49 protein-coding genes are annotated in these 55,619 nt (G+C 50.5%); 27 read left to right on the top strand and 22 right to left on the bottom strand.

Features of this window, described 5'->3' with window-relative positions:
- Window positions 1-128: 128 nt before the first annotated feature.
- The 15 genes from F4Y39_01025 to F4Y39_00955 all read left to right on the top strand — a co-directional run bounded on the left by F4Y39_01025 (window position 129) and on the right by F4Y39_00955 (window position 16,772).
- Complete coding sequence (locus F4Y39_01025) at window positions 129-1,502, top strand: hypothetical protein (GenBank protein MYC12286.1); 1,374 nt, start codon at window positions 129-131, stop codon at window positions 1,500-1,502.
- A gap of 7 nt (window positions 1,503-1,509) precedes the next feature.
- Entirely contained in the window at window positions 1,510-3,549 is a 2,040-nt protein-coding gene (locus tag F4Y39_01020; GenBank protein MYC12285.1) for a thioredoxin domain-containing protein, read from the top strand.
- Between the two features lie 54 nt (window positions 3,550-3,603).
- Complete coding sequence (locus tag F4Y39_01015; protein MYC12284.1) at window positions 3,604-4,149, top strand: NAD(P)/FAD-dependent oxidoreductase; 546 nt, start codon at window positions 3,604-3,606, stop codon at window positions 4,147-4,149.
- A 17-nt stretch (window positions 4,150-4,166) separates the two neighbouring features.
- Window positions 4,167-4,409: a hypothetical protein gene (locus F4Y39_01010; protein ID MYC12283.1), complete on the top strand. Its 243-nt coding sequence runs from the start codon at window positions 4,167-4,169 to the stop codon at window positions 4,407-4,409.
- The gene (locus tag F4Y39_01005; protein ID MYC12282.1) at window positions 4,406-4,840 is read left to right on the top strand and encodes a putative toxin-antitoxin system toxin component, PIN family; all 435 of its coding nucleotides are present in this window, start codon (window positions 4,406-4,408) and stop codon (window positions 4,838-4,840) included. Before F4Y39_01010 ends, F4Y39_01005 begins: the two co-directional genes overlap by 4 nt.
- A 616-nt stretch (window positions 4,841-5,456) precedes the next feature.
- Window positions 5,457-7,061, top strand: coding sequence for an FHA domain-containing protein (locus F4Y39_01000; GenBank protein ID MYC12281.1), 1,605 nt, complete (start codon window positions 5,457-5,459; stop codon window positions 7,059-7,061).
- A 3-nt stretch (window positions 7,062-7,064) separates the two neighbouring features.
- The gene (locus F4Y39_00995) at window positions 7,065-8,366 is read left to right on the top strand and encodes an FHA domain-containing protein (GenBank protein MYC12280.1); all 1,302 of its coding nucleotides are present in this window, start codon (window positions 7,065-7,067) and stop codon (window positions 8,364-8,366) included.
- 13 nt (window positions 8,367-8,379) lie between these two features.
- The gene (locus F4Y39_00990; GenBank protein MYC12279.1) at window positions 8,380-9,396 is read left to right on the top strand and encodes a hypothetical protein; all 1,017 of its coding nucleotides are present in this window, start codon (window positions 8,380-8,382) and stop codon (window positions 9,394-9,396) included.
- A gap of 12 nt (window positions 9,397-9,408) precedes the next feature.
- Window positions 9,409-9,774, top strand: coding sequence for an FHA domain-containing protein (locus F4Y39_00985; GenBank protein ID MYC12278.1), 366 nt, complete (start codon window positions 9,409-9,411; stop codon window positions 9,772-9,774).
- Window position 9,775: 1 nt separating this feature from the next.
- On the top strand, window positions 9,776-10,561 hold the full coding sequence (locus F4Y39_00980) for a MotA/TolQ/ExbB proton channel family protein (protein MYC12277.1): 786 nt from the start codon (window positions 9,776-9,778) through the stop codon (window positions 10,559-10,561).
- Window positions 10,562-10,669: 108 nt separating this feature from the next.
- Window positions 10,670-11,224, top strand: a complete 555-nt coding sequence (locus F4Y39_00975) for an FHA domain-containing protein (GenBank protein ID MYC12276.1) — start codon at window positions 10,670-10,672, stop codon at window positions 11,222-11,224.
- Between the two features lie 181 nt (window positions 11,225-11,405).
- Complete coding sequence (locus F4Y39_00970) at window positions 11,406-13,379, top strand: protein kinase (GenBank protein MYC12275.1); 1,974 nt, start codon at window positions 11,406-11,408, stop codon at window positions 13,377-13,379.
- A 51-nt stretch (window positions 13,380-13,430) separates the two neighbouring features.
- Window positions 13,431-13,619, top strand: a complete 189-nt coding sequence (locus F4Y39_00965) for a hypothetical protein (GenBank protein ID MYC12274.1) — start codon at window positions 13,431-13,433, stop codon at window positions 13,617-13,619.
- A 70-nt stretch (window positions 13,620-13,689) separates the two neighbouring features.
- Window positions 13,690-14,898, top strand: coding sequence for a serine/threonine-protein phosphatase (locus tag F4Y39_00960; GenBank protein MYC12273.1), 1,209 nt, complete (start codon window positions 13,690-13,692; stop codon window positions 14,896-14,898).
- Window positions 14,895-16,772, top strand: a complete 1,878-nt coding sequence (locus tag F4Y39_00955) for an SUMF1/EgtB/PvdO family nonheme iron enzyme (GenBank protein ID MYC12272.1) — start codon at window positions 14,895-14,897, stop codon at window positions 16,770-16,772. Before F4Y39_00960 ends, F4Y39_00955 begins: the two co-directional genes overlap by 4 nt.
- 200 nt (window positions 16,773-16,972) lie before the next feature.
- Here F4Y39_00955 and F4Y39_00950 read toward each other — a convergent pair whose 3' ends face one another.
- Window positions 16,973-17,380: a hypothetical protein gene (locus tag F4Y39_00950; protein ID MYC12271.1), complete on the bottom strand. Its 408-nt coding sequence runs from the start codon at window positions 17,378-17,380 to the stop codon at window positions 16,973-16,975.
- The gene (locus F4Y39_00945) at window positions 17,377-17,772 is read right to left on the bottom strand and encodes a HigA family addiction module antidote protein (GenBank protein MYC12270.1); all 396 of its coding nucleotides are present in this window, start codon (window positions 17,770-17,772) and stop codon (window positions 17,377-17,379) included. The genes F4Y39_00950 and F4Y39_00945 overlap by 4 nt, the downstream gene beginning before the upstream one ends.
- Window positions 17,773-17,971: 199 nt before the next feature.
- Between F4Y39_00945 and menC the strand changes: the two genes are divergently transcribed.
- Complete coding sequence (gene menC / locus F4Y39_00940) at window positions 17,972-19,084, top strand: o-succinylbenzoate synthase (protein ID MYC12269.1); 1,113 nt, start codon at window positions 17,972-17,974, stop codon at window positions 19,082-19,084.
- Between the two features lie 71 nt (window positions 19,085-19,155).
- Here menC and F4Y39_00935 read toward each other — a convergent pair whose 3' ends face one another.
- Genes F4Y39_00935 through F4Y39_00920 form a run of 4 tightly spaced genes read right to left on the bottom strand, consistent with a single transcriptional unit; the run spans window position 19,156 to window position 24,010 of the window.
- Window positions 19,156-20,043, bottom strand: a complete 888-nt coding sequence (locus F4Y39_00935; GenBank protein ID MYC12268.1) for a transglutaminase family protein — start codon at window positions 20,041-20,043, stop codon at window positions 19,156-19,158.
- Window positions 20,040-21,515 (bottom strand): circularly permuted type 2 ATP-grasp protein, encoded by a 1,476-nt coding sequence (locus F4Y39_00930; GenBank protein MYC12267.1) that lies wholly within the window; start codon window positions 21,513-21,515, stop codon window positions 20,040-20,042. Before F4Y39_00930 ends, F4Y39_00935 begins: the two co-directional genes overlap by 4 nt.
- Window positions 21,516-21,551: 36 nt before the next feature.
- Window positions 21,552-22,511: an alpha-E domain-containing protein gene (locus F4Y39_00925; GenBank protein ID MYC12266.1), complete on the bottom strand. Its 960-nt coding sequence runs from the start codon at window positions 22,509-22,511 to the stop codon at window positions 21,552-21,554.
- Between the two features lie 17 nt (window positions 22,512-22,528).
- Window positions 22,529-24,010, bottom strand: a complete 1,482-nt coding sequence (locus F4Y39_00920) for a circularly permuted type 2 ATP-grasp protein (protein ID MYC12265.1) — start codon at window positions 24,008-24,010, stop codon at window positions 22,529-22,531.
- Between the two features lie 294 nt (window positions 24,011-24,304).
- Between F4Y39_00920 and F4Y39_00915 the strand changes: the two genes are divergently transcribed.
- Window positions 24,305-26,158 carry a Rieske (2Fe-2S) protein gene (locus tag F4Y39_00915; GenBank protein ID MYC12264.1) on the top strand — a complete coding sequence of 618 codons (1,854 nt, stop codon included), beginning with the start codon at window positions 24,305-24,307 and terminating at the stop codon, window positions 26,156-26,158.
- Window positions 26,159-26,239: 81 nt separating this feature from the next.
- Here the strand turns inward: F4Y39_00915 and F4Y39_00910 are convergent, their stop codons facing one another.
- The 16 genes from F4Y39_00910 to F4Y39_00835 all read right to left on the bottom strand — a co-directional run bounded on the left by F4Y39_00910 (window position 26,240) and on the right by F4Y39_00835 (window position 40,782).
- Window positions 26,240-27,235 (bottom strand): Gfo/Idh/MocA family oxidoreductase, encoded by a 996-nt coding sequence (locus F4Y39_00910; GenBank protein MYC12263.1) that lies wholly within the window; start codon window positions 27,233-27,235, stop codon window positions 26,240-26,242.
- 13 nt (window positions 27,236-27,248) lie between these two features.
- A complete protein-coding gene (locus F4Y39_00905) occupies window positions 27,249-28,022 on the bottom strand; it encodes an ABC transporter permease subunit (protein MYC12262.1) in 774 nt (257 codons plus the stop codon).
- The gene (locus F4Y39_00900) at window positions 28,022-28,948 is read right to left on the bottom strand and encodes an ATP-binding cassette domain-containing protein (GenBank protein ID MYC12261.1); all 927 of its coding nucleotides are present in this window, start codon (window positions 28,946-28,948) and stop codon (window positions 28,022-28,024) included. The genes F4Y39_00905 and F4Y39_00900 overlap by 1 nt, the downstream gene beginning before the upstream one ends.
- A gap of 11 nt (window positions 28,949-28,959) precedes the next feature.
- Window positions 28,960-29,841 (bottom strand): DUF58 domain-containing protein, encoded by an 882-nt coding sequence (locus F4Y39_00895; GenBank protein MYC12260.1) that lies wholly within the window; start codon window positions 29,839-29,841, stop codon window positions 28,960-28,962.
- An 11-nt stretch (window positions 29,842-29,852) separates the two neighbouring features.
- Entirely contained in the window at window positions 29,853-30,848 is a 996-nt protein-coding gene (locus F4Y39_00890) for a MoxR family ATPase (protein MYC12259.1), read from the bottom strand.
- A 4-nt stretch (window positions 30,849-30,852) separates the two neighbouring features.
- Window positions 30,853-31,335 carry a tetratricopeptide repeat protein gene (locus F4Y39_00885; GenBank protein ID MYC12258.1) on the bottom strand — a complete coding sequence of 161 codons (483 nt, stop codon included), beginning with the start codon at window positions 31,333-31,335 and terminating at the stop codon, window positions 30,853-30,855.
- A gap of 88 nt (window positions 31,336-31,423) precedes the next feature.
- Window positions 31,424-32,719: a hypothetical protein gene (locus tag F4Y39_00880; protein MYC12257.1), complete on the bottom strand. Its 1,296-nt coding sequence runs from the start codon at window positions 32,717-32,719 to the stop codon at window positions 31,424-31,426.
- 26 nt (window positions 32,720-32,745) lie between these two features.
- Window positions 32,746-33,654, bottom strand: coding sequence for a hypothetical protein (locus F4Y39_00875; GenBank protein ID MYC12256.1), 909 nt, complete (start codon window positions 33,652-33,654; stop codon window positions 32,746-32,748).
- A 61-nt stretch (window positions 33,655-33,715) separates the two neighbouring features.
- Complete coding sequence (locus F4Y39_00870; GenBank protein ID MYC12255.1) at window positions 33,716-34,336, bottom strand: RNA 2'-phosphotransferase; 621 nt, start codon at window positions 34,334-34,336, stop codon at window positions 33,716-33,718.
- A 24-nt stretch (window positions 34,337-34,360) separates the two neighbouring features.
- On the bottom strand, window positions 34,361-35,728 hold the full coding sequence (gene radA / locus F4Y39_00865; protein MYC12254.1) for a DNA repair protein RadA: 1,368 nt from the start codon (window positions 35,726-35,728) through the stop codon (window positions 34,361-34,363).
- A 12-nt stretch (window positions 35,729-35,740) separates the two neighbouring features.
- The gene (dnaB, locus tag F4Y39_00860) at window positions 35,741-37,114 is read right to left on the bottom strand and encodes a replicative DNA helicase (GenBank protein ID MYC12253.1); all 1,374 of its coding nucleotides are present in this window, start codon (window positions 37,112-37,114) and stop codon (window positions 35,741-35,743) included.
- On the bottom strand, window positions 37,114-37,785 hold the full coding sequence (locus F4Y39_00855) for a uracil-DNA glycosylase (protein MYC12252.1): 672 nt from the start codon (window positions 37,783-37,785) through the stop codon (window positions 37,114-37,116). The genes dnaB and F4Y39_00855 overlap by 1 nt, the downstream gene beginning before the upstream one ends.
- Complete coding sequence (coaBC, locus tag F4Y39_00850; GenBank protein ID MYC12251.1) at window positions 37,778-38,983, bottom strand: bifunctional phosphopantothenoylcysteine decarboxylase/phosphopantothenate--cysteine ligase CoaBC; 1,206 nt, start codon at window positions 38,981-38,983, stop codon at window positions 37,778-37,780. Before coaBC ends, F4Y39_00855 begins: the two co-directional genes overlap by 8 nt.
- On the bottom strand, window positions 38,949-39,176 hold the full coding sequence (locus tag F4Y39_00845; GenBank protein MYC12250.1) for a hypothetical protein: 228 nt from the start codon (window positions 39,174-39,176) through the stop codon (window positions 38,949-38,951). The genes coaBC and F4Y39_00845 overlap by 35 nt, the downstream gene beginning before the upstream one ends.
- A gap of 70 nt (window positions 39,177-39,246) precedes the next feature.
- Window positions 39,247-39,900 (bottom strand): guanylate kinase, encoded by a 654-nt coding sequence (locus tag F4Y39_00840; GenBank protein MYC12249.1) that lies wholly within the window; start codon window positions 39,898-39,900, stop codon window positions 39,247-39,249.
- Window positions 39,901-39,909: 9 nt separating this feature from the next.
- Entirely contained in the window at window positions 39,910-40,782 is an 873-nt protein-coding gene (locus tag F4Y39_00835; protein ID MYC12248.1) for a YicC family protein, read from the bottom strand.
- Window positions 40,783-41,084: 302 nt separating this feature from the next.
- Between F4Y39_00835 and lepA the strand changes: the two genes are divergently transcribed.
- The 10 genes from lepA to F4Y39_00785 all read left to right on the top strand — a co-directional run.
- Window positions 41,085-42,884, top strand: a complete 1,800-nt coding sequence (gene lepA, locus F4Y39_00830; protein ID MYC12247.1) for an elongation factor 4 — start codon at window positions 41,085-41,087, stop codon at window positions 42,882-42,884.
- Window positions 42,885-42,889: 5 nt separating this feature from the next.
- Entirely contained in the window at window positions 42,890-43,579 is a 690-nt protein-coding gene (gene lepB, locus F4Y39_00825) for a signal peptidase I (GenBank protein ID MYC12246.1), read from the top strand.
- A 6-nt stretch (window positions 43,580-43,585) separates the two neighbouring features.
- Window positions 43,586-44,695: a radical SAM family heme chaperone HemW gene (hemW, locus tag F4Y39_00820; protein MYC12245.1), complete on the top strand. Its 1,110-nt coding sequence runs from the start codon at window positions 43,586-43,588 to the stop codon at window positions 44,693-44,695.
- The gene (locus tag F4Y39_00815) at window positions 44,696-45,595 is read left to right on the top strand and encodes a homoserine kinase (protein ID MYC12244.1); all 900 of its coding nucleotides are present in this window, start codon (window positions 44,696-44,698) and stop codon (window positions 45,593-45,595) included.
- A complete protein-coding gene (locus F4Y39_00810) occupies window positions 45,592-47,316 on the top strand; it encodes a hypothetical protein (GenBank protein MYC12243.1) in 1,725 nt (574 codons plus the stop codon). Before F4Y39_00815 ends, F4Y39_00810 begins: the two co-directional genes overlap by 4 nt.
- Before the next feature lie 8 nt (window positions 47,317-47,324).
- A complete protein-coding gene (locus F4Y39_00805; protein ID MYC12242.1) occupies window positions 47,325-48,506 on the top strand; it encodes a hypothetical protein in 1,182 nt (393 codons plus the stop codon).
- Between the two features lie 17 nt (window positions 48,507-48,523).
- Window positions 48,524-49,546, top strand: a complete 1,023-nt coding sequence (locus F4Y39_00800) for a cobalamin-independent methionine synthase II family protein (protein MYC12241.1) — start codon at window positions 48,524-48,526, stop codon at window positions 49,544-49,546.
- 37 nt (window positions 49,547-49,583) lie between these two features.
- Entirely contained in the window at window positions 49,584-54,284 is a 4,701-nt protein-coding gene (locus tag F4Y39_00795; protein MYC12240.1) for a choice-of-anchor D domain-containing protein, read from the top strand.
- A 6-nt stretch (window positions 54,285-54,290) separates the two neighbouring features.
- Window positions 54,291-54,905 (top strand): threonylcarbamoyl-AMP synthase, encoded by a 615-nt coding sequence (locus F4Y39_00790; GenBank protein ID MYC12239.1) that lies wholly within the window; start codon window positions 54,291-54,293, stop codon window positions 54,903-54,905.
- Between the two features lie 319 nt (window positions 54,906-55,224).
- A partial coding sequence (locus F4Y39_00785) for a hypothetical protein (GenBank protein MYC12238.1) occupies window positions 55,225-55,619 on the top strand: 395 nt, incomplete at its 3' end.

The raw sequence follows: 55,619 nt of genomic DNA, 5'->3' as shown, positions 1-55,619 counted from the left end.
GCGGTGGAGAATAAAGCAGAGGTCTCTCTGCCTGTTCCGTGTTGGTGATGTCAAAACGCGGGTTTCTTTGAAGAAGCCCGCGTTTGTTTTTTTGTTTATTGTAAAAAAATGGGTTACATTATTTCTCATTGCAATGGGAGAATTCTGTGATACCTGAGTTTTTCAAACATCTCAAGCGGCCTTTTTCATTTGCTGTTGTGAGTGATACGCATTTTGTAACGCGAGATTTTATCGGGCAAGCGTTTGACGCGACAAGACCTCTCAGCACCGAGGGGTATGTGGAAAATGTGACCTATTCGCTCGCGCCAATGATGGATGCATTGCGCGGTCTCAGACCGGATTTTATAGTTTTGACCGGTGATGTGGCCGAACCTCCTCTGGATCCAGAGCGCCACCGCGAGAATCTCAAGGCTGCACTGGATTTTTTTGCCACATGCGATATTCCCCTGATTGTCGCTCGCGGAAATCACGATGGCACTTCGTCTTTTGATGAGGTTGTGGGGCCGCGTGTTGCACAGTTTTTAGGTGAGATGCCCAAAGCGCATTATTTTTCATTTGAGGTGGATGGTTGCCAGTTTATTGTACTGGATACGCCGTTTTGGAATACTGAGCAATGTCAGTGGCTCGATGCCGTGTTGGCAGAAAATGATTATGCACCGTCGTTTTTGCTGGGACATCATCCTATATGGCCGGTAGCACGTGCTTTTTTTTACAACCGCGATTTTCAGATGGATATGGTCAATCTTTTGTCTCGGCATGCGATCGATGCCTATTTTTGTGGGCATTCACACAATCAAAGCATTGTGTTGCACCGTACGCCCTATTTGCCGGTGTTGCAGTGTATGGGTGCTCTGGTCGGATTGTCTGACGCGCCGCCACTTCCGCTCCACCACGTTCAAGCCCTTTTGCCCACGCCCGATGATCTCATGGCCATTTGGCCCGGATATATTGAAAATACGGCTCCAGGATGGTTTATGGGATATGTTTCACAGGGCCAGGCGCGTGTGGAATGGCATCATATTAACCGCGGAGCCGAGGCCATGGTGCGTTGGTTTCGTCCTGGTGATATTCAGACTTTTTGGACGATGGCTCCTGCGCCCCCAGCCCAACTTATTGAAGCAAATTTACAGCGTATTCGCCAGGGGATTCTCCGTTTTTGTGCCTGGGATAGTATGGGAGATGCGCGCGTATTTCTCAATGGGAATGAAATTGGCCTTTTGCCGCGTGCAGATAATTTTACGCCCAGTCGCCTCTCTTTACCTCCCAACGCGCTCGCTTGTTTGCAGATGGAAAATAAGGTGCGTATTGAACCAGCTGAGGGAAGTGAGATGACTCTTGGCAATCTGGTTCTCGAAGTGGTATTGCCCGGTGGTCGTTATGTGCGATCGCAGGTTTTTGAAGAGATTTATACGTGGTCTAACCGGTGGGAAGGGTATGAATACGAGACGTTGCAAAAGATGAAACCGGGACGACCGTTATCTACAGTGTTGTCTTTCAGGTGAGGATGTGATGGACGATAGAAGAGATACCAACCGATTGGTCCACGAGACCAGCCCGTATTTATTGCAGCATGCACACAATCCCGTTGCGTGGTTTCCGTGGGGAGAAGAGGCATTTGAAAAGGCTACTGCCGAAGACAAGCCCATTTTTTTGAGCGTGGGATATGCGGCCTGTCACTGGTGCCATGTGATGGAGCACGAGTGTTTTGAAAATGAGGAAATCGCGCAGATTATGAACGCGCATTTTGTCAATGTGAAGGTCGATCGGGAAGAACGCCCCGATGTCGATGAAATTTATATGAATGCAGTACAGGTTATGACCGGTTCAGGTGGATGGCCTATGAGTGTGTTTTTGACTCCGCAGGGTGTTCCGTTTTACGGAGGCACGTATTTCCCGCCTGAGAGCAGGCACAACATACCGGGCTTTCCCCAGGTTCTGGAATCCGTTGCCAGGCATTATCGGGAAAAAGGTGATAATGTCGCAGATGTGGCGAATCGATTGCACGAGCACTTGCGAGCGATGGCGCGTATTGATGCGTTGGCAGATGACCTGACTGAGACGGATTTTGACGGTGCATTTCAAAAGATCAGATCGAATTTTGATTTTCAAAATGGCGGGTTTGGAACACAGCCTAAGTTCCCAAATTCGATGAATCTCGATGTGTTTTTGCGGACCTATTTGCGTACGGGGAACGAAGAGGCACTTGCGATGGTGACATTGACGCTCGAAAAAATGGCGCGCGGGGGCATTTACGATCAGCTCGGCGGGGGATTTCACCGCTATTCTGTGGATCGCTACTGGCTTGTACCCCATTTTGAGAAGATGCTATATGACAATGCGCTGCTCGCACAGCTTTATACGCAGACTTATCAGGTGACTGAGCAACCGCTTTTTGCGCGCATTGCCAGGTCAATTCTGGATTATACGCGCCGAGAGATGACCGCGCCAGAGGGCGGTTTTTATTCTACGCAAGATGCCGATAGCGAGGGGGAAGAGGGCAAGTTTTTTGTGTGGTCGCCGCAGGAGGTGGTGGATTTATTGGGCGAAGAAGAAGGGGCGGTATTTTGTCGGTATTTCGATGTGACGGCGCGAGGTAATTTCGAGGGGAAAAATATTCTGAATGTCCCGCATGTTTATGAGGTTGATGAAAACGCAATGGCACGCGGATGTGCGATTTTGTTTGAGGCGCGAGAAGAGCGTATAAAACCCGGGCGCGATGAAAAAATTCAGGTGAGTTGGAATGGGATGATGATTTCGGCTTTTGCACAGGCGTATCGGGCATTTGGCGATTCCGTTTATCTGGATAGTGCGTCAGATGCGGCTAAATTTATCCTGGGGAATATGTGTACGGATCGCGGGCTTTTGTTGCATACTTATAAAGACGGTCGCGCGCGTTTCAATGCCTATCAGGATGATTATGCCTGTTTGATCGTTGGGTTAGTCGATTTGTACGAGGCGAGTTTTGAGCCTTCTTATCTCGTTGCTGCCCGCGATTTTATGGAGGTGATGATAGATCAGTTCTGGGATCGAGAAGATGGTGGATTTTTTTATACTGGGAGAGATCACGAGGAGCTGATTGTGCGGTCAAAAAATCCCTTTGACAATGCCACGCCGTCCGGTAATTCGGTGGGGGCGATGGCGTTGCTGCGATTGGGAACGCTGCTGGAGCGCGAAGATTGGCGGGATATGGCCACCCGTATTTTGCATCTTTTTGGCAGGCATATTCGGGAGGTGCCTTCGGGTTTTGGCAATATGGTTTGTGCCCTGGATCTCTATTTGCAAGGTGCAGTTGAAGTCGCTGTTTTGGGGGATCGAGATAGAGAGGATACGGTTGCGCTGCTCAATGTGGTGAATAAAACATGGCGACCCAATGTCGTTTTATGTGGGGGAAGTGATCCAGTGTCCGACGCTATTCCACTTCTGCAAAATCGCGGTATGATCGACGGACGCGCCACGGCTTATATCTGTCGCAATTTTGTGTGCTCAGAACCCGTTACAGATGTTGAGGCACTGGAAAAATTACTGGATGAAGTTGGTTCGGGATACTAATTTGACAGAGGCGTCAACAATCGAACAGCTAAATTCCAAATGAAAGGATAGGTTATGGCAGATGTTTTGATTATAGGCGATGGACCTGCGGGACTGAGTGCCGCGTTGTTTTTGACGAAGAATGGTCAGAATGTGACGGTGTTTGGGCAAGATGGAACGCCGATGCACAAGGCGATGCTCTACAATTATCTGGGCATTCCCGAGATGACGGGGAGTGAGTTTCAGCGGGTAGGTCGAGCGCAGGTCCAGAATTTGGGGGGCAAAATTGAGGATGTAGAAGTGACCGATGCCGAAAAGACCGATGGTGGGTTTGTGGTTACAACGGGGGATGGAGATCGAAGAGAAGGGAAGTATCTCATTTTGGCGACTGGCACAAATACCAAATTGGCTGAAGGTTTGAGTTTGGCCAAGGAGAATAAGGGTATTGTTGCCGATGGAGATGGTCGCACCTCCGTCGAAGGACTTTTTGCAGTGGGTTGGAATACGCGTCTCATCCGCACGCAGGCGATTATTTCCGCCGGGCAAGGCGCCGCAACGGCTCTGGAAATTCTATCGCTCGAAGCTGGCGAAGATTTCCATGACTTTGATGTTGTGGAATAAAGTGTGTCGAGGAAAATATGAAAATTACCGAGACCAATACCACCATTGGCGCACTGATTGAACGGCTCGAGGCCACGGGGAAGCCTAAGACGACTAAGGCTCGAGCCTTCATTATCATAGAGGATGAGTCCTCACAGACACGCGAAGATATCCGAGAGGCCGTGGCGCAGTTCCGGGCAGGCTTTAAGGATATATCCTCCGAGGAGATTGAACAGATTATTGGTGAGTCCAGACGGGCAGTAAGAGCGCAAAGATCATGACGCGAATTGTGCTGGATACCAATGTATTAATCAGTGCTATTCTGAATCCGCACGGGAGTCCAGGCATTATACTCGATCTGGTCTTTGACCAGAAAGCATCTCTTTGTCTCTCTGCACCTCTTATAGATGAAATTCAGCGCGTCATTCATTATGAAAAGATGGCTGATTTGCTAAAAAGAGGGGGAAAGACCGTTGAGCAGGCAGGAGAGATCGTAGATAAGATTGTTGCGATAGCGGAATTAACCGCTGGTCATAGAGAAGTAAACTTGATAGATGCGGATCCTGATGATAATATGGTGCTGGGGTGCGCTCTTGAAGCCGAGGCAGATTACATCATCTCTGGAGATCGACACCTTACTGCCTTAAGTGATTTTCAAGATATACCCATTCTCACGCCCAGGGCTTTCTTGGATATGCAGGTTAATTCTTGAATATCCTGATCTTGTTCTGGTTTTCAACGATGAGTTGGCTCAGTCTATGTCTGATGGTTTCTTGTCTCGTGTACGGAAATTTTAATGTTGTTGAGTAAGGCGAGATAAATTTCTTCGGGAGGTTCCAGGGCCTGTGCAGACAGGTATCTGGAACCTCTTTTTTTATATTTCATTCAAGTTGTGTGGTATAATGATAATGAAGAATGTACTATAGTCTCGGGACCATTGAGACCATAGTACGTCTTTTAAGACCATATAAGGTCTTGCAAAGAGCCAATCCGACTATCTTGCGACATTATGATATAGTCAGATTGGCTCTTTTTCTTTATGTAAAACAACGCGTTACGAATATAACTTTCTGGACACCGCTCACATTGGCACGCTTTTTGCACTTAAATTAAAAATTCTTTTTCTCAACGGTCTTCAAATTTTCGGTACGTCCCCGTGTGTCCCCGCGCAAATATGACGTGCGAAGGACGCGGACCTATGCAAAACAGATAGCTCAGGATGACTGGGGTGAACCTTCGATACGATCTACCAAAACGGAGTAACTCTAAGACCACACAACTTGAGTTATTTATGTCGAATCCTTCATGTCCACCCATTTTCTTCGTTTATGAAGGAGATCATCATGCGTGTTTTTCTTTTTGTGCATTTCGTGATGTTCCTATTCCTCAGCCCTGTATTTGCGGAAATAGATGTTGCTGTCGTATCTGAGAGCATCGTGCAGGTGCGTGTGTACAAGAATCATAAGATTTTGGCTGAGGGAAGCGGTTTTGTTGTGAATGAAGAGGGGTATGTGCTGACGAATGCCCATCTCCTGGCGGATGCGGAGGGATTGACTGTCCGGGCTCGAAAGACTGGTGCCGAGATCGTGTCACAGCAGGTCTTTGCCAATCGTGAATTGAATCTCGCTTTGTTGCGCGCACAGGGTCTAGGTTTACTGCCTCTCAATTTATCCGAGCGAGGAGCCGCTGTGGGCCGGATGGTGGAAACCCTGAAGCTGACGCCTCAGGATAGTATCCAGATTGCCCGCGGGACTATTGGTACATACCAGGATGTGCCGGGAAAAAAGGTGAGTGATCCCGTGGCACATCTGCTACAGCACAATGCCATGGTGACTTCCAAAGCATTTGGTATGCCTCTGTTTAATGAGTGTGGTGATGTTGTCGCTATCAATCTGCCAGACCCGAAGAGCGGATCCTGGCCGTTTCGGAAAAATGTGGAACCCAGAGGAACAGTTTTTGCCTTGCGTAGCGTCGATATCATTGCTGTGCTCAAAGACCGGGAAATTACACATTCAGTAGTTAAAGAAGAATGTTTGAGTGCCGTTGAACGTACTGAACGAGATAGAAAAATCGCAGAAGATAGTATCAAAGCGGTAGCAAAAGCAGCAAGAGATAGTGTTAGCGCAGAAAGGGTTGCCCGATTGGCGGCTGAAAAAGCTGTCAAAGAAAAACAACAGGCGGCTGAAAAAGCAGAAGCCGCTCGGCTGGCAGCCGAAAAGGCGAAAGCACAGGCAGACTTAGCAAGTAAGGCAGCGGCAGATAGTGTTAAGGCAGCACAAGATAGTATCAATACAGCGCGGCTGGCATTAGAACAGGAGAAGGCGAGGACAGATTCATTAAAGAAGGCGACACAGGAGCGTATTGCTGCTCAAAAATCAGCGGCAGATAGTCTCGCCGCAGTACATCAAGAAGAGCGTGAAAAGACATCGCAAAGATTACAATGGGCCATCGTCTCCGGGGGTATTCTGGTCATTCTGGTGCTTTTCGGCTGGTTTATGTTCGCACGCAGGAAAAGGGCACAATTGCAAGCGACTGCTTCTCGTTTGAGCGAGGCAGAACAAGAGGCCGAAGCCGCACGACAAGCTGTGTCTGAGGCACCACAGTTTGCACCTTTCAGATGTCTATTAGAGGGTCAGGACAACACGGGCCAACCCTTTGCGTTGAGTATCCCAGCATTGGCTCTGCCTTCAGGTGTCACGCTTGGAAGAAGCCCTGCCAACGCGGAATTTATTATTGACCACGAGTCCGTATCCCGCGAACACATCAGGCTTTTGTATGCTGACGGAAATCTCTATGTAGAGGATCTGGGTAGTACGAATGGTTCCAGAATTAACGGACGCTTGCTCAATCCGCGCGAACCTGCGGTGTTGCAAAACAATGACCAACTCGAGGTGGGGCCTGTTGTTTTTCAGGTACGTTTGATGCAGGAGTGAAAATTGCAACTGATATGCAAATATTGGCGTCTTGTCGGTCTTGTTCTCGTGTTTCTGTTTTTTTTTCGCGATGCTGTTGCTGCGCCAGACTTTGAAGCGCTTGAGAAGAGTGTTGTGCGTATTGTGACGAAGACAAGTCAGGGGATTGGTACGGGTACTGGATTTGTGATCAACGATCGGGGTTATATCGCCACGAATGTACACGTTATTGCCGATGGCAGTTTGATCAAAACAATACCGACAAATTCCAATACCCTGTACGATGTTGACGTAATTGCCATGTCCTATGAATTCGATCTGGCAATCGTACGCGCGCCGGGGATCAATCTTCCACCGATTACGCTTTCGCTCGCGCCATCGAGGAAGGGGCAGAAGGTGTGGGCTATCGGTTATCCGGGGGGAGCCGATAGGAACAGACCTGCCTATGATCCAACTGTACAGGATGGTGTTATTGGTAGAATTTTTTCAGGTGCATGGAAGACTCAAAAATTCAGGATTATTCAACACAACGCGCCTACGAACCCCGGTAATAGCGGCGGCCCTTTGTTGGACGACTGCGGAAGGGTGATTGGAGTTAATACGCAGGCATCACTTGTCGTCATTGCTGGTCCATCTGATGGGGTAACGCGAGTTCATCACGCGGCGGGTATTTACTGGTCTTCTCATATTGAGGAGTTGGCCAAGCTGTTACGCGACAACGCAATCTCTTTTCAATCTGAGGACGATGCGTGTTTGACGGCTGATTCTACCGGGCGTTCTGCGGAGGCAGAACGAACAAAGACTCAAGCCGACGATGCGAGCCAGAGATTTCTTATTTGGATTATATTGTTGGGTGCTGTGGCTTTGGCTGCCCTGATACTTGCCTTGAAGAAGCCCCGGCAACAAATCATTCACGTCGCAGAGTATATCAGCCAGCACTTAAAAGCAAAAGAACCCATCGGAACTGTCCAAAAACGAGTAACCGAAAAACTTCCAGAACACGGTCTGATGCTGGCCGGGTTTGATGGTAATGGCAATCCCATCCGCATTGCTTTACCGCCAAACAGATTCGCGGGGCAGCGTTTGGGAATTTCTTTGGGCAGGCATCCCGAGTTGGTGAATGAAATTATACAGGACCAAAATGTATCGAGACGGCATGCGCGAATAGCTGTACAAGCGGGTCAGTTTTATATTGAAGATTTGAACTCGCGTAACGGGACTTTTCTGAATCACCACAAATTGTCTCCGTTTCAGCCCATGCTTTTAGACTATGGGGCTTTAGTGAGATTGGGTGGTTTGGAGTTCAGAGTTTCAAAGTTGGAATAGGAGCATCCTGGAAATGAAAAAACGCAGCCGAGAAATTAACATTTTTAGCATGTCTGCGCTCGATTTATTCGCTTCGGCAATGGGAGCTTTTATTTTGATTACCATTGTGTTGTTTCCCTTTTTTCCAAATCTGGGCGATTCATCAAAACGTATAGTTGAAGAAAAAGCCAGATTGGAACAAGAGCGGGCTAAACTAAGGCAGGAAAGGACTGGGTTGGAACAAGAGCGGGCTAAATTGAAACAGGAGAAAGCCAAAGTTCCAAAAACAAAGGTTGAAGATGCTGAACTGCAGCGAGAAAAAGCCAGATTGGAACAAGAGCAGATCAGATTAAAACAGGAGCGGGTCAAACTGGAACAAGAAATGGCCAAACTGGAACAAGAAAGAGCTAAGCTGGAACAAGAGCGGACTAAAGCCCCGAAACCCCAAAATAATCCACTTGAAGAACGAATTAAAGCTCTGGAAAAGCAACTCAATGGCACATCTGTTTTACTGGGTATTAAGACCACAGCAAGAAAATTTGTCATTGTAGTGGATATGTCAGGCAGTATTTATCAACCTCGTGGACAAGACTATCGCCAATTCATCACATTGTCAGTACGAGATATGCTTGCTTCTTTTCAATCGGAAATAGAATTGGTTCTTATTGGTTTTCACTCCCCAAATCGCAGGGCGCGATTGCATTTTTGGCCTGAAAATAGGCGTTATTTTCGAGTACAGAAGAATACGCGAAATCGCGTTGTAGCGACCATAAACAATTGGATGGGTCTCGTGGATGGTGGTACGCCAACCCGCGAAGCTCTGACGGCAGCACTGGCGCTTAATCCCGAAGAGATTATTCTATTGAGCGATGGTGCTCCCTCGGAAGATTGGCGGCAGGTCGTCAATGCTGTAACGGCTCAAAATAGAAAAAAAATACCGATACACGCTGTCGCTATTGGCATCTATGTCACAAAACGAGATTTTATCGATTTTCTGGTGCAGTTGACAAAGCGGAATGGTGGTTACTTCGTAGGTGCCAAACCCGGTTGAGAGGATTTCGAGATGTCTAAATTTTCTATTTATCGAATTGGTCGCGGTTCGGATGTGGATATTCGCATTGATGACAGCACAGTGTCTCGCGTTCAGGCGGAATTGGTTGTGACTGCGAAGGGGGCGTACTATCTAACCGATTGCGGTAGTAGCGGCGGAAGTTGTGTTGCGCGAAATGGCGAGTGGCAGCCTATTACGCAGGGTTTTATAGCTCCGATGGATGCAATTTTGCTCGGTCGGTATCAGACGACCGCACAGCAACTTATGGCGATGGTTAAGCAAGGCGACCGGGATATTGTAAGACGCAAGGATGATTTGCCCGAGGGGCCAGTGCGTCGCAATGTAGATACGGGTGAAATTATAGGAGACGAGGACTGACATGGCAACGGATCAAACAGTGGAAATAAATCAACGCCTCATTGCATCTGGCATCGGTTTGGGAATCGGTATTGTCCTTATTGCGCTGCTGAGTACTATCTTTGATAATCCCGATTCACAGGTGGGTGCTTTTTTGCTCGATCGCCACACGGAAAATTTTCCTTATCCATTTACGATCCAGAATGTCATGTGGCTGATGTTTTGCATGGGATGTGGCGAGTTGTGGGGGCGATTCAACCAGTCCAATTTGGAGTTGGCACAGATCTCCAGGCGATACCTTCCAGAAGATGAAGAGACCATGTTGCGGGCACAGGACCTGGGAACTCTCTATCAAAAGATGCGCCCCATGGATGGGGAACGGACTTTCTTTTTACAACGCTTAATCGCGCGCTGTATTTTGCAATTTCAGGGGAGCAGATCGGTCAATCAGACCAATTCTCTGTTAAATTCTTCTCTGGAATTATTTCAGCACGAACTTGAACTCAAATATACTATGCTGCGATATCTCGTCTGGCTGATTCCTACGATGGGTTTTATTGGCACGGTGGTGGGGATTGCGTTTGCACTGGATTATGCGGCGAGTGTTGAAAATCCACAAGATCCAAAGTTGCTGGCGCAGATCACCGGGCGGCTGGGTGTCGCGTTTTACACGACCTTACTCGCTCTGATTCAATCAGCACTGTTGGTTTTTGCACTGCATATCGCGCAAGGTAGAGAAGAGATGGCTTTGAATCAATCGGGCCAGTACTGTTTGGATAATTTAATCAACCGACTTTATGAAAAATAGGAGGGTAGTGTTATGCCTGTTTATCGCGGACCCGATGGTAAGATTATTGAAGAGAAAACGAATAAAGGAGAAGATGCGACCCAGCCGACTGATAGGGCACAAAGGCCGATGCCGCCAGCACCACCGGGCGGTGATCAAGCCGCTGGTTCTGGGCGTTTGGATGCACCTACTCAAAAGATGGATGCGAGCGGTTCTCAATCCCAAGCGATTCCTGAAGAAAAGACCCGGATCGTAGGTGGTCGTCGCAGGCAGGAAGATCAAGCGCGTCTGGAAGAACGCGCTGAGGAATCCAACGGTATGGATGATCCGGTTGTGGGATGGTTGGTTATTGTCAAGGGACCAGGAAAAGGAAGGGCCATGCAATTGGGTTATGGTTCTAATTCGATTGGACGCGGAGAAACTGACCGCGTCAATCTCAATTTCGGTGATGATCAAATTTCGCGTGGCGGACATGCTACTGTGACCTATGATCCGCGTGGCAGGAAGTTTTATGTGCAGCACGGTGGGGGTACTAATCTAACCTACCTCAATGATCAGCCCGTGCTTACCCCGGTTGAACTGCCCGCGTTGAGCCATATTAGCATCGGCAATACGGTTCTGCGATTTATGCCCTTATGCGGCGATGCATTTGATTGGCAGGATACAGAAGAGAGTCAGGAATAGCGATTGTCATTGCGGCAGGGCGTCGAGTCACCACGCGCCTACCGGAGGCAGGGGATATCCTCACTACAACGCCAGTAATCCAGTAGTTTTGATTGTCATTGCGGCATGATCTTAGCCGCAATCCAGAAGGTTTTGATTGTTATTTTTTTGACGGAAAAAATACATCATCAAGAGAAATGCTATGAACGATGCACAACAACCCCTTAACGCCTTACCCCAGGGGTACCGGCTTCAGGAATACGAACTGGTACGTGTCCTCGGCTTTGGCGGATTCGGCATGACCTATCTCGGCTTTGACCACAATCTGGACAAAGCCGTTGCTATCAAAGAATACCTCCCATCCGATATTGCTACCCGTACAAGCGATAACAGTGTTGCCCCACAAGCGAGTCAGTTTCGAGGTGATTTTGAGTGGGGATTAGATCGCTTCGTGGATGAAGCGCGTGCCTTAGCTCGCTTTGATCATCGCCACATTATTAAGGTGTATCGTTTCTTTGAGGCACATGGTACGGCGTATATCGTGATGGAATATGCTGAGGGTGAGACCTTATCGGCGTTTTTGGAACGCAAAGGGACATTGAAAGAATCTGAGCTCAAATCCATACTGTATCCGATCCTTGATGGTCTGGAGGTGGTGCATAGGGCAGATTTTTTGCATCGAGATATCAAGCCGGGTAACATCATCATTCGTGATGAGGATGATTCGCCCGTGTTGTTAGACTTTGGTTCAGCACGTCAGGCAATAGGTGCTCGAAGTCGTTCAGTTACGTCAATTATTACGCCGGGTTACGCGCCGATAGAGCAGTATTCGAGTCGGGGAGATCAAGGCCCCTGGACAGATATCTATGCATTGGGCGGTGTATGCTATCGAGCATTGACTGGTGAAGTGCCGTATGATGCGACGGATCGCATGCGTGATGATCCTCTGATTCCAGTGTCTGAGCGATGTGCAGGTCAAGTGAGTGCAGAATTTCTGTCTGCAATAGATTGGGCGTTGGCTGTGGATGAGGGAGATCGTCCGCAGAGTATCACTGAATGGCGTGCAAAGTTGGAAGGGACGACAGTCACTGCTTTTCCATCAGGCGACGACAGTTCGATTTCTGTTGCTCCTGTTGAGGAGGCAAGTACACCATCTGCTGTGTCTCAAGTTGTTGCATCCGAGTCAGAGCGACAACCAAGGGTCCACGGCAAGGTGCTGTGGGGAGCTTTGGGTTTGTGTCTATTGCTTGTGAGTTTAGGGGGGTATTTGTGGTGGGAAAACAAAAAATCTCAGGCCAAAATTGAACGGTATGAGGAGAAATTTAAGGAAGCTTTGAAGGATAAGGATTTCATTATAGCGGGTATCTATGTGGATTCGATACGTGTGATTGATTCAGATGCGCCTATGTTGTCAGAATTGGAAAGTCGTTTGTCATCATCACGCCAAGCGGAGAGGTGGCGTCAAGAACAGGCTGAGAAGCAGCGTCAAGAGCAAGCAAGATGGGTAGCCGAACAGGCTGAGAAGCGGCGTCAGGAACAAGCAGCATTATTGGAAAAGCAACGTCAAGAGCAAGCAAGACTGGTAGCCGAACAGGCTGAGAAGCAACGTCAAGAGCAAGCGGCATTATTGGAAAAGCAGCGTCAGGCATTTGTCGCAAAGGTAGGGCGCATGCCACAGCCGAGGGGAAGACACAAGGGTGAGACGGACCTGCACATTACAGCGAAACTGAACTTACCTATGCTGACTATATTCCTGCTCAAGTCAGGAGCCGATATAAACGCAAAAGATAATGATGGCAATACGCCGCTGCATTGGGCAGCGTATAAAGATGCTTCTGCGACAGCCGAAATATTGCTCAAGGCCAGCACCAATATATACGCCAAAAACAACGAAGGCAGGACGCCACTACACTCGGCGGCGTTGCAAGATGCTTCTGCGACAGCCGAAATATTGCTCAAGTCAGGCGCCGATGTCCACGCAAAAGACAACACTGGCAGAACGCCGCTGCACTGGGCGGCGCAGAAAAACGCTCATAGGATGGTAGAGGTATTGCTCAAACATGGAGCCGATGTCAACGCGAAGATTAATGGAGTGACGCCGCTACGCCTTGCGATTGGGCAAAATGCTCGTGAGGCCGCTGAGGTGTTGCGTCGTTATGGAGGGCGAGAAAAATAGCAGTGTTGGGGCAACGCGGTTTTATTAATGTCGATAAAAGGAGGAAATAGTATGGCGGGACAAGGTTCGGGCGGTAATGTTCTTGCAGCTTTGTGTAGTTTTTTTATTCCGAGTTTGGGGCAGTTGCTTCAGGGACGTTTGCTAATTGCCCTTTTCCAATTTGTTCTGGCGGCTATCCTGTGGTTTATCTGGATGGGCTGGTTGATCCACCTGTGGTCAGTTTTGAACGCGGCCCGATGAAGGCCATGAGTGCATACACAGTAATACTGATAATCGTGCTCAGGTAGAACACGCGATTAAGAGGAAGTATATGGATCTTTTAGACGGACGATTTGCCGCGCAGCAAATTCCCGGTGGACGGGAATATCAGGAGGACGATTACGGCCTGATTGAGCCGGGTGATCCCGATGCTGATGGGAGCGAAGTCTTGTTGATAGCTGATGGGATGGGTGGGCACGTCAGCGGCGGTACGGCGAGCAGGACGGTGGTCAAGACCTTTGTGGAGATCTATCACGACACGGATGGGCCGATTCCAGATCGTCTCCGGGTCTGTCTCAATGCGGCCAATGATGCCCTCGCCGAAGCAATCAAAGAAAACCCTGAATTGGAGGGCATGGGATCGACTGTGGTCGCAGCCGTTGTTTCACAACACGGACTCGACTGGATCAGCGTGGGCGATTCTCCTTTGTGGTTGTTCCGCGATGGCAAGTTACACCGTCTCAATGCCGATCATTCGATGGCACCAGTGCTTGCGAACCTGGTGGCGGTTGGGCGTATGACTGAGGAAGAAGCGGCGACGGATCCCAAACGCCACGCTCTACGCTCGGCGGTTATGGGCGATGAAATTCACATGATTGATGTCTCCTCGCAACCTGTTGCTATTCGGAAAAGCGACCGCCTGTTATTGGCGAGTGATGGTTTAATGACACTGGAGGATGAGGAGATTGCGGGTATTTTACAGGACATGCAGGATGATACTCTGTCAGAAGTCGTTGAGGCACTTATACATGCTGTGGAAGAAGTCGGACATCCCAATCAGGACAATACTACGGTGTTGCTCTATGCTCCGGAGACAGATTGTGGGGTGGAAGAGCTTCCCTTTGATGCTGTTCAGGAGGAGTCCAAACAGCGCGAGGGTCTTCAGCGACAAGGACGAAAGAAGAGCCTGTTTTGGATATCGTTATACGGGGTCTTGATAGCACTTGGAGTGGTTTATTGGCTTACGTCGCACATGTCTGATAAAGAGGCGGCGATTGAACCTCCAGAGGCACCGCAGGAAGAGCCTACTAAACAGGATGTTTCTCCACCAGCTACTGGCACGGAAACGATTACTTCTGATTTGCCAGAAGTGCAGACCGGGGGCAAATCTCCACAGGCAGAGCCACCTGCAAAGGATGCGCCAGCACAACTCGACACAGGCAAGGTGAATGAGGAATCATCGAAGAAAGAAACCGAAGACATTCCAGCGCAGCGATCAACAACACCCGACACTACGACCCAATCGAAAGGAACGAGGTGAACGAAGCACAACAACCTCTTAACGCCCTGCCACAAGGGCACCGACTTCAGGAATACGAACTGGTACGTGTCCTCGGCTTTGGGGGATTCGGCATGACCTATCTCGGCTTTGACCACAATTTGGACAAAGCCGTTGCTATCAAGGAATACCTGCCGTCTGATATTGCTACACGTACAGGTGATAATAGCGTTGTGCCACAAGCGAGCCAGTTTCGAGGTGATTTTGAGTGGGGATTAGATCGCTTCGTGGATGAAGCGCGTGCCTTAGCTCGCTTTGATCATCGCCACATTATTAAGGTGTATCGTTTCTTTGAGGCACATGGTACGGCGTATATCGTGATGGAATATGCTGAGGGTGAGACCTTATCGGCGTTTTTGGAACGCAAAGGGACATTGAAAGAATCTGAGCTCAAATCCATACTGTATCCGATCCTTGATGGTCTGGAGGTGGTGCACAGGGCTGATTTTTTGCATCGAGATATTAAGCCTGGCAATATCATCATCCGAGACGAGGACAATTCGCCTGTGTTGTTGGACTTTGGTTCAGCGCGTCAGGCGATAGGTGCAAGGAGCCGTTCAGTTACGTCAATTATCACGCCGGGATATGCGCCGATAGAGCAGTATTCGAGTCGGGGTGATCAGGGCCCATGGACAGACATCTATACGTTGGGGGGCGTATGCTACCGCGCATTGACGGGTGAGGTTCCGGATGATGCGACAGATCGGATGCGTGATGATCCTCTGATCCCAGTAGTTGAGCGATGTGCGGGTCAAGCGAGTGCTGGATTTTTATCGGCGATAGATTGGGCGTTGGCAGTGGATGAAGGGGATCGCCCGCAAAGTGTGGCAGCTTGGCGTGTTGCGCTGGAGGGGGAGGTACCAGGTAGTGTGGATGAGGAACTGTCAGTCACAAGGTCTGAAACCGCAACCCGATCAGAAGTGCAGGATCAAGAGAGAGATGATGCCCCACCTGTGCATCATTCCACTAAGTCCAAAGGAAAGTTATTTGTTGCGTTTGCCTGCGTGGTTGCTCTGTGGGCCTGTGCCGTCGTCTATTATTATTATCTCCCCGATCAGCGTCGTCGGACACAGGAAGCAGTAGGGGTAGATGCGGCGCGTGAGTCAGCGCGTCGTCAAGAACAGAGGGTAGTCGGGAGATTCAGGGACTGTAATGAATGTCCGGAGATGGTGGTGGTCCCATCAGGTTCGTTCACGATGGGGTCTCCCAGCGGGGAGAAAGGCCATGATGATGAGGGTCCTCGTCATGCTGTGCGTATAGATTATCGGTTTGCAGTGGGCGTGTATGAGGTAACGTTTGCCGAGTGGGATGCATGTGCAGATGCTGGTGGTTGCGATAGGTATGTTTCTGATGAGGGTTGGGGCCGTGGGAATCGTCCGGTGATCAATGTGAGTTGGAAAGATGCGCAGTCTTATGTGCGTTGGTTGTCTGCAAGGACGGGCCATAAATATGGATTGCTGAGTGAATCAGAATGGGAGTATGTGGCGCGATCAGGTACGGATACACGGTATAGCTGGGGCAACGAGATAGGTCGCAACCGTGCCAATTGCGATGGTTGTGGCAGTCGGTGGGATGCTGACAAGACGGCACTAGTGGGTAGTTTCAGAGCCAATGCTTGGGGCATTCACGATATGCACGGCAATGTGTGGGAGTGGGTGGAAGACTGTTGGAATGATAGCTATGTGGGCGCACCTACCGACGGTTCTGCGTGGGAGTCTGGTAGTTGCGATAGGCGCGTGTTGCGTGGTGGTTCGTGGTACGACGAACCGTGGGTCTTGCGTTCGGCGAATCGCAGTGGGATTTACACCGTTATCCGGGACCTCAGCAACGGTTTTCGAGTTGCCCTGCGTTTTTAACTCTTGCTTCTTTACATCTTTGTAGGGAAGATAAATGAGGATGGGATTTTTCTCACCAATTTAGAAAAAGAGGTTTTGTGCAGTTACGGTGATAGATCAAATGCAGGGGCAATGCGATTTGGTTGGTAAAAAAAGATACCGCCACTCACAGAAGCGCGAGTGGCGGCTTGTGAAACGCGACGGATAAAACAGCGTGATTTTCACTCCTGAGAGATTGGGGTCAGGATGAACGGATTTGCGATTGTCATTTTGCCAAAACGCTTGAGAAGTTGGGCTTCGTTATGTTTATCGAGGTTCTCCTCGCGGATCACGCGCTGGACAGCTGGTTGTCCCAGGCCGGGGATGCGAATAGCGAAGAACGGCCACAATACTTCGGATTCGTAGGGCTTGTCTGTATGGGGAAAGTCAATGAGAGGGCAAACATTCGTCTGGCACCGGAAATCATCGGTGTACTCGAAATGCCACTTTCCGTCATAGAGAGACAGATATCCTACATCCAGCTTGCGGTATTGCAAACGCAAGTTGGCTTCCTCGTGTTTCGGAGTTCGAAGTTGCTCCCGGCCGTCTTGTCGGGATAAAATTTTCTTCAGGGTCGAAATAGAGATCATGTTGTGTCCATTTGCCGTGCTGAGTCGGAAGATGGTGCGAACTCAGCATACGGCTCTATCTCCCGCTCAATTTTGAGACGTACTGTGTGCTCGGCGACATCGAGATCGTAGTGGGTTTGAAGATTCATCCAGAACTCAGGGGTCATGCCAAAGTAGTGACCAAGGCGTAGCGCGGTATCGATTGTAATTCCATTAATTCCATGCACGATAGCGTCTAAGTCCTTCTCCGAAACCTTGATCCCTTGAGCAAGGCGAGTCACACTGAGATTCATCGGAATAAGAAACTCATCGCGCAGGATTTCACCAGGATGTACAGGCGATAGCTGGTGTCCGGAGACCACATCCGAGAAATCGATCTCTCGTCGGTCCAGTTCTGCGCGTTTGATGGTCATGCTTTTACCTCTTCCAATCTCGTATCCGCTTTCCTTTGTGTTTACAGAGGAATTTTTCCAGAATTGCCGAAAATAATAGCCGATTTGATCTCGCGTGTCAAGAATTGTCGTGACTAATCAAGAAAACCTTGCTCGGCTACCCAACGGGCGGTACATTGTATAGATGGACTGTTATTGCTTCACTTAAGAGGATTTGCAGGTGAAAATAGATGCCGCGGAAATTCGATATGTCGAGTTGCCGCTGATTTCGCCGTGGCGCACGGCTTATGGCGAGGATGCGACGATTCATTCGGTGATGGTTAAACTCTCGAGTGGAGGAACCGTTGCCTGGGGTGAGGCTACGCCGTTTTATGCGCCGACCTATTCGTCCGAATCTGCCCGATCTGTTTATGAGACGGCGCAGGAATTTTTTTTGCCCTATCTGGTGGGAGAGCAGATAGAGACGGCGGCGGAACTGATGGCGCGGATTGCGGTGTTTAAAGGCAATCCCTTTGCCAAAGCGGCTGTAGAGACCGCGTGGTGGGCATTGGATAGCAAGTTGAAGGGCATACCGCTCTGGCAGTCGCTGGGAGCGACCGATCCGACAGTGGTATGTGGTGCTGATTTTGGTGTACAGGATACGATTGATGAACTTTTATCGCTGATCCAGGGGGCTGTGGATGTAGGGTATCCGCGTATCAAATTGAAGGTACGACACGGGTGGGATATCGAGGTGCTCAAAGCCGTACGCTCGACTTTTCCCGATCCCGTGATTCATGTGGATTGCAACTCGGGATATGATTTGAACACGGATTTTGATACGCTCAAGGCATTTGATCAGTTTAATTTGGCGATGATTGAACAGCCATTGGATCATCTGGATCTGATCGAGCATGCGGAGTTGCAAAGCCAAATTGAAACGCCTGTGTGTTTAGATGAGTCAGTAAAACGTCCGCGGGATTTTGAACTCGCTTTGAAAATTGGCGCCTGTCGCGTGATCAATGTGAAACCAGGCCGCGTGGGAGGTTTGTTAAACGCTGTGAAAATTCACGACATGGCGCGCGATGCGGGTATAGATGCGTGGGTGGGCGGGATGCTGGAGAGTAGTGTTGGCGCTGGGATTTGTGCGGCGTTGGGCACGTTGCCGGGATTTAACTATCCGGCAGATGTTTTTCCCTCCCGCAAGTTCTATGTTGAGGATATTACAGACCGGTGGGTTGAGCAGGATGAGAATTGCAATGTAGTACTGGATGAGACGCCCGGCGTTGGGTTTGATCCAGTTCCTGGGCGTCTGGAGAAAGTGACGGTTATGAAAGCAGTTATAGAGGCGTGAAAGCAATGATAAAAAAATAACAGTCCTACCGGATTCGGTAGGACTCTTTTATTTAGATTAGTTCACTTTCCTTAAGCGAGCGCAAATTCCCCTTCTATTGGTTCCACAGTGACGGATACGGTGAGCGCGTGTTGACCACCGCCCAGGACTACGCCTTTGAGAGGGGTGACATCGGCAAAGTCACGGCCCCATGCCACGGTGATGTGCCGGTCACCGGGTATGAGATTGTTGGTCGGATCAAAGTCGATCCAGCCGTGATTGGGCAGGTACACAGAGAACCAGGCATGGGAGGCATCCGCGCCAATCAGGTAATCTGTGTCGGGGGAGGGCAGGGTCTCGAGATAGCCGCTTATATAGCGCGCGGCCAGACCCATAGCGCGGAGGCAACCGATGGCCAGGTGGGCAAAGTCCTGACACACGCCTTTGCGGTGTTTGAATACATCGGATAATGGCGTGGATATGGTGGTAAATCCAGGTACGTATTCAAAGTCGTTGTAGATGCGTTGGGTGAGGTCGCTAACCGCTTCTATAAAGGGACGGTCTTTAGAAAATGACGGTTCTGCATATTTTGTCAACTCGGGGACGGTAGTGGCTTTGGGAGAATCCAGTACAAATTGGCGCACTGAAAGAAGGTCGGGATCGGTTGTGGTTTTGAGGATGTGACACACGGTTTCCCAGGGCATATCGCTGGTCAATCGGGTTTGCGATACGATATGCACATCGCTTTCGGCTGTGACTGAGAGGATATTGTGGGGTTGTTCGATGGAAAAATAGGCGGTTCGGTTGCCAAAAAAATCTTTTCGCTCGCGAAAGGATGCTGGCTGTGGATTGATGGTGATGTGGCTATTCAAGCATGTCTGATTAAAAAAACTGCGCGGGCTCAATCGGGCTTGATTGTGAGACAGACTCACGGTCTCTGCATATTCGTAGTGGCTCTGATGTGTGATGCGATAATTCATGCGCCAAAGTTCCGGTGTGGGTGACCGTCAATCACCCAGGTGTCTTTGCTGTGTACAAATGTATGCGTAGGAACGACAAAATTGCCGCGCTCGGGTGCGCTGCGCGTGAGACCTCCGGGCATTACTGAGTATGTATTTTGGTGGGAGACTGCAAAGGCTGTGAGGGTGGTGTAGCGAGATTCGAGGTGGCCGTTGATCAGGGAAGGTGCCGTTGCAAAGCTGACGTGTTCCAGGCCTGCGTAATGGGTGGGATTTGCCCTGATGCGATCGCGCCAGACTTCGCGCTCGGCACGGCTGAGCAAGGCGCCGAAGACGCGGGGGATAACGGATTGCTGATCAATTGGACAGAGAACCAGGCTGTCGAGATGATCGAGCACATAGTTCATTTCTCGCGCTTGCCCGCACCACCAGGTGGCCACCGAGGGCAGGATGAGATCTTCGCCCAGCAAGTGTCGTGCAATGCCGGGCAAAAAAGGCATCAAGCCCAGATTTTCGAGCATGCTACTGCCCAGGGGATTGGCAATGGCTACATGCCCATTTCGCACGGCATTGAGCAGACCGGCAACGCCGAGTTGCGATTCTTCGTTGAGTTCCAATGGGTCGCAAAAATCGCCATTGATGCGGCGCAAAATGATATCAACAGGATGCAAGCCATCAATGGATTTGAGCCACATGCGCCCATCGCGCACGGTGAGGTTATCGCCTTGCACAAGGGTATAATCCAGATAAGCCGAGAGATATGCATGCTCAAAATAGGCGGCGTTAAAAGGCCCCGGGGTCAGTACGACGATCCGGGGGTTTTCTTTATCGTGAGGAGCAATTTCAGATAGACCGGCCTGAAAGGTGCGAAAAAAATTAGCCAGACGTCGCACATTGCAGTTGTTGAACAAGGCGGGCATGATGCGCGACATCGTGGTTCTGTTTTCGAGCGCGTATCCCAGGCCCGAAGGCGCCTGTGTGCGGTCGTACAAAACCCACATCTGTCCATCGGGTCCTCGCGCGAGATTGGCGGCATAGACGCGCAATTGATGCTCGGCAGGCAGAAAGATATCTTTGCAGGACCTCAAAAAACCGGCGTGATTATAGATGAGCTCAAAAGGCAACAGACCCTCTCGGATGAGTGTTTGGGGACCGTAGATGTCTTTGAGCACGAGGTTGAGCAATTCGGCGCGTTGAGACACCCCTCGCGCAATATGGGTCCAGTCATTGGCCTGAAGCAGCAGAGGTATAGGATCGAGTTCCCAGGGGTGGTGCAAGCCATCGGGATCGCCATTGTACGTAACGCCGTTTTCGCGTAGTCGCGCTTCCTGGTGGCGGCGCGCGAGTTCTTTGCTGCCCATGCGTTCTATTGCGCGAAAAAAAGGATGCCAATGGGCGCGTACTCCGTCTTTTGGATCCCACATTTCGTCGTAAGAACCGGGTTCGATGGCGTACCCTTCGAGCATAATATCGGCAATTGGGGTTTTGGACAAGGCTGATTTCCTGTACAACAAAAAAAGAGGAAGATTTCAGGCGGTCGTGGAGGAGGGTGAAGTTGCGAAGAAGGTCTCAAATATAGCGTTGTCAAGCCGGTTGAGGCGCGTTTGAAATGCGTCGAGGTATTCGTGCAGACCCCGCGTGATGATTTCATCGATGCTGGTGTAATCCAGTTCGGCGAGCAGGCGACCCAGTACTTGTTCAGATGTGTTTTGGAAAGAGCTTTCGGGTGTGCCTGATATGGTGTGCAAGGATTGATTGGCTCTGGAGAGACAGTATCGAATAGCGCGGGGAAATTCGCGGTTTAAGAGCAAGAAATCGACCACATTATGGGGGTCGATAGGGCCATATTGCTTGCGATACATTTCGAGGGCACTGGCAGATTTGAGCAATGCCGACCACTGGATATTGTCAAAGGGCGTGCCCACATCACCAACTTCGGGCAATAAAAAAAAGTATTTGACATCGAGGATGCGCGAGGTCTTATCGGCGCGTTCTAAGTCCCGCCCCAGTTGAGCAAATTGCCATGCTTCATTGTGAGACATGGTGTTGCGCTGAATGCCTGTGAACAGGTGACTGGCCATGATGATATCTGTAAAGTAGGTATGGGGAGTATCCTGTGCTTGGGGTTTGTCGATGTTTTGCACCTGCAAGTAGAATTTGTTAATCTGTTCCCACATTTCCGGTGAAATAATTTCTCGGATAGAACGCGCATTTTCACGGGCGTTTTGCAAGCAGGAGATAATGGAGTTGGGGTTTATGGGACTAAATGTCAGGAAGTCAATGACGCTGGCTTGATTGTCCGTTGCGTAGTTTTCGTAGAACAGGTCCTGATCGCCAGTGGTGAGCACAAGCGGTTCCCACTGCCCTTTGGCTTCAACGGGCAAGTCGAGCATCAAGTGGCAATTGACCTCGATAAAGCGGGCGACATTTTCGGCGCGTTCAAGATAACGACTCATCCAGTAAATGGATTCTGCTGCGCGGCTTAACATAAGGTGGCTCGTGCGTGTTAGTGCGTTTGTGAAAGATACCTGGACGGGACAAATGGGTCGTCACTGTCGTATAATACCCAGGTGTCTTTGCTACCCCCGCCTTGTGAAGAGTTGACCACCAGAGATCCTTTTTTAAGGGCTACACGCGTCAGCCCACCGGGCAAGACATAAATGTCTTCGCCATTGTAGAGGACATAGGGCCGCAAATCGACATGCCTACCTTCAAAGTGGTCTTCTACCAGAATAGGGCTTCGCGAGAGTGCAATGGTGGGCTGTGCAATATAATTGCGTGGGTTTTGGGTGATGCGGTTGGCAAAGTCTTCGCGTTCGGCTCGTGTGGAATTCACGCCAATGAGCATGCCGTATCCGCCCGACTCATTCGCGGCTTTGACCACGAGGTTGTCCAGGTTTTCGAGTACATGCTGGCGTTGCTTGTCGTCCCAACAAACATAGGTGGGCACATTGGGCAGCAGGATGTCTTCGTTGAGATAATATTTGATGATTTGCGGCACATAAGCATATACGACCTTGTCGTCGGCAACACCTGTGCCGGGTGCATTTGCGATGGCTACCTGACCGTTTTTATAGACCTCCAGGAGGCCAGGTACGCCCAGCATGGAATCGGGACGAAAGACTTTTGGGTCGAGAAATTCGGCATCAATGCGCCGATAAATAACGTCAATGCGCTGGAATCCTCGGGTCGTTCGCATCGATACAGAACCATCGGCAACGACGAGGTCCCGCCCTTCGACCAATTCGACACCCATTTGTTGGGCGAGAAAGGCATGTTCAAAATAGGCCGAGTTGTAGATGCCGGGTGTGAGTAAAACGACCGTTGGGGATGTGACATGGGAAGGAGATAGAGAGCGCAGTGTGTTGAGCAATTGAGCGGGATAGTCATCGACGTGTCGCACATGAGAAGCTTCAAATACTTCCGGAAATATGCGTTTGAGAACCTCGCGATTTTCAAGCACATAAGACACGCCCGAAGGACAGCGCATGTTGTCTTCGAGGATGTAAAACTGACCGTCTCTATCGCGCACGAGGTCAATGCCGGAAATGTGACACCACACATCTTTGGTTGGCGAAAGGCCAATGCAGGGTTTTAGAAATTCTTTGGCTGTGTCGATGACGTAGCGGGGAATGATGCCGTCTTTGAGGATTTTTTGCTCGGCGTAGATGTCGCAGAGGAAGAGGTTGAGGGCCTGAATGCGTTGCTTGAGGCCATTTTCGATGTAGGTCCAATCAGTATGAGAAACGATGCGCGGAATGATGTCGAAGGGAAAAATTTTTTCAACGCCAGCGTCGTGGCCATACACGTTGAATGTGATGCCCATGTTCATCAAGGCCAGTTCGGCGGCCTGATGGCGTTTTTGGAGTTCGTCTTTGGAGAGTTCGCCGAGTTTTTCGAGGAGCAATCGCGCGCCGGGATGGGGCGTGTTCGGAGATTCAAAGAGTTCGTCGTAAAATCCGCCGAGTTCATAAGATGAAAAGTCCATGTGTTCACCATCCAGCAAAAGAACGGCTTACGTGACGTGGCGACAAAAAATAATAAGGCGGTGGAGAGCACCTGTCAATTGTTTTTTGGGTAGAACGACGGGTCGGGATTTTAGGATGAGCAGGATGAAAGGCGGGAGGTATCCGCAGGCATGTCCCTGCAGGTGTAAGCAGGGATGGACACAGAACCATCACATTGACCACGTACTGCAATTGTAGTATATTTTTTATTGAATCGTAAAATGCGGTTTTAGTCTATTATTTTTTTCTACTTCAGGTCATTATTTTGAGGGGGTATGGTTATGGCTATCGCTACTCAAAGTTTCCAGGATCGACTGATGGACGGGGATATGACTCTGGATGTTTCTCCGGAGGTGGATCCGGGCAATCTGGTGTATCACAAATTGTGCTCTGCTGATGATTTTGAAGAAGGCGAAGGGAAGCCGTTTACGGTGGAGGGCACCCACATCGCCGTTTTTCGCTACGAGGGGGAGTTCAATGCGGTAGATAACCGCTGTCCGCACATGGGATATCCGATGTCCGAGGGCAGCGTTCGGGACGGGGTCCTGATCTGTCACTGGCACCACTGGGAGTTCGACCTTAAGACGGGCGGTTGTTTCATAACCTCTGGAGCTGGAAACGATCTGAAGAGCTTTCCCGTGGAGGTGCGGGATGACGGATGTCTGTACGTGGGGCTTGCGCCGGGCGAAAAAGAGGCGGCCAGACGCCGACAGATTGACCGGGGGAAGTATATTCTTGAGCAGGGTTTGAAAGATCGGAGCTCGCTCCTGATTGCCAAGGCGATTACCGCGCTAAAGGCTGCGGGTGCCACGCCGCAGGAGATGATCCAGCAGGGACTTTTTTACGGGGCATATAAATCGAATGAGGGTTGGTCATCGGGAGTGGCCATTTTGACGCTGGCTGCAAATATGTGGGAAGATGTGGGCGAGAGGGACCACAATCTTTTCCTGGTCCACGGGCTGACACAGATTTCCAGACGCACATCAGGGGGTTCGCGGCGGCAGGGTTTCCCTTTGCCCAAAACATCGGACGAACCGGACCTGGCGACCCTCAAACGCTGGTTCCGGCGGCTGGTGGATCAGCGCAGCAGCAGCGCTGCACAGCGTATTCTGATGACCCTGTACGACCGTGGATATTCACCAGAAGAGATTGCGGATATCGTTTTTACCACGGCGACGGATTTCTATTTTACCGGGGACGGTCACGCGCTCGATTTCGCGAATAAGATGTTCGAGGCCTTAGATTATGTAGATTGGGAAGGGGCGAATGAGATTTTGCGACCGATTGTGGTAGATTTAGTGGGCAGGGAACGACACGAGGAGACCGCCCGGTGGGAAGACAGCGTGCCGGTCCTGGAAGATATTTTCACCCGTCTGGACGGGATGTGGGAAGCGAACCAGGAAAACGAGGCACCGCTGGATATTTCTGCTTTTACGCAGACGCTGCTGGGGGAGGAGTTTGAGCCGATTGTCGCCGAGATCGAAGACAAATTGCGCGAAGGTGTGAAGCCCACGGATATCTGCCGGGCGATGACCTATGCCGGGGCCATCCGCACAGCGCGGTTCCACCTCAAGAACGAGGGGGACTGGCACGATGTGGCGAATATTTACTCTTATGCCCATGCCCTCTATCGCGCTTTCCACCTGGCGCCGAGCGCAGAGCTTTTACGCGGCATTTTCCACGGCGCTGTGTTTATGACCTATTTGCGCTGGCTCAACATGCCAGCGGCCCGCCTGCCCAGGGAAGGACAGCGGCTGAACGAGACGTTCGCGTCTGAGGACAAGATGTTGGACCGGCTACAGGAGTTTGCGGATTTCCAGAAGGTCTTCGAGGCTGAGGTGCTGGTAAGCCAGTACCTGGAGGAAGGATACGATATCACGAAACTCAGGCATACTTTGGCCCATATTATGCTGCGCGAGGATGCGGAGTTGCACATGTTCCAGGTGCTGGAGGTGGCGTTCCGGCACTACGACCTGTCGGACGATCCGAAGGAGAAGCGTATGCACCTGCTGGCGGCGACCCGGTATATTACCGCCCAGAAGGTGATGAAGGGAATTCTGTGGTCCACGGAGAACGCGGAGCGGCTGCAGCGCGGGGAACTGCTAAGCGAGCGGGATGATGATAATTAGGCCAAGGGGCAAGGTGAAGGCATAGGGCTGAACAGGCAGTAGCAGGCAACATCCTGCTACTGCTTTTTTGTGTGCCACTCACTATCTGATCGATAGAAATTTTCCACCTTGTCGCGCCGATTCTTCGGCTGTGATGCAGGCATTGGCAACGGCGAGGGTATCGTCTGTTGAGATTGAGTTTTCTTCGCCACGCGAGAGTGCATCAATCATATTTTCGACAAATGTGTGATTAGTTGAGGGAGGGAGTTTGGGTTCGTAAGTGCCCGATTTGTTGGAGACAATGAGCACGTGATCGTCGGCATAGGCACGCAAGTGTGCCGAACCTTCGGTGCCCATAATAATGAATCGCGTGTCGCCAAAAGATCGCGCATCGTTTGGGGTGAGCCAATCGGCAGTGGCGGTGGCCAGTGCGCCATTGTCGAGTTGAAACGAAGCCTGGACGTGATCGAATATGAGGCCCGTGTCGATGTGTTTTTTGAGTGTGCCGAGCGCGTGAACACCTGTGTATTCTGCGCCGGTGAGCCAGCGAACCTGGTCCACCCCGTGGCCTGCCAGGTCGTGGAATGTACCCACATATTTGTCAGCATCGAAGTAGAGTGCAGGGGGATTGGCGCCGAGTTTGTGCGGATGTGTGGTGATGAGGCTTACGAGGTCACCCAAATCGCCGTTTTGAATCGCCTGTCTCAATGCGATAAAGGCTCCATAACTACGAGATGTGAAAAAGGTCGAGAGTTTGATATTGTTTTTTGCAACAGCGGTTTTGATGCGTTGTAATTCTTCCGTCGTTCGGCAGAGCGGTTTGTCGAGTAGCATGTGGACGCTGGCTGCCGCGCACGTTTCAATGACAGGCGTTTTTTCGTGATGCTCGAGACCCTCAATTACCAGATCGGGTTTTGCTTTTTCAAGCATCTGGTCGAGTGTGGCAAAGCGGGTGATGTTGTGGTCTGCGGTATATTTTTCGCAAAGCGCGTCATCGGATTCTACAATGCCGACGATTTCGCTATTTGGCACATTGACTGCCGAGTGAAACATACCACTTATATGTCCGTAGTGCATGCCCATAATACCGATTTTCATAATAGCGTCCTTCCTACGCTCGCCACCTGTGCGATTCGAGCACCATATGTGTTAAAAAAAGAAAAAAAGCCGCAGCACTAATAAAAAATACCACGTCGTGGGTATCGACAACACCGTGAATCATGTCTCGGGTGTGTTCGATGAGGGAGAGAAATTTCAAAATAACAAAAAATATGTCGCTGGCAAAACGCGCGGCCCAGTCGATAATCCACAGTAGAATTAGAAAGAAAAAAGACAACACAGCCGCGATAATCTGATTTTCGGTCAAAGACGACGCCAAAATGCCCACACTGATAAATGTGGCGCCAATAAGCACTACAGCCAGCGCACCGGAAAAAACGGGCCCCCAGTCTAATTGCGCATGCATAGACAATACGCCAATATAGCCGAAGGCCATCGCTTCGATTAGCAAATACAATACATAACAAGCGAGAAATTTTCCTATCAAAATTTGTGCTGAAGTAATCGGTGAGGTCATCAACAACTCATACGTACCCCCGCGTTTTTCCTCAGCGTAGAGACGCATCGTGAGCATTGGAATCACGATCATCCAGATAAAAGTCTGAAATTCAAAAAATGGTGTGACAACCTCTGTATTGACGTTTAGTAGAATTTTTTCTTCGCGTTCTGCCAATTTCAGATATACGGTCATATCGTGAAATTCGAGCAACTGGTTGCGAAAAACAAAGCCACTAAATAGCAAAAACACACCGGCCATCACGTATGCAATTGGCGAGCCAAAATACGACCGCATCTCTTTGCCAAAAATCGCCATTACATTACCCATCACCCCTCCTCCTCGTTCATGGTCAGCGCTTGAAAAATTTCTTCCAAAGACATGGCATCACGCTTCATTTCCACCAGTCCCATGCCCAATCCTACAATGCGAGCCGATACTGCGGCACTCAAATCAGCTTTAGCTGGCCAATGGACGTGCAGCCCATTGTTTGTTCGCGTCACATCGCTAATCCCTTCAATAGTGGCAATGGCTTTGGCCGCGATGTCCATATCGCCCGATATCCGAACAAAAAACCGCGTTGTGTCGCGCATATTAGCCGTGAGATTTTCAGGGGTATCAACAGCGATAATCCTACCTTCGTGGATAATGATTACGCGATTGCAGGTCATTTCAACTTCGGGCAAGATATGCGTGCTTAAAATCACCGTGCGCTCCTGGGCAAGTTCGCGGATCAATTGTCGCACCTCTATGATCTGATTGGGATCGAGACCCGAAGTTGGCTCGTCCATAATGATTACCTCAGGGTTGTGCAATATCGCCTGTGCAAGCCCTACCCGTTGCCGATATCCTTTGGATAAATGACCGATGAGTTGCTCGGTGCGCCCCACAAGTCCGCATTGAACGACGACTTCATCAATTCGCCGTCTGGATTCTTTTGGCGCAACCCCCTTGATTTTAGCGATAAACTCCAGATATGTACGCACGCGCATATCGCGATACAGGGGCGGCAATTCAGGCAAATATCCAATGCGCATTTTGACTTCCAATGGATTGTCAAAAATATCGTAGCCGGCAATGCGTGCCGTGCCTTCTGTGGCGGGCAAAAAACAGGTGAGTACGCGCATGGTCGTGGTTTTGCCCGCGCCGTTTGGTCCCAAAAAACCGACAATTTCACCCTTACCCACTTGAAATGAAATGTCGTCAACAGCCGTAAACGCGCCGTAGCGCTTTGTCAGGCGATCAACTTCTATCACACCTTACTCCTTTATCCCTTAATTTTTTTTGCCCGCATCCTGAAAAATTGCATCAACGGTTCGTGATACGCCCCTTGAGTCGAAATATTTACAGCGTCTAAACCCATGCGATGAAACAACGCTTCGCGGTCATCGCGCTCTTTTCGCGTCAGCTTTTGAAATGCATCGCGCACTGCTGCATCGCCGAAATCGACCATGATGCCTTCGCCCGTCTCGGCATCTTCTAACTCCACTATGCCAATTGCAGGCAGGTCGTACTCCCGAGGGTCTTCCAGCGCTATCGCTACCAGGTCGTGACGCCGATTTGCAACCCGCAGTGCTTTTTCATAGTTGGAAGCAAAAAAATCCGATACCAGAAACACCACACTGCGCCTGTAGGTTACGCGATTCAAATACTCCAATGCCGCATCGATATTTGTACCGCGCCCCGAAGGTTGAAAATACAACAACTCTCGAATGACACGCAGCACATGCTTTTTGCCCTTTTTGGGGGGGATAAACAACTCAACTTCGTCGGTAAAAATGATCAGTCCCACGCGATCGTTATTCTGAATTGCTGAAAAGGCGAGCAAAGCGCAAATTTCAGCACCTATCTCGCCTTTCATTTGCGCCACCGTTCCAAAGTCGCCCGACGCACTCGCATCCACCATCAATATTACGGTGAGTTCGCGCTCCTCGTCGAACACCTTGACAAAGGGGTCGCCCATACGCGCTGTCACGTTCCAGTCAATTGTGCGAACATCATCGCCGGGCTGATATTCTCGCACTTCTGCAAATGCCATTCCCCTGCCCTTAAATACCGAATGGTACTCGCCGGCAAAAATCGTGTTCACCAGATTGCGCGTGCGCAACTCAATGCGCTTCACTTTTTTGAGGATTTCAGTTGGAATCATGGTAAAAACTATCACGGCACTTCAACGTGATCGAATATTTGGCGTGCGATTTCTTCGGAGTCAATTTCTTCGGCTTCTGCCTCGTAAGTTACCAGCACGCGGTGACGCAACACATCCAGTCCAATGGCTTTCACATCTTCGGGGGTGACATAGCCGCGATGGCGCAAAAACGCGTGTGCTTTGGCAGCGCGGGTCAGGGCGATAGACGCGCGCGGCGATCCGCCAAATTCGATCAGGGCGCGCAAATCATCCAGACCATAAGCCGCCGGATCACGGGTTGCCAACACGAGATCGACGATATAATCTTTGATTTTGTCATCCACGTAAATCTCGTCGGCTACGCTTCGCGCACGAATGAGATCGTCAGTTGTTATAACGTTCTCGATCCGAGGGGTTGCATCGCGGCTCATGCGATCGACAATAGCGCGTTCTTCCTGTTTATTGGGATATGTTACCCGCACTTTCAGCATAAAGCGATCGACCTGTGCTTCGGGCAGTGGATAGGTCCCCTCTTGTTCGATGGGATTTTGCGTGGCCAGCACCAAAAATGGATCGGGCATGGCAAATGTTTCGTTCCCAATGGTAACTTGACGCTCTTGCATGGCTTCGAGCATGGCACTTTGTACTTTTGACGGTGCGCGATTGACTTCATCGGCGAGTACGAGTTGGGCAAAAATAGGTCCCTTTTGAGCTACAAATTGGCCCGTCTCCCTGTGATAGACCATTGTGCCGATCAGGTCGGCGGGCAACAAATCGGGTGTAAACTGAATGCGTTTAAAAGACGCCTGAATCGCCTGAGCCAATGAATTGACGGCTAAAGTTTTCGCAAGACCGGGAACGCCCTCGAGCAGGACATGGCCGTTGCACAACAGACCGATTAACAGCCGTTCGATCATGTCCTGCTGCCCAACAATGACCTTGCCCACCTCGGCCAATAACCGATCGACAAACACGCTTTCGCGCCCAACCCGCTCATTGATTACCTGAATATCTTGTCCAACTGTCATTGCATCACTCTCGACTTATTGGTTTGGTACGCAACCACTGTTCGGGCGCTTTGCCCAAATTTGCAATCGAAAATTCGGCATCATCTACCAGCTCAGAGTTTGGATATGTATCAACCACCTGCTGATAGGCTATCTGCGCCTGTTTGTAATCGCCGAGTTGATCGTAGATGTAGCCAATCATAAATTGTGCCTGTACACAATACCGGCTCTGCGGAAATCGCGCGATCAGGGTTTCGTATCGCGCAATAGCTTCTTTGTGTTTCTGCTGATTCATCAACACCCGAGCCAGAGCCTGTAGTGCCACCTCAGCGCGAGGATCGTCGGGAAACTGCGCCAGAAATTCCGCCAATTTGACCTCGGCCACTGGATACGACGCCATATCGTGCGCGGCTTGTTCGCCCTCTCGAAATAGCAGATCCGCAGACTGGTCTTGTCCCTCACAGGCGACAAATAGTGGCAAAAAGAATAGAAATCGAAATCTGTGCATCTTTTTCCATCTCCTTTGCTTATTCAAACTTTTTCAAAAACGCTTTTGTCCAATTCGAGTTCCCGTTTTTTCTCTCTACACAGTGCGATCAGATTGGACGGTGTATATTAAAAAAACGTCCTATTTTCGTCAAGATTTCCGTGTACTTGAGAAGCAAATACGGTATGCCCATCAGTGCTAAACCACCGTATTCCACCCATTGGACCCATGCGGCTTCTTCCCATACACCACGGGTCTGATACTGGATCAAAATGTGGTAGGATAAGACCACCAGAAGTGAGAAAGCGATCCAGGGCGGATGCCGAAAAAAAACGAGAAATGGAATTAACCACACGACATACCACGGATGAAGAGTAGGGGTCAGCAGAACAAAGGCCGCCGCAGTCAGATATGCGCAGCGCAACAGGGGAATTCTCTTCCAGATCAGAAACAGAACAACACTTAAAAAGAGCAAGCCAATAATGCCACGCGCTATCTGCCCATTGCCGCAAAGTAGAATGAGTACATCGAATATCGCGCTATTAAACGACCAGTGTTGTGCATAAGTGCCCAGGCTACCAAAGACAGATGCGCCGGCCCAGGCATAGGGCAGATATCCCAGGAGTATGACACAGGGGACCATGAGCAGTGCCGACCAATTGGTTGGCAGCCACCCTTTCCAGCGCACAAAATACGGCAAAAAAACAAGGGGAAAGAATTTCACCAAAACAGCCCCGCCCAGCGCACTTAGCGCTATGCGATCTCGTCCTTTGAAGAACAAGTACAATGCGGCTAACAAAGCGACGATGCCCAGTGATTCAATATGTCCATTTCCAGCGATTTCCACCACGATCAGCGGATGCCAGAAGTAAATCAAAACCCATTGAGGCCGCTGCTCAAAATGCCTGAGCAAACAGACTATAAGCCATCCCGCAATCAGGTCGGCACACACGAGTAGCATCTTAATGCCCAGTATGCCACTCGAAATCCCATATCCTACCCAGAATGCCATTTGGGCAATGGGCGGATAAATGGTGGGCAATTCGGGGTGGTTAATTTTGGAAAAAATGAGCGCGTCTCGTACATGCACCAGTTCTTGTGCTGCAGGTGCAAACCGGTAGGGGTTGACGCCCGCCCACTGTACGCGTCCATCCCACACATAGCGATAAATGTCATCGGATAGCGCGGGAATAGAAAACAAAAGGCTAAGCCGAAAAACAACGGAAACGAGCACAATAGCGGTCAATGGCACATATTTACAATGCCAGATGGCAATGAGATAGGCCACAGATGCAATGCCAAAAAGCATAAAAAAAACCGGCACATGCTTGCCCAATGCCGGCATTGCAGCAAAACTGCTCGTCATGACCAACCCCATCAAAAGGGGCACGATCCACCGCTGCATAAGTATCTCTTAGCGCAATATGTCCATTACAACTGATCTTGCTCAATATGTCGCCGATGCGTGTTAATTTGCAAAACGATTTTGCCTTGCTTAAATACGCGAACTGTTCCTGTTGACTCAGAAATAGCCAGGGCGATGGCTCGGGTAGTTTTGGTAATCGCCGCCGCCGCCACATGCCGTGCGCCCAACCCCTTGGGCAAAGTGAGACCGCGCACACTCGCTGAAATATAGCGTCCTCCAGATATAATAACCCCATCTTCCCGAATAATAAATGCGCCATCCATCAGCGATACTTCTTTGACACCTTCGTGAACATCGGGATTACAGATATTTTTTTCTTTATCGGAATATCCGCGAAAAGGATCAAATGTCATGGATCGCGAATGGTGCAAAACCCGTTTGGAATCGCCAATGACAAATAAGGTGCCGACCAATTCGCCTTCGCGACCTTCCTTACCAATATTGATGGCAAGATCGAGCGTGGTTTTGACAACTTTGAGCGGTAAATTGCCCGCTATGGCTGCAATTTTTGCCGGGTCGTATATATCAAACCCAATACTGGTATCCATCACCGTTATCGCATCTACGCCCCGAGAGACCAGCATGCTACTCAGGCATACCAATCGCGCATCTCGGCGAATATATCCACTCTCCAGGCCCCTGATAATGCATTGTCGCAATTGTTCGAAGGGAGTGCCATCACTTCTGCGATAATCATAAGTTAAACGCTGCACACCCTTTTCTTCCACACCACTCAAAAAGTGTTTTTTTTCCGTAACAATCAGGACCTGACAGGTGGCGTTTAGCCTGTGAACATCATCTTGGCTCACGCCGGAATTAGCCACGAGCAGGATCATATCAGCGCAGGTTTCCCGTGCCAAATTTTTGGCGGTACTCAGCAAGGACTGCGTGTGATTTTCGTTTGATTTAGCCATAAAATGTTTTTATGAGAAGGTCATGCTGGCCCTGTGAACACGCCCCAAAACTACCATTTAACTACCGCCGGGACGAGAAGCGCCGCCGTCGACCATAAGTCACATTTTCTTCTTGAGATACGTTGTGCGACGTTATGACCCCTCCCCGTTCTAAATCCAAAAATTCCCCGGGAATATGTTTGGTCAATATGGTTGGACCACAATCGTAGAAATGCACGCCAGCCTGATGGGCGCGTATTGCTGCAATGCGTATGACTGCCCCTCGGCGTCCGGGCCTGGCACTTAACCGCGCGGCGACATCGGCATCAAATGACAAATGTACATAATCGCGATCATCAGGCACCAGGCCTTCAGACAACAATCGCTCAACATCGGCAGAATCCACGCCCTTGTATAAAAATTCGGGTGGTTCTGATGGATCGAGACCCAGGTCGATGGAAAAACTGTGCCCATAACGCGCGCGAATGCGATTTTCCACAATCTCGAAACGTTGCTTTTCTCCATCATAAACCACTTTTTCAATATCTTCAAGAGTAAATGTCGAATTTCGGTCTTGAAATGCACGTAAAACCTCGTCGAGGTCGGCAAAACCATAGCGGTCAACTTGCAGTCCAAACTCATCGGGCCTGTGTCGCAACATCAATGATAACAATTTGGAAATGTGTACAATTCTCGGTGCCATGCGCTTTCTCCGTAAAAATAATCTCTATGAAAACACCACATCTTGCGCGGCATCCACATCCTGAACGCCAATCAACGACAGGCCATCGGGAATGCGCGCCCCACTCAAATTTGCTTTGGCGGCAATACACCGCGTGAAGCCCAGTTTGCGCGCTTCGGTCATTCTGCGTTCAATTTGACCAACCGCACGCACTTCTCCGCCCAACCCAACTTCGCCAATTACAACCGTATCGCGGGACATCTGTCTGCTGCGAAAGCTCGACGCCATAGCCATAGCTACACCCAGATCGACAGCGGGTTCGTCAATGCGCAAGCCTCCTGCGACATTTAAAAAAATATCCTCAGTACCCAATTGCAGGCCTGACCGTTTTTCGAGCACGGCAATTAAAATCGCCATCCGCCGCGCATCAAATCCCGTGGCCACGCGCTGCGGGTACCCGAAATTACTGCGACTGACCAGTGCTTGTACTTCGACCAAAATGGGACGTGTACCTTCAATTGTGCAAACAATGGCTGTGCCTTCTCGGTCGGCCTCGCGCTCGGGCAAGAATACCTGTGAGGGATTATCCACTGCGACCATCCCCCGATCGCACATTTCAAAAATGCCAATTTCATTTGTCGAGCCAAACCGGTTCTTGGCAGCCCGCAAAATGCGAAATGCACCGTGTTGTTCGCCCTCCAGGTAAAGTACGGTATCGACGATGTGTTCGAGCACGCGCGGTCCTGCAACCGTGCCTTCTTTGGTGACATGCCCGATTAAAAAAATCGATGTGCCCGTGCGTTTGCCCAGTGCCACCAGTTTGGCAGAAGATTCTCTGACTTGTGCCACACTTCCCGGCGCGCTTTGTAGATCTGGGCTAAAAATGGTCTGCACCGAATCGACCACAACCGCAATGGGCTGCATTTCTTCGATGTAGCCGCAAATTAGATCGAGATTGGATTCAGAAATCAAGTACAATTCATCGGATAACGCGCCGATTCTGTGGGCGCGCATTCGCGTTTGGCGAGGAGACTCTTCTGCGGATACGTACAGCGTCTTCATACCCGAAAACGCGAGTTGTGCAACGCCTTGCAAGAGCAATGTGGATTTGCCAATGCCGGGATCGCCCCCGACAAGCGCAGCCATGCCGGGCACTATGCCGCCACCCAATGTGCGGTCAAATTCGCCGATAGCTGTCTCAATGCGGTCTTCTCTACCGCCCATCACTTCCGTAATCGGCTGCGGCGGATTTGCTTTGATCCATTCGTCCGCGCGTCTGTTTTGTTTTACATCGGGCGATGCCTGTTCTTCGACACAGGTGTTCCATTCACCACAGGATACACACCGACCAAACCACTGTCCCGAATCAGCACCGCATTGCTGACATACATACCGCACGCGCATTTTGCCCATGGGCTATATTCCTCAGGGAAATTCGCGATAGATTTCGGGTTCTTCAAAGCGAAGATATTCTGCCTGAAAGATCAAAAAAACGCTGCCAATCGGCCCGCTGCGCTGCTTGCCCAATATGATCTCGGCTCTGCCTTCTTGCGTATTGCCCTCTTCATCTACAATGCCATATACTTCGGGGCGAAAGAGAAACATCACCACATCCGCGTCCTGTTCCAGCGAGCCGCTCTCGCGCAAATCGGCCAATTGCGGTCGTTTATCCGTGCGACTTTCCACAGCCCGCGACAATTGCGCGCAGGCAACGATCGGAATATCGAGTTCTTTGGCGAGGGCTTTCAGGGACCGCGAGATATAGGCGATTTCCTGTTCGCGGCTGCCAAAATTTTCAGATGAGGTCATCAGTTGTAGATAATCGACAATGATTAACTCAATATTGTATTCGGATTTTGCACGGCGCGCTTTGGCTCGCAGTTCCATGACAGAAATAGCAGGTGTGTCATCGATGTATATGGGGGCTTCAATGAGCTTTCCCGTCCACTCGGATAATCGTTGCCATTCCTCTTCTGATAGCCTGCCCGTTCGCAAACGGTGCGAACTCACGCGTGCTTCTGCACACAAAAGTCGCTGTGCGAGTTGCTCTGTTGACATTTCCAGAGAAAAATACAGCACGGGTGTACTGCCCTTCACGGCGGCATTGCGCGCCATGCACAATGTGAGTGCTGTCTTGCCCATCGATGGACGCGACGCGAGGATGATCATGTCCGAGGACTGCAAGCCCGCTGTGATCTCATCCAGGTCCGTATAGCCCGTGGTCACGCCTGTCAGCGCGCCGGGCTGTTCGTGCGCGCGTTCAATCGCTACATAAGCCTCTTCAATGGCCGATGAAAGGGGCATGACGCCTTTGCCCAATTCGCCTTCGGCAATTTGAAAGACCCGTTGCTCTGCGCGGTCGATGAGTTCGCGCACATCCTCGGTTTCTTCATAGCTTTCGGTAAGCGTTTGAGTCGCCGCGTCAATCAACCGCCGCCTCTGCGCCTTTTCCAAAACGATCTGTGCGTGGTATTCGGCATTGGCTGCCGTCGCCATTTCACTGGCTAACTCAGCAATGAAAACCACGCCGCCGACATCGTCGAGTTGTCCTCGTCGCACGAGTTCTGCGGTCAGTGTGACTTGATCGACGGGATCACCACGCTCAGACACAGATTGAATTGCCGCATAGACTTTTCGATGTGGCGTATGGTAAAAAGCCGTTTCATCCCCCAATACTTCCACTACGCGATTGATTGCCATATTGTCAATTAACATGGCGCCCAGTACAGCGCGTTCGACTTCGAGGGCCTGGGGTAGCGCGCGTTCAGCCGTGTTCAATGTTGGATTTTGGGAGGCCATCAGATTTTGGTTCCATCGTAAAGTTTGCGAACGAGTTTCAAGTCTTCCCAGGCAGGGCGCTTCCAGTGTGCATTTCGCAGCAGGGCAGCAGGGTGATATGTGGGGACTAATTTCGCGCCCTGGTATTCAAAAATTTTTCCCCGCAAACGCCCCATAGACTCGGTAGTTTGCAACAGGGTTTGCACGGCAAAACGTCCCAAAGTACAGATTACAACCGGTGCAATCAGGTCAATTTGTTGTAGTAGATAAGGCTGACAGGCAGCAATTTCATCGGGTTTGGGGTCCCGGTTATTGGGGGGCCTGCATTTGATGATGTTGGCGATATAGACATCTTCGCGTGTCAAACCCATGGCTTCGATCATTCGCGTCAGCAATTGTCCGGCAGCCCCTACAAAAGGCAGACCTTGCCGGTCTTCTTCTGCACCGGGTGCTTCACCGATAAACATGAGGTCTGCATTAGTTTTCCCGCTTCCAAACACGACTGAGGTGCGCGTTTGTGCCAACCCGCATTTTTGACAGTTGCAAGCCTCTTGATCCAAAATAGTCAGGGGATCAGTGTCCGATTCTCGATCATCCATCCGCGCAATCGAGGCAGGTGCATAAGCGATTTCCCGCGATAGAAAATCGCGTGCAAGCGCGAGGGTTTCCAACAGATCGGAGGATTCATCCATGCCCGCTCTCCCAACGCGACACCAGCCAATCCAAAATGTGGTCTGCCACATCGCGTTTGGACATTAGAGGCAATGCGACAGGTTCTCGATGGGGTTCGATAAAAGTCACGACATTGGTATCGACGCCAAACCCCGCACCTTCCACATTCAATTCGTTCAGCACAATCAGGTCAAGGTTTTTCTCGTGGAGTTTTTTGTGGGCATTTTCCAGCGCGTGATCGGTTTCCATCGCAAACCCGATTACGACTCGCTCTCCCTTGTTTTGTCCCAGAGGAATTAAAAAATCTTCGTTGGGCAGAAGGTGAAGCGAAAGACCGCCATCGCGTTTTTTGATTTTTGATTTGGACACGTGTTCGGGGCGAAAATCGAGCACCGCTGCGGTCATAATTAGCGCGTCGGCATGCTGATATGCGCGGACGGTCGCTGCTTTTAAGTCGGCAACTGTGCGGATAGATTCGATTTGTACACCGGCGGGGACGGTGAGTTCTGTCGGTCCGCTGATCAACGCGACATCAGCCCCTCGGCGTCGCGCTTGTTCGGCAATGGCGTAGCCCATTTTACCCGTTGAGCGATTGGTGATAAAGCGCACGGGATCAAGGGGTTGTTCGGTTCTGCCCGCTGTCACTACAATGCGCTTGCCGGCAAGCGATTGCGTCGCGCCCATCATACTACTGGCCTCATCCACAATCTCAGGGGGTTCGGCCATGCGCCCCATTCCCTCGGCACCCGAGGCGAGCGCTCCCGCTCCCGGCCCAACCATCCGATAGCCGTCTTTTTTTAAGAACTCGACATTTTGCCGCACAGCACCGCGTTCCCACATTTGGGTTTCCATTGCCGGGGCGAGTAGAACAGGTGCTTCTGCAGCCAACAACGCACAGGTCAAAAGGTCGTCGGCTAATCCATGGGCCAATTTCCCCATGCAATTTGCAGTTGCTGGCGCAACAATGATTAGATCGGCCCATTTGCCCAAATGTACGTGGATAACATCGGGGTCGCCGTCCGAAGGAAACAAATCCGTATAGACGCGATGGTGCGAGAGTGCTTCAAAAGTGAGGGGCTGCACAAACTTCTGTGCAGCAGGTGTCATGACCACCCGAACCTCTGCGCCTGCATTCTGAAGAAGGCGCAATAAGAATACGCTTTTATAGGCGGCAATTCCACCGCTAACGCCCAGAAGAATCCTCTTTCCCGTCAGCATAGGTCACCTGAATTTTCTTTTCTACAATTCGGTCCAGTGCAATGGTTGTTATTTTTTCTTCGCCTTCGGGCACACCTGCAACCAGCCGGGCTTTATTCAACCGGCGAGCTTCTTTTGATGCCAGCAATACGGCTTTATAGGTATTCATGTCCTCTTCAACCGTTAATTCCTCAGTGAAAAATACATTCGACATAACGCACTCCTTGTTAGAAATGGACTTTCGCATTGCGATAACGGGCCGGAGATGGGCCGGGAGCATAGTTTTAGAGACTCAAGCGACGCAAACATATCCGCCGTGTGCGCTGGCGCTCTGCGCGAATAATAGCGAGCAAATCGGCGATAGCCTGTTCCAATTCGTCATTTACGACGACGTAATCGCTGTTTTTTGCGTGAACGAGTTCAGAAACGGCATTTTCCATACGCAATCGAAAGTCCGAAGCACTTTCAGACTGCCGTGCATTGAGGCGCTTCGCAAGCACATCGAGAGATGGCGGCACGACAAATACGGTCACGCAGCGATCTCCCAAGACTTTTTTCCACGCGGCCACGCCTTGCACATCTACATCCATCAACATCACATGTCCACCGCACAGAGCTTCTGCAACCGCGTCGAATGTCGCGCCGTAAAGATGTCCATGTACTTCGGCAGATTCGATAAAATCGCCTCGCGTTTGCATGGATTCAAATTGTGCAACTGTCACAAAATGACGGGCAACACCCTGTATTTCGTCATCGCGTGGTGGTCGCGTCGTTGTCGTCACACAGCGCCGGACGCTTGAATCTGCACGCAAAACCTCCTGGCACATCGACGTTTTTCCAACTCCCGATGGCCCGGCGACGACCACGGCAAATGCGGCGGGATTATTGCTCAACTTTTGCCGAATCCGTTCAATATCAGTTTCTTCTGATTTAATCATCCGCGATTTTTACTCAATGTTTTGAACCTGTTCTTTGAGTTTTTCAATTTCTTCTTTGATATCCACGACCACATGGGCTATCGTCGCATCACCCGCTTTGGATCCCATAGTATTGGCTTCCCTGAGCATTTCTTGCAGCAAAAAATTGAGACGCCGACCAACCGCTTCACTGCGATCGAGCATCCCGAGAAACTGCGCGTTGTGACTGTGAAAACGCACACATTCTTCTGTTATGTCGCTGCGGTCAGCTAAGAGAGCAATTTCCATTAACAACCTGCTCTCATCAATTTGTTCAGGTGTTAATAATTGCGCCAATTTTTCCTCTAACCGCGTTCGAACAGTTTCTACACGCTCGGGTGCGAGTGCTTCGACGCGCTGGAGAAATTCGTCGAGTACTGAAATGCGCGTGCGGAGATCACGGGCGAGTTTTTCACCTTCTGCCAGGCACATGGCCCGACAGGCGTCAATGGCTTGACAGAGTGCAACAGATACCACTTTCCAGAGGGCTTCAGAATCGAGTTCGGGAACTTCAAATGTGAATAATTGAGGCAATTGGGCAATTTGCATCAAATCGATATCGCCCGATATATCCGCGCGAATTTCCTCAATCCCCTTGAGATATGCGGCTAGCACTTCGGGCTTGAGTACGGGAAGACCTTGCTCTGATGCAGCATCCTGCAAGGTGATACTTACATCGAGACGCCCTCTCGTAAAGACCGATAAAACGCGTTCTTTGATGCGAGACTCAAGTTCAGACAAAGAACGGGGCATGCGTACCATCACATCGCCATAGCGTCCATTGACCGACCGCATTTCAACAATAACGCGGCCCACTTCCCCTTCTGCAACCCCCTTTCCAAAACCGGTCATGCTGGCGATCATACCCGCTCCCACCTGCTGGCAAATGTAGTAAAAATGTTTGGAATAATAGCCAAAAAAGATAGTCAATTTACATATTATTGTCAATCAAACTGGATAGAACTACGGATTTGAGGTTGTCAATCGCATTTTCTCACATCTCGCAATTGGGGTTATCAGGTGGTGCGTTTATAGAATCAGGTCTTAGATTGACTTGAACAGGGCAAGGCGGTATATTCTCATGCTTTATAGCTTTCATTGCGCTACTGAGACAGTCAGACGCGCTTTTCATATACGGCTTCCCGAACTTTTTAGAACACAAAAACATGAATCTCCAGAATATTCGAAATTTTTCCATTATCGCGCATATTGATCACGGTAAATCGACTCTGGCCGACCGGTTGCTCGAACAGACGCAAACTCTGAGCAAATTTCAGATGCAAGATCAGGTGCTCGATAGCATGGACCTCGAACGCGAGCGGGGTATTACCATCAAGTCGCACGCCATTCGCATGGATTATACGGCGCCAGATGGTCAGATCTACGAACTCAATCTCATCGATACGCCGGGTCATGTCGATTTCTCTTATGAGGTCTCGCGCAGCCTTACCGCGTGTGAAGGGGCGTTGCTCCTCGTTGACGCGGCGCAGGGAGTTGAAGCCCAAACCGTTAGCAATGTCCTCCTCGCCATGGAGCACGACCTGTTCATCATTCCCGTGATTAACAAAATTGACCTGCCCGGTGCCGAGGTCGATCGCGTAGTGATGCAACTTCACGATTTGCTCGGTGTCGAAGAAGAAGAAATTGTCAAAATCAGTGCTAAAGAGGGCATTGGGATCGATAAACTCTTGGCTGCCATCATTGATGAGATACCGCCCCCTGAAGGGAATCCGGATGCACCGCTTAAGGCTCTCATTTTCGATTCCATCTTCGATCAATATCGAGGTGTCGTGGCTTATGTGCGCGTTTTTGATGGTGTTTTGAAAAAAAACATGCCCATTCGTCTCTTTTCAACCCACCAAAATTACGACGCCGAAGAAATTGGCACTCTCAAACTCAAACGCATCAAACAACAAAACCTCAGTGCGGGCGAAGTCGGATATCTCATCGCGGGTATCAAAGATCTTGAAGACGCTCGGGTTGGCGATACCGTTACCGGCTCTGCTAATCCCGCCCCTCATCCCTTGCCCGGCTACCAGGAAGTCAAACCCATGGTCTTTGCCGGACTTTATCCCGTATCATCAGATGACTTTGAAAACCTTCGCTCTGCGCTCGAAAAACTGCACCTTAACGATGCGTCATTGTCCTACGAACCCGAAACTTCTACAGCACTCGGTTTCGGGTTCCGATGTGGCTTTCTGGGCCTGCTTCACATGGAAATTGTCCAGGAGCGACTGGACCGCGAATTTGACATAGACATCATCACGACTGTGCCCAATGTCGAATATCGCGTGCGTCTGACCAGTGGCGAGCAAATCGATGTGCAAAATCCCGCTGAGATGCCACCTGCGGGAAATATAGAAGATATTGCCGAACCCATACTCGATGCTCAAATTTTGGTGCCCTCTGAATATGTGGGCAATATTATGCGTATTGCACAAGATCGTCGGGGTCATTATCGGACGACCGAATACATCGATCCCACCCGTGCCCTCTTGCGCTATGATCTGCCGTTATCCGAAATTGTTCTCGATTTCTACGACCGCCTCAAATCGGTCTCGCGCGGTTATGCATCGTTTGACTACGAATACAAAAAACACCAGGCAGCGGATCTGGTCAAACTCGAGCTGCTCATCAATGGCGAACCCTTAGACGCACTCTCTGCAATTGTTCACCGCGATAAAGCCTATGAATGGGGGCGCGCATTGAGTCAAAAACTCAAAGCACTGATCCCGCGCCAGCTCTTTGAAGTCGTTATTCAAGCGGCAATCGGTGCCAAAGTGATCTCGCGCGAAACCGTGCGTCCCTTCCGCAAGAATGTTACTGCCAAATGTTATGGCGGCGATATTACCCGCAAGCGCAAACTCCTCGAGCGTCAAAAGGAGGGCAAAAAGCGCATGAAACAAGTCGGAGCAGTAGAAATTCCTCAAGAGGCGTTTCTCGCTGTTTTGCAGATGGAAGTGTGAGGAAAATGCCCAAAAAAAAATCCGTGACTATCGAATATATCAAAGCCATCTTACTCGCGTTTGCACTCGCGCTTTTTATTCGCATATTTATCGTGCAGGCATTTCGCATTCCTTCGGGATCGATGGAAAACACTTTGCTGGTCGGGGATTTTTTGCTGGCGAACAAATTTATTTATGGCGCTCGCATTCCCCTTATCGATATTCGCCTGCCAGCGTGGCGCTCGCCAGATCCCGGCGATATTGTCATTTTTCAGTATCCCAGAGATCCGTCCCGCGATTTTATCAAACGCATTGTTGCAGGTCCCGGGCAGAAAGTTGAAATCAAAGATAAAATCCTTTATGTTGACGACAAGCGCGCGACTGATCCGTCCAAATCCAAATATATCGATTCTGTTATTCTCAAACGGAGGTCGGTAGCCAATACGCGGGATAACTACGGACCTAAGATCGTGCCCGAAGACTGTTATTTTGTGATGGGCGATAACCGCGACAGCAGCGAAGACAGTCGATACTGGGGCTTTCTCAAGCGCGATCTCATTCGGAGGAAAGCATTTGTTCTTTACTGGTCCTGGGCACCAGATGATCGCGTTCCCGCATATAGCAATATAACTTCTCTGCTCAGTATTGCGTTCTATAATCTGTTCCATTTCCCAGAACGCGTGCGCTGGCAGCGCATTGGCATGCTCGTGGAGTGAAACGTCATGCACCTCGGCCTTTATATTCATATCCCATTTTGTCACTCGCGTTGTCCGTATTGCGATTTTGCATTTGTTGTGGGCAAAAACCACATGGCGAAACGCTATACGGATGCGGTGATTGTCGAGATGCAAAATCGCATGCAAACCCTCAGAACGCCGCCCGTGTTCAATACGCTATACTTTGGAGGAGGCACGCCTTCGGCAATACCGCCTGGACAGTTGAATCGGATCACGACAAATGCGAAAAGCGCGGTCGCTCCCGATGCAGAGATTACGGCAGAGGCCAATCCAAATGATCGCAAGCACTTTGAAAAATTATATGAACACGGCATCAACCGCTTGAGTCTGGGTGTGCAGGCATTTACAGATCGCGCACTCAAAGCACTCGGTCGATTTCACACGGCATCAGATGCGATAGTTGCGTTTCAAGCCGCCCGTGATGTGGGGTTTAAGAACATAAGTGTCGATCTTATGTACGGCGCGCCGGGGCAGACGCCTGAAGAATGGGCAACGAGTATTCAGAGGGCCATTGAGTTGTGTCCCGAACATATCTCGGTGTATGGACTCACGATTGAACCCCAGACTAATTTTGCGCGCCGCTTTCAAAAGGGGAAATTGGATGTGCCGCCTGAGACCGATCAGGCCGAGATGTATATATATGCTATTGACCAACTCGAAGCTGCCGGGTACACACATTACGAAATTTCCAATTTTGCCCAACCGGGATTTGCGTCGCGCCACAATCTCAACTACTGGCATGATCGCCCCTATCTGGGCGTTGGTTTATCTGCACATTCATATCTCGACAATCGCCGATCCTGGAATGTGCGCGGTATCACAACTTATATACAGCGCATTGAGGCAACCGGATATGCATTGGAAAGAGAAGAACAACTCACACCGACACAGCACATCATGGAACGCGTTATGCTTGGATTGCGCCAACGCAGGGGGCTTTGCGCAGATTTTTTGAGTCATCCAAAAATCCACAAACAGTACATCGCGATGGCAAATCAGCACTTGCTGGAACAAATTGATAACCGCATCCGCCTGACGCGACAGGGTCTCCTGTTCGCCGATCTGGTATGCACCGAACTCGTTAGAGAACTATAGATGGAATTTCGCATCCGCCTGCCCGGTTCCACTGCCAATCTCGGTCCCGGTTATGATGCACTGGGTATGGCGCTGTCCATTTACAATCAGGTCGCGGTAAAAATCCGTTCTCAACCGGGCGTGTCGTTTAGCATTGAGGGTGAAGGTACGGATATTTTGCCTGCCGATGAGGAGAATCTCTTCTATCGCGCCGCGCAATTCACCGCCCAACGCGCGGGGAAAACACTGCCCGGGATCGATATCCACATGCACAACATTGTGCCCCTTGCCCGGGGATTGGGTAGCAGTTCAACGGCCATTGTTGGCGGTGTTGTTGCAGCCAATCACCTCTTATGCGAACCCTTTTCGCAGATGGAGATGCTCGATATTGCCACCGCTATTGAAGGCCATCCCGACAATGTCTCACCCTGCTTGCTCGGCGGCCTCACTGCTTCTACTATGGATGGCAACCGCGTTGCGTGCGTGCGCGCCCTGCCTCCGGAAGAATTGCGCGCCGTGGTCGCTATTCCCGAATTTGAACTCAAAACTCAAGACGCTCGCAATGTTTTGCCCAATACCATTTCCCACCGTGACGCTGTTTTCAGTACAAGCCGAGCCTGCATTGTTACGGCAGCGCTGATCACGGGAAATTTTGAGCATCTCGCCATCGGCATGCAAGACCGCTTGCATCATCCCTATCGGGCAAAACTCATTCCGGGCTTTGATCAGATACTCGCAGCAGCGGTCAAAGCAGGGGCATGGGGTGCTGCGCTTTCGGGTGCGGGACCGACCCTCGTCGCGCTTACTACCCAAAATGCCGACGCTATCGGACAGGCTATGATTGATATTTGGGCGGCAAAAAACGTCCAGGCGCGTTATAGCATCCTCGAAATTGATCCATCGGGAGCCACCATCACATGATTATCTCTATGGCATATCCGGGACGTTATATGCGTCTTTTTTATATTGTGCTCGTGAGTTTGCTCATTTTTGACTTTGCGTTTTACCCTTTTGCTGCACACGCGCAATCTCGTCGCACTGCACGTCAAACCGAGGAAAAATCCGAACGACCATCTCCCAGGCCCTTTACCACGTCTGTTCCCGAAGAAACAGAAAAAGAAGTTACACCACCGGTTGAAATCAAAAGCATTGGCAAAGCCGCCTATGACGCGGTTATTCGGTCAGGTCGCTATATTGTCGGACCGGGAGATGTTTTTGCCGTAGTTATAAATAGAAATGAAGAAATCGAAACCTTTGAAGTGCCCGTCGGCGCGAGCGGCAGTTTGCTTTTTCCGTCTGTTGGACCTGTTTCCGTTGCGTTTTTATCGCTTACAGAAGCCAACCAGGCTATCCAGACCGCTATAACTAAACGCTTTCATCAACTCGATATCTCCATCAGCCTCGCGCGCCTTCGCACATTTCCCATCAACGTAGTTGGCGAAGTACACATGCCAGGAGCCGTTGATGTTGAAGGTGTCGAACAGGCATCGCAACTCATCACCAAAGCCGGGGGCCTCATTGATGATTTTAACCGCAAAGGCTCCAGCCGCAATATCCAGATCATGCGTCTCGATGAAAATGGACAATGGCACAATACGGAACGCAGGATAGATCTCGAGCTATGGAACCGCACTGGTAAGGCACAGTACAACCCCTTCTTACTCGATGGAGAGCAAATTGTGGTGCCCGTTGCTCGCAGTGATTCCATCTATATCACAGGTGCAGTACAATACCCGGGTAGCTATGAATTTGCGCCCGGCGATCGCGTGTCCGATCTCATTGTTTTGGGGAATGGTTTGCGTGCCCATTCCCCTCCAAAGCGCGCCCATCTTTTGCGCTTGTCGGATGATGGTGAGTGGAGACCCATAGACATCGATCTTTCCCGTGTGCTTGCAGGTGATCCCGAGGCGAATCTCACTTTGCTGGCGGGTGATAAACTCTATGTTATTGGCGAAACAAAGTGGGTCTATGTCGAAGGCGAGGTAAAATTCCCCGGTTCTTTTCCTTTTAAAGAGGGGCTTCGCCTCAAAGAATTATTACAGCAGGCCGAACTCACACCCGAAGCATCCGTGGTTCAGGCGTCTCTTATTCGCAAGGTCAATTTCGAAGAACAGACCATCGAAGATGATCCCGCGCTCAACCGATTGCTCGGCATCCCCCGCTCACAGCGCACCGATGCCGAAGAAGCCCTCATTACCCTCAAAACCCAGCAGCTTTCCGGGCGTTTGCCCATTGATTTTGTAGCGCTCATGGCTGGCGACGAGCAGCACAATATCCTCCTGCAAGATGGCGATGTCGTTCGCATTCCGCGATTTGTCCCTTCTGTGCGCGTGACAGGTGCTGTGATCGCACCGGCGAATATTCCTTATGATGCGGCACTTACGGTTGGCGGTTATATTGACCTCGCTGGCGGTTTTAACACACGTGCAAAAGAAAAAGATATTATCATTGTTGAGGGCAATACGGGCAATGCTATAAACGCCACATCAGAATCAATCGTGCGTCCCGGCGATGCGATTGTGGTTCCCACGCGAGCAACCATGCCAGGGCAGGGCTATCGCATCACGCGAGAAGTCATTGCAATGCTCGGTTCTATCGCATCGCTGGTCTTCACCATCGTTTTGATCAACCGCGAACTCTGACAATAAATATGGAATCTGAACGCAATATCCTCGATCACATTTATGTTCTCGTGCGCTGGCGACGCATGATTCTCACCTGCTTTTTTGCCGTCACGCTGGTGACAGCGGGCATTTCTCTGATCTTGCCCAAAGCCTATCGCGCGTATGCCAGCGTTTATCCCCCACAAGATACCGGGAGTGGCTTAGGGGGACTATCTAATCTGTTGCAAGAACTGCCCCTCAATTTGATGGGACTGGGCGGTGAGGTCATATCCGCCACAGAATTTGTTCCGGTCGTTGAAAGCGAAAGCGTGCGCCTATCTGTTGCAGAGCGCTTTGATCTCGCCAGGCTTTATGGTGCCAGCCATCAAAGCGAATTGCTCGATATGATATCCAATCGTCTGCAAGTCGATCTCTCTCGCGAGCAATTTCTCACGATTTCCTACGAAGCCAATACTCCAGAACTGGCGGCAGAATTGACCAATGCTTTTGTTGAAGAACTCGAAAACGCGCTTGAACGACGCAATCAAGACAAAACGCGTGCCTATCTGGCTTATCTCACGGAGCGGCTCAAAGAAGCCGAACAGGACATGCTCAAAGCCGAGCGGCGCTATCGGGATTTTCAGAACGAGCACATGGTATTAGACGTAGAAACCCAGGGCAAAACGCAGTTGGAAATATCTGCCACGCTCATCGGTTCGCTGGCAGAACTGATTGTCAAGCGCGATTACCAATCAAAACTGATGACTGCAGACAATCCCGAACTGAAAAAGCTCGATATGGAAATCCAGACTACGCGCGAAGTGCTCGACAATTTGCTTATGGGCCAATTCCCCGATAGTTTGCGCAGCAGCGATTCGGGCGGACAATTGCCAGAAATTTTTAAGCCTTTTCGACAATTGCCTGAATTGGGCCTGACTGCGGTGGCATTCATCCGCGATGTTGAAATACAAAATGCCATCTATCAGTTTATCAAACAGGAATATGAAAAAACGCGATTTGAAGATGAAAAAGGTACACACACTATCACAGTCCTGGATTATGCCCGGCCTCCTGATACGCGCAGCTATCCGCGCCGCAGTCTCATGGTTGCTGTTGCGGGGGGACTTAGTCTGATATTGAGTTGCTTGTTTGCCTTTGTATTTGAAGCTCTGAGAAATCTGACTCCGGAGAATCGAGCCAAACTCGATGCCATATCAGAGGAATTGTGAGTAAGCGAGGTATGTCCATGTCTGAAAACCTGGATACAATTCTCACCACCACAGTTGGGTCTTATCCGCTGCCCGACTGGCTCGTGGCAGCACCGAGTGAAACCGCTGTTGTAGATGCCACGCGCGTTATCTTCGATACGCAGCGCCAGGCAGGGATTGATCTGCCTACCGATGGCGAACTCTACCGATTTGACATCAATCATCCCGAGACCAATGGCATGATCGAATATTTTGTGCGTCCTATGGGCGGTACGCGCGCCGATTTTGGGCGTACTGAGATCGAGACATTTCGGCAACGACAATCCATGGACTTTCGCGCCAAACCCGCTGCTGTTGTCGATGACGCGCTCTCAGAGGGGTCGCTTGACTTGTTATCCGACTGTTTGCGTGCAGCAACCGTCGCAGGTGGTTCCTTCAAATTTACGCTTACCAGCCCCTATATGCTTGCCCGCACCTTGCTCGATAACTACTACGGAGATTTTGAAGCCCTGCTCATGGGGGTGGCCGATGTGTTGGCCGATCAGGTGCGCGGTCTGCCATGCGCCTGTGTACAGGTCGATGAAGCCAATATTCCGGGTAATCCCGAGGACGGGCCTATCGCAGCGAAGGCGATTAATAGGGTGCTCGACGCGGTTGATCCCGATACTGAGAAAGCTGTTCACTTTTGTTTTGGAAATTACGGTGGGCAAACCATCCAACGCGGCACATGGCGCGCGCTTATTGATTTCCTCAACGATCTGCACACCGATCACCTCGTGCTCGAACTGGCCCATCGCCCGGATGATGATCTGGTTGCTCTGAAAGAAATTGATCCGCGCATCAAACTGGGCATCGGCGTGGTTGACATCAAAATCAATCACGTTGAAACCGCCGAACAGATTGCCCGGCGCCTCGATCACGCCGAAAAAGAACTCGGCCCGGGACGCATCGCATTTATTCATCCCGATTGCGGGTTCTGGATGCTCAAACGCTCGGTAGCAGATCAGAAAATCGCAGCCCTCGCGCAAGGCAGAGATCTTTATTTGGGAAGTGTGAAGTGAGAAGATCGGTAGTAGTATTCCGTCCTATAATTTTACCATGCGATATATTTATATATTTTTTTTTAGTTTTCTGATCTCGGAAGCGGGTGTTTTCGCCCAGACACGCGGTGCGATTGTCACCATTGCCGGTGGTGGTCTGGAAGATGGCGATAATGTGCTGGCAACGGATGTTGTGCTCAACCGTCCGCTGGGAATTGCGCTCGATACACGGGGAAATCTCTATATTGCGGATACGGATAATCACCGCATTCGACGGGTGGATGCGATAACGGGTATCATCACTACGGTCGCGGGTACTGGGGAGCCGGGATTTTCGGGCAATGGCGGGCCAGCGACAATGGCATTGCTCAATACTCCCAATGCCATTGCGGTCGATAGCGCGGGCAATATTTATATCAGTAGCGGTGGCGCGAGTGAAAGTGATGTTCACAATCGACGCATTCGGCGCATCGATGCTTTCGGTATCATCACTACGGTTGCGGGTACGGGCGAAGGTGGTTTCAATGATCAGGTGGTGCCCGCACTACAAGCCACGTTCCACGAAATTGTCGCACTGACGATGTTGGGCGATGTGGCTCTTTTAATCTCCGATAGCCTCGATGAGAATGGACAGGGCAACAACCGCGTGCGGCAATTTAATCTGGCGAATAATACCGTAGGCACAATCGCAGGCAATGGTAGTGCCCAGGCGTCGAATATTCAGGATGGGAGATTGGCAACTCGAGCGGGTTTAACCCCTGGGCAATTGGCTGTGACAGGTCTGGGCGATCTTTTGATTGCCGATTTTAACAATGGACGCATTCGGCGCGTCAGCAGGGCCATACAAGACACAACCGTCGTTGCCGTGATCAATACCGTAGCCGGACGGGGAGCAACCCCTGCGGAAGAACTGTCAGAAGATCTCTACAAGGGCGATGGTGGGCCAGCGACAGGTGCTTTATTTTTTTCTCCTTCGGGCGTTGCTGTCGATGAAGCTGGCAATATCTATATCGGCGATACGGGCAATAATCGCATTCGCGTGGTTGAAACGGAAACGGGCAATGTGTTGACTATCGTGGGAACGGGTGTTGCGGGCGAGGGGCCTGAAGGTACACTCGGTCTTCTGTCTGATCTGGGGCAGCCCACACATTTGCTGATTGATGGCGATGGGGACCTCATTTTTATCGATGCTTTCAACAATCGCATCCGGAAACTGCGCGATCCGGCGTTCCGAATGCCTCTTTTCAACGCCATCTCCACGGATGTCATCTTTGGTAGAGTTAGCGTTGGCGATCCGGCGGTGCGCCATTTGCGCGTTGAAAATCGAGGCAATTTGCCCGTTCGTATTGAAACAGCTATTTCCGATAACCCCGGGTTTCGCGTTTTGTCGGAATTGCCCTTCGAAGTTGGCATCGCACAAATCGCTGAACTTGAGATTATATTTGATCCTGTACGAACAGGCGTGGCAAGAGGTGTTATCACTATTACCACCAATGACTCGCGCATACCTTCTGCCACGGTCAATGTGCAGGGATGGGGAGATGCCGCCAATATCGGACTTTTTCCATCCGATGTTTTAATTTTTGATCGCACCTCTATTGGGCAATCTCAAACCTTGTCGGTACGCATTTCCAACCTCGGTGCTGGCGTGCTGGTGGTTCCCAATGCTACTACGACCGACTCGCAATTTGTTGTCGAACAAACCGATGTCCTCCGCATTGAATCCGGACAAAGCCAGCGACTTCCCATTATTTTCCGCCCGCAGTCCGAGGATCTCCAACAAGCCGTGTTGACCATTTTTAGCAATGCGCCAGGAACTCCTGCCGTTAGACTTCAATTACAGGGCATTGGGCAAAGTGCCCAGCCCGGCGGATTTGTCGATGTGTCACCCAACATGGGTTTGGGGGATACAGGTGCGGGATTTGGTGCGGCCTGGGCAGATTTTGACAACGATAATGATCCCGATTTCTATCTCGTACGCAGCAGAGAACCCAATCGCTTATATCGCAACGACGGTACGGGGTTCACAGATATCGCGCCAGCACTGGGTATTGGCGATTCCGGTGATGGCAGTGCGGGGATATGGGGGGATGTGGATGGCGATGGGGATCTCGATCTTTATGTCACCAACTTTGGCGAATCCAATCGCTTATATCGCAATGACGGTGCGGGATTCACAGATATTGCAACCATTTTTGGGGTTGACGACTCTGGAGATGGGTATGGCGCGGCCTGGGCAGATTATGACCGCGATGGGGATCTCGACCTCTATGTCGCTAATTTTGGCGCAAACCGCTTTTACCAGAACGATGGCAATGGTTTTTCCGAGCGTGCCGATAGTCTGGGCATAGGCGATATAGAGAGTGGGATTCAACCTGCCTGGGGCGATTTCGACAATGATGGGGATCCCGATTTGTTTTTGGCGAATAGCGGGCCCAACCGCCTTTTTCGAAATGATGGCGAGCAATTCACATCCGTAGAAAATGTTTTTAGCCCGGTTGATACCGGGCCGAGTTTTGGCGCGACGTGGGGCGATTTCGACAACGATGGAGACCTCGATCTGTTTATCCCCTATTTTGGTGCGGCTAATAGATTCTATATAAACGAAGACAATGGCGTGTTCAGAGATCGCGCGCCGGAAATGATGCTCGATCACGACGGACGAAGCAGAGGTGCGGTGTGGGGCGATTTTGACAATGATGGGGATCTCGATCTCTATGTGACCAATAGCGATCAGCCCAATTTGTACTACCAAAATGAGGACGGACTTTTTGTAGAGATGTCCGACTCTTTGGGCGTTGCTCTGAATGCCGACAGCCGCGGTGTTGCCCTTGCCGATTACGACAACGATGGTAAACTCGATTTGTATGTCGCAGTGCAGGATGGTCCCGATGCTCTTTTTCGCAATCGCGAAGCTGATGGCAATTGGTTCGCAATTCGGCTTCGCGGGACAGATAGCAGCACCGATGCGATTGGCACGCGCCTCAAAATTGAGTTCAAAGATGGGGATGGCAATAATCGCCAGGCCATTCGAGAAGTTACAGGAGGTGCTTCCTTTTTATCGCAGGACGCGCTCTTGCCCACATTTGGCGTGGGCAAAGCCGAAAAAATCGAAGTGCTCTCCCTGCGCTGGCCCAGTGGTATTGTGCAGCAATTTCGCAGTGATAGAGACAATTTATCGGTCAATCGCGTTATAGATATTACCGAACGACCGTCTTTGCCCCCTGCTCGCGTTCTTTTGTTTGCAGACGCGGCCAATTTGCTGGCCAATGGTATCTCCGAAATTGAACTCACCGCACAGATCGTCACGATAGACAACAGACCTTTGCCCACCAGCGACCAGGCGGTTATATTTCGCATTGAGAGCGGTAGTGGTCTCATCATTTCTTCTGAGAGGTCAGAACCCGCTGGCGGAGATTCTGTTGCGGTGCGCGATGGCGTGGCGTATGCGCGTTTTCGAGCAGGGCAAGATCAGGGGCGCGTTGTCATCGTTGCAGAAAGTGCTGGCCTGGAATCCGGGCGCGTTGAGATAGAACTCATCAAACCTTTCGCAGAGGATGCCCTGACTATGCGTACTATCGCTGGTTCGGGCGATGAGGGCGGTGGATTTCAAGGCGATGGCGGCGCAGCTATTGAGGCACGCCTTCAGCGGCCACAAGGCGTATTGGTCGATCCGTCGGGCAACATTTATATTGCGGATACAGAGAATCACCGCATTCGCTCCGTGAGTTTGGAAACAGGTATTATCCAGACCATTGCAGGGACAGGAGTAGCGGAAGATCTCGCTGCGCCTCGAGGTATGGTTCTTCAAGGCGATTTGTTGATCAGCCAGATGGGCAATCACGTTGTGAGCACGGTGCAAGATGAGATATTGTTCGCCTTTGCCGGAATCGGCATCGGTCAGTTTGGAGGCGATGGGGGGCGTGCTTTGGACGCCAATTTAAGAAGTCCCGCAGGGCTTGCCATTGACTCGCGTGGGAATGTCTATATCGCGGATACGGATAATCACCGCATTCGCAAAGTCGATGCCAATGGCATTATCACGACGGTTGTGGGTAGCGGCGACCCCGATCAGGGCGCATTTTTTGGCGATGGCGGGGTGGGCACACAGGCGCGCCTAAATCGCCCCAGTGCGATTGCCATTGACTCGCGTGGGAATATCTATATCGCCGATACGGATAATCACCGCATCCGCAAAGTCGATGCCCGCGGTGTTATTGCGACTATTGCGGGAATGGGACAGAACGGATTTGCAGGCGATGGCGGTGCGGGCACGCAGGCGCAACTCAATGCTCCACAGGGCATTGCCGTTGATGAACGGGGATATCTTTTTATTGCCGATACGAATAATCACCGCATTCGCTTGCTCGATTTGGACAGCGGTCTGATCCAGACTGTCGCGGGCACGGAAGTGGGGCAACTCGATTTCGAAGAAGGCGGCGCTCTCGCCATAAGTCTCAATGCCCCGCATGGCTTGGCTCTTAGTCCAACGGGCACCCTGTTAATTGCGGATGCGGCAAATCACAGAATACGAGAACTGTCTGTTCTATTTGATATGGCTTTTGCATTGCCTGCTGTTCCGCGGGAAAAAACCTTTGATTTCAATGCCGATGGTCGGATTGATTTCAATGATTTTCGGATCTTTGTCAACGCTTTTGACTCTGCGGATATGCGCTTTGATCTCAATGCCGATGGTCGGGTTGGTTTCGGCGATTTTCTGCACTTTGCCAGGGTTTATGAAGTGAGAAGTGTGAAGTGAGATGCCATGATCGCACTGCCAACTCTTCAAAATATCAATCAGGCTGCCGATATTATTAAAAACGGCGGCCTGATTGCCTATCCGACCGAGACTGTGTATGGTCTGGGGGCAGATCCCTATAATGCTGAGGCTATTCAGAAAATTTTCACTGCCAAAGGACGTGCGGAGGATAAGGGGATTATTCTCTTGATTCGCGGTGCAGATGATTTTTCAACGCTTGTCCGCACTGTATCTCCGACAGCTCAAATACTTATCGAGGCATTTTGGCCAGGACCGCTTACCCTTATTTTTCGCGCCAATCGCAATCTTTCTCCCGCCTTGCTCGGCGGACGCGATACGGTGGCTCTCCGCCATTCGAGTTCGCCCATTGCCACCCAATTGCTCACTGCACTTGGTGGTCCCCTCACGAGTACGAGTGCCAATCGTTCTACAGAGCCTCCGGCGCGTTCGGCTTATGAGGTGGAAAATGCGCTAGGCGAGCATCTGGATCTCATTCTCGACGGTGGGCCTTCCGGCAGTACTCTCCCTTCCACGCTTGTCGATGTTTCTACTGACCGCGCAATTCTCCTGCGCGAAGGTGCTATTCCTGCCCAAAAACTCAGGGCGCATATTCACCTCTAAGAAGCTGTTTTAAATTTAATGAAAGGGCGTCATGCTGAGCGGAGTGAAACGGAGCCGAAGCATCTGTTTCACCTGCGTCAGTAGTAGATTTTTCGACTCCGCTGCGCTAAAAATGACAGGCCCGTTATCTTGTGCAGATGTGTAACATCAGTGAAAAAAACGGAAACTGGGACAAATTTGCGGGGTTGACATCTTAAGAACAAACTATACTTTTCTGAGGACTTACTATCAGCAGGGCTTGCTTCTTATATTAAGATGGGAATTGTGATTGGCAACTCTCTGATAGATCCCGCCGCGAACAATAAAGGAGAATTCGCAGATGAAAAAGATCCTATTATTCAACCTCATATTCTTACTGGTTCTATTTATACAGGACAGCCGCAGCGCAGGAACGCTGTCTGACGACGTGCTGAACCTGGAGGGTCATTATCGGACGTGGCATGTCCCCAATGGTGTAATCGCACGTCTGGGAAAAGGAACACTTGGGGGAATCGACAGGCCGATAGCATTCTCGCCAGATGGTCAATATCTCGCTGTGGCAAGTGACATCGGCATCTGGCTTTATGATGTGGCGACGTCTCGTGAGCGCGCGTTGATACCCACGACGAGTTCTATCAGATCGGTGTCATTTTCACCCGATGGGACGCTGTTGGCCTCCGGGTCAGATGATAACACAGTGAAGCTGTGGGATGTGAGCACGGGTCAGGAGAGAGC

The organism is Gemmatimonadota bacterium (genome assembly GCA_009838845.1).
GTDB lineage: Bacteria > Latescibacterota > UBA2968 > UBA2968 > UBA2968 > VXRD01.
The sequence above is the reverse complement of the archived record's forward strand: the minus strand, read 5'-3'. Positions and strand labels throughout refer to the sequence as shown.

What these genes read in the sequence shown, in the direction of transcription:
- radA (MYC12254.1), bottom strand. Translation starts at nt 35,728, where the DNA reads ATGGGCAAAATGCGCGTGCGGTATGTATGTCAGCAATGCGGTGCTGAT.
- F4Y39_00795 (MYC12240.1), top strand. Translation starts at nt 49,584, where the DNA reads ATGCGATATATTTATATATTTTTTTTTAGTTTTCTGATCTCGGAAGCG.
- F4Y39_00960 (MYC12273.1), top strand. Translation starts at nt 13,690, where the DNA reads ATGGATCTTTTAGACGGACGATTTGCCGCGCAGCAAATTCCCGGTGGA.
- lepA (MYC12247.1), top strand. Translation starts at nt 41,085, where the DNA reads ATGAATCTCCAGAATATTCGAAATTTTTCCATTATCGCGCATATTGAT.
- F4Y39_00890 (MYC12259.1), bottom strand. Translation starts at nt 30,848, where the DNA reads ATGACAGTTGGACAAGATATTCAGGTAATCAATGAGCGGGTTGGGCGC.
- F4Y39_00870 (MYC12255.1), bottom strand. Translation starts at nt 34,336, where the DNA reads ATGGCACCGAGAATTGTACACATTTCCAAATTGTTATCATTGATGTTG.
- F4Y39_00885 (MYC12258.1), bottom strand. Translation starts at nt 31,335, where the DNA reads ATGCACAGATTTCGATTTCTATTCTTTTTGCCACTATTTGTCGCCTGT.
- F4Y39_00815 (MYC12244.1), top strand. Translation starts at nt 44,696, where the DNA reads ATGGAATTTCGCATCCGCCTGCCCGGTTCCACTGCCAATCTCGGTCCC.
- F4Y39_00970 (MYC12275.1), top strand. Translation starts at nt 11,406, where the DNA reads ATGAACGATGCACAACAACCCCTTAACGCCTTACCCCAGGGGTACCGG.
- lepB (MYC12246.1), top strand. Translation starts at nt 42,890, where the DNA reads ATGCCCAAAAAAAAATCCGTGACTATCGAATATATCAAAGCCATCTTA.
- F4Y39_00945 (MYC12270.1), bottom strand. Translation starts at nt 17,772, where the DNA reads ATGACCATCAAACGCGCAGAACTGGACCGACGAGAGATCGATTTCTCG.
- F4Y39_00835 (MYC12248.1), bottom strand. Translation starts at nt 40,782, where the DNA reads ATGATCGCCAGCATGACCGGTTTTGGAAAGGGGGTTGCAGAAGGGGAA.
- dnaB (MYC12253.1), bottom strand. Translation starts at nt 37,114, where the DNA reads ATGGCCTCCCAAAATCCAACATTGAACACGGCTGAACGCGCGCTACCC.
- F4Y39_00980 (MYC12277.1), top strand. Translation starts at nt 9,776, where the DNA reads ATGGCAACGGATCAAACAGTGGAAATAAATCAACGCCTCATTGCATCT.
- F4Y39_00855 (MYC12252.1), bottom strand. Translation starts at nt 37,785, where the DNA reads ATGGATGAATCCTCCGATCTGTTGGAAACCCTCGCGCTTGCACGCGAT.
- F4Y39_00920 (MYC12265.1), bottom strand. Translation starts at nt 24,010, where the DNA reads ATGGACTTTTCATCTTATGAACTCGGCGGATTTTACGACGAACTCTTT.
- F4Y39_00910 (MYC12263.1), bottom strand. Translation starts at nt 27,235, where the DNA reads ATGAAAATCGGTATTATGGGCATGCACTACGGACATATAAGTGGTATG.
- F4Y39_00990 (MYC12279.1), top strand. Translation starts at nt 8,380, where the DNA reads ATGAAAAAACGCAGCCGAGAAATTAACATTTTTAGCATGTCTGCGCTC.
- coaBC (MYC12251.1), bottom strand. Translation starts at nt 38,983, where the DNA reads ATGCTGACGGGAAAGAGGATTCTTCTGGGCGTTAGCGGTGGAATTGCC.
- F4Y39_00965 (MYC12274.1), top strand. Translation starts at nt 13,431, where the DNA reads ATGGCGGGACAAGGTTCGGGCGGTAATGTTCTTGCAGCTTTGTGTAGT.
- F4Y39_01015 (MYC12284.1), top strand. Translation starts at nt 3,604, where the DNA reads ATGGCAGATGTTTTGATTATAGGCGATGGACCTGCGGGACTGAGTGCC.
- F4Y39_00790 (MYC12239.1), top strand. Translation starts at nt 54,291, where the DNA reads ATGATCGCACTGCCAACTCTTCAAAATATCAATCAGGCTGCCGATATT.
- F4Y39_01010 (MYC12283.1), top strand. Translation starts at nt 4,167, where the DNA reads ATGAAAATTACCGAGACCAATACCACCATTGGCGCACTGATTGAACGG.
- F4Y39_00895 (MYC12260.1), bottom strand. Translation starts at nt 29,841, where the DNA reads ATGATTCCAACTGAAATCCTCAAAAAAGTGAAGCGCATTGAGTTGCGC.
- F4Y39_00935 (MYC12268.1), bottom strand. Translation starts at nt 20,043, where the DNA reads ATGAATTATCGCATCACACATCAGAGCCACTACGAATATGCAGAGACC.
- F4Y39_00905 (MYC12262.1), bottom strand. Translation starts at nt 28,022, where the DNA reads ATGGGTAATGTAATGGCGATTTTTGGCAAAGAGATGCGGTCGTATTTT.
- F4Y39_00950 (MYC12271.1), bottom strand. Translation starts at nt 17,380, where the DNA reads ATGATCTCTATTTCGACCCTGAAGAAAATTTTATCCCGACAAGACGGC.
- F4Y39_01005 (MYC12282.1), top strand. Translation starts at nt 4,406, where the DNA reads ATGACGCGAATTGTGCTGGATACCAATGTATTAATCAGTGCTATTCTG.
- F4Y39_00915 (MYC12264.1), top strand. Translation starts at nt 24,305, where the DNA reads ATGGTTATGGCTATCGCTACTCAAAGTTTCCAGGATCGACTGATGGAC.
- F4Y39_00800 (MYC12241.1), top strand. Translation starts at nt 48,524, where the DNA reads ATGTCTGAAAACCTGGATACAATTCTCACCACCACAGTTGGGTCTTAT.
- F4Y39_00845 (MYC12250.1), bottom strand. Translation starts at nt 39,176, where the DNA reads ATGTCGAATGTATTTTTCACTGAGGAATTAACGGTTGAAGAGGACATG.
- F4Y39_00925 (MYC12266.1), bottom strand. Translation starts at nt 22,511, where the DNA reads ATGTTAAGCCGCGCAGCAGAATCCATTTACTGGATGAGTCGTTATCTT.
- hemW (MYC12245.1), top strand. Translation starts at nt 43,586, where the DNA reads ATGCACCTCGGCCTTTATATTCATATCCCATTTTGTCACTCGCGTTGT.
- F4Y39_00975 (MYC12276.1), top strand. Translation starts at nt 10,670, where the DNA reads ATGCCGCCAGCACCACCGGGCGGTGATCAAGCCGCTGGTTCTGGGCGT.
- F4Y39_00985 (MYC12278.1), top strand. Translation starts at nt 9,409, where the DNA reads ATGTCTAAATTTTCTATTTATCGAATTGGTCGCGGTTCGGATGTGGAT.
- F4Y39_00810 (MYC12243.1), top strand. Translation starts at nt 45,592, where the DNA reads ATGATTATCTCTATGGCATATCCGGGACGTTATATGCGTCTTTTTTAT.
- F4Y39_00880 (MYC12257.1), bottom strand. Translation starts at nt 32,719, where the DNA reads ATGCAGCGGTGGATCGTGCCCCTTTTGATGGGGTTGGTCATGACGAGC.
- F4Y39_01000 (MYC12281.1), top strand. Translation starts at nt 5,457, where the DNA reads ATGAAGGAGATCATCATGCGTGTTTTTCTTTTTGTGCATTTCGTGATG.
- F4Y39_00840 (MYC12249.1), bottom strand. Translation starts at nt 39,900, where the DNA reads ATGATTAAATCAGAAGAAACTGATATTGAACGGATTCGGCAAAAGTTG.
- F4Y39_00875 (MYC12256.1), bottom strand. Translation starts at nt 33,654, where the DNA reads ATGGCTAAATCAAACGAAAATCACACGCAGTCCTTGCTGAGTACCGCC.
- F4Y39_00805 (MYC12242.1), top strand. Translation starts at nt 47,325, where the DNA reads ATGGAATCTGAACGCAATATCCTCGATCACATTTATGTTCTCGTGCGC.
- F4Y39_01020 (MYC12285.1), top strand. Translation starts at nt 1,510, where the DNA reads ATGGACGATAGAAGAGATACCAACCGATTGGTCCACGAGACCAGCCCG.